Raw genomic sequence first — 55,332 nt, forward strand, 5'->3', positions numbered from 1 at the left:
GTCCAAGGTCTTGCGCGGTCCGCCGTGGCTTTCCGCTGTGCGCCCTTGAGCACGAGATAGAACTTTACACACGCCCTGACCAGTCCGCAAACCAGATCCCGTGCGAGCTGCATCACACCCCGCGATCCCCGCAAACTCAGGGATCCCACCCCGGTCCGGGGGCCCTGGACCAGCCGGCCCGGATCAGCCCCGATGGACCAGCGCGAGGTTCTTCTTGCCTCGGCGGACCAGCAGGAACTTCTCGTGCAGCCACATCGCCTCGGTCACCAGGGCGTCGGGGTCGGTGATCTTCTCGTTGTTGACGTAGGCGCCGCCGTCGTTGATCGCACGACGCGCCTCTCCGTTGGACTTCACCAGTCCGGTGTCCACCAGCAGCCGCACGGCGGTGGCTTCCTCCGCCGGGATGCTGGCGTGCGGAAGCTCTGAGGCGACCGCGTGCAGCGTGGGCTCATCGATCAGATCCAGCTCGCCCTTGCCGAAGATCGCACCGGAGGCTTCGATCACCTTCTTCGTGGCGTCTTCACCGTGGACCAGGGAGGTGACGTCCCAGGCGAGTGCCCGCTGGGCCTCGCGCTTGAAGGGCGCCTCCTGCACCGAGCGCTCCAGCTCGGCGATCTCTTCCCGGGTGCGGAAGGTGAAGACCTTGAGCCGGTCGATCACGTCCGCATCGGACTGGTTGAGCCAGAACTGGTAGAAGGCGTAGGGCGAGCACAGCTCGGCGTCGAGCCAGATGGCGTTGCCCTCGGACTTGCCGAACTTGGTGCCGTCGGAGTTGGTGATCAGCGGTGTCCCCAGCGCATGCACCGTCGCGCCCTCGGCCCGACGGACCAGCTCGGTGCCGGAGGTCAGGTTGCCCCACTGGTCCGAGCCGCCGAACTGCAGCGTGCAGTTGTACTGCCGGAACAGCTGCAGGTAGTCGAATCCCTGCAGGACCTGGTAGCTGAACTCGGTGTAGGAGATGCCCGTCTCGGAGTTCAGCCGCTTGGCCACGATGTCCTTCTTGATCATCGTGCCCACCCGGAAGTACTTGCCGATGTCGCGCAGGAACTCGATGGTGCTGATGCCCTGGGTCCAGTCCAGGTTGTTCACCATGGTGGCGGCGCTGTCTCCGTCGAAGGAGATGTAGTTCTTGATCTGGGACTGCAGCGAGTCCACCCAGCCGGAGACCACCTCGGGGGTGTTCAGCATCCGTTCGCTGGAGGGACGCGGGTCGCCGATCAATCCGGTGGAGCCGCCCACCAGGGCCAGTGGCTTGTGCCCGGCCAGCTGGATGCGGCGCATGGTCAGCAGCTGGACCAGGTGACCCAGGTGCAGCGAGGCCGCGGTGGGATCGAATCCGCAGTAGTAGACGATCGGCTCACCGGTGAGCGCGGCTTCAAGCGCGTCGGCGTCGGTGGAGACCTGGACCAGTCCCCGCCAGTTCAACTCCTGCCAGAGCGAGTCGAAGCTTGGATCGTTGCGCTGAGCGGCCAGCGCCGGGTTCGTGGATTCGAGGCTCATCTGGGTCACACCAGGTACGTTACCAATCTTCTCGTGCCGAACGGCTGCGAAACGTCGGAATCGTTGGGGTCTGCTCAGAATCCTGCCGGAAGCTCGCGGGCGGCGATCACATGCAGCGCATGGGTGGGCCGAGTGAGGGCCACGTAGAGACTGCCCACCCGCCCGGCGGTCTCCTCCAGGATCTCGGCGGGCTCGATGAGCACCACGGCGTCGAACTCCAGGCCCTTGGCCTCATCGGCGGAGAGCGCCAGGATGTCCTCGGTCAGCGACCCGGCGCCGCGGCCGACCCGGGCGCCGAACTCGGCCACCAGGGCGCGGCGGGTGAGGTTGAGCAGCCGCTGCGGCACGATGGCGGCCACCAGCCCCTCCCCCAGGCGCTCATGCTCGGCGCTCACTGCGGCGATCGCGGCGCTGACCAGCTGATCAGCCTCGACCTTCTCGATCACCGGCGGGTGATCGCCGTCCCGGACGGTGCGCAGCGAGGTGGTCTCCAGCCCGTTGGCCTCAGCGACGCGTTCTGCCAGCTCCACGATGGTGCCCGGGGTGCGGTAGTTGACCGTGAGCTCCTCGACCCGCATCCGCTTGCCGACGAAGGGTGCCATCGCGTTCTGCCAGCTCGAGGCGGCCGAGGGCGAGGAGCCCTGGGCGATGTCTCCGACGATGGTGAAGGATTTCAGCGGGCAGCGCCGCATCAGCACATGCCACTGCATGGCCGAGAGCTCCTGCGCCTCATCGACCACCACGTGGCCGTAGGTCCAGCTGCGGTCGACCTGTGCGCGCTCGGCGGCGGTCAGCCGGGGGCCGGACTCGGCGTTCATGTCCACCACGGCCTGAGCGTCGAGGAATCCCTCGATGCCCATCTCTTCGAGCTGCGGGGTCGCGTTCTCCACCGCACGCTGGGCGTTGTCCAGCGAGCGGGCCGCGGCGGCCTTCTGCCGCGCGGCCTCGCGTCCGGCGGATTCGTCCAGCGCGCCCAGCAGCTCCGCCGCCTCGTCGAGCAGCGGCACATCCGCGCTGGTGAAGGCGCTTCCGGGCTGGCGCTGCAGCAGCTCCCGCTCCTGCGCGGTGAGCTCGGGCGCGACGTCGGTGAGGTACTTGGGCTTGCTGTAGAGGTCCTCGAGGAGTCCCTGCGGGCTGCGCGGCATCCAGCACAGGTTCAGCAGAACCCGGACATCACGGGCGGTGCGGACGTCTTCGAGCAGATAGGACCGATCGGCGTCGTTGCCCTCGGAGCGCTTCTCGATGATGCGTTCGAGCTTCTCCGCGATCTCCTTGACCAGGACCTTCACAAAGGTCGGGCGAGCCTCGTTATAGGGCTTGCCGGTGGCGCGGGCCCGTTCCAGAGCCCGGTTGACCATCTTCGGGGTCACCCCGACCCGGGTGCCGTCCACGGTCACGTCGCGGACCTCGGGGATGGTGCGCTGCCGGTGGGCGACGGCGTCGCCGATGATCTGCACCCAGTCCAGGCGTCCCTTGATCTCTTCGACCCGTGGGTCCTGCTCCTCAACACCATGGACCCCCGGGAACAGCTCCGAGAGCGAGGACAGCACCACGCCGGTCTCCCCCAGCGAGGGCAGCACCCGGTCGATATAGGACATGAAGGTGGAGTTCGGGCCCACGATCAGCACGCCGGCGGACTTCAGCCGGTCCCGGTGGCTGTAGAGCAGGTAGGCCGCACGGTGCAGCGCCACCGCGGTCTTGCCGGTGCCGGGTCCGCCCTGGACCACCATGACTCCGGGCAGGTCGGCGCGGATGATCCGGTCCTGCTCGGACTGGATGGTCGCGACGATGTCGCCCATCTGTCCGGTGCGGCGCGCGGTGAGCGCGGCGAGCAGGGCGCCGTCGCCATGGTTGTGGCTGGCTTCCTCCAACATGCTGGCGTCGAGCACGTCGTCCTCCACCCCGTGCACCTCGCGGCGCTTGAGCAGCAGGTGCCGACGACGGCGCACGCCTTGGCGCTCGAAGGCCGTCGCCTGGTAGAACACCCCGGCTTCGGGAGCGCGCCAGTCCAGCATCAGCCGCTGGTGGCTCGCCGAGGTCAGCCCGATCCGCCCGATATAGCGGCACTCCCCGGAGTCGTGATCGAGGCGGCCGAAGACCAGCCGATCGTCGACCGCGTTGAGCTGCGCCAGACGATCCTCATACATCGCGGCAAAGGCGTCGCGCTCGGAGGCGTTCTGCATGGTGCCGCGGGACCCGACCCGGCGGACCTTCGCGAGCTGGACCTCTTTCTCGGCCCGCAGCTCATCGAGCCGGGAGTAGAGCACCCCGACGTACTCGCGCTCCTCCTCCACGCCGGCCTCGAGGCCGGGCACCGGAACGTCGTGGTCTTCGGGCATCATCTCGGCCGTGGCCGAGGACTGTGAATCACTCATCAAGCAGCGCAGCTCTCCGTCGCGAATTTGCTGACCACCAATCATACCTCTATTCAGGTGAACCTGATGTGGCCAGATCCGGTGCAGGTCATGAGCTGAGCTCGGCCGGAACATTGCGCCCGGCCCGATAGACCGAGACCGTGGGATCGGCGTCGAGCCAGTACCGCCAGGGATAGGCCCGGCTGCCCCCGGCCCCGGAGACCCCGACGCGTGGTCCGCGGCGGATCCGATCATCACCCACGGGATCCGCCGGCGGGCGCAGCGTGAACCGGGCGGGGTCATCCTGGCCGGGCGACTGCTCGAAGTTCACCGGCAGCGCGTCCATCGGCAGCGTGATGCCCAGACCCTGGCCCAGCCGGCCGGGACCCGAGAGCAGCTTCGCCCCGGTGTCACGCCCGCCGCGGCGCTCGATCGCCAGGTCCCGGCCGGTGAGCACCTCAGCGGCGCGCAGCAGCACGCCTCCCGCGGTTCCTTCGGACGCGCAGGCGAAGTTCAGGCAGCGGTGGATCCCGTAGTTGAGGTAGACGTAGGTGTGCCGGGGCGGCCCGAACAGCGACGCGTTGCGGGCGGTCCTGCCGTTGAAGCTGTGCGCCCCGGGGTCCTCGCCCTGATCCCCGTAGGCCTCGACCTCGGTCAGCCGGACCCGCACGGATCCGCCGGCGGTCGCGACGGTGAGCTCGCAGCCCAGCAGCGCTGGGGCCAGCTCGGTGGCATGGGCGTCGAAGAGCGAATGCAGCCGTGCGGAATCCATCTGCCCATGATCGCAGAGACCTTCCCGAGCAGCCGACCGGTCAGTCCTCGGTCTCGGTGACCGACGCCCAGAGCGGAAAGGGGTCGGCGAAGGTGCGCCAGAGCGTTGGTCCGGCCATGAGCTCGGCATCGGTGAGCGTGGCCTCGTCCAGCGCTGCGGCGAGTCCTGCCACCTCGAGGTCCATCCCGATGAAGGCGATGTCCTGACCGAAGGCCAGCATCTCCTCGGGGTCCTCGATCTGGTGATCAAAGGCCAGCGGAGCCAGCGAGATGATCTGCCCGATGTGTTCCCACTGTGCGGTGACGTGCGGGCGGGTGGCCAGGCGGGCGAAGCCTGCCGAGCGGATCACCCGGCCGAACTCCTCGGTCTCGACGCGCAGATCCAAGAGCTGCTTGAGCCGACCGGGATGGAAGGGACGATGTTGTTCGTAGCGCAAGGCCGAGACCCGATCGTGTCGGCGGCGCGGATGGAAGTCCCTGTTCAAGAGGCAGGTCCAGCCGGCGCGAGTCTCCTGCCCCGAGTAGCCGGGCACGGTGGAGCGGCGAGTCCGGGCCGCAGGCTCCCCGTCGAACCGCACCTGGGCCAGCGGGCTCAGGTGCGCCACCAGCGCCGCCAGCATGGCCAGCTCCCCCGGGTCGATCCGCTGCCAGTTCATCATCATCACCGTCGAGGCGTATTCGATCTGCTTGACGATCACCTCGGCGCGGCAGACATAGGCCAGCTCCCCCGGGTGCGTCCAGCGCTGATCGGCCTCTAACACCACGTAGTCATCGCGGAAGAGATCATCCAGCAGGTGGGCGGCATCCACCACGCAGATCACCTCGGTCAGCCGGGCCTGCGGCTCAGGTTCACCAGCTGAGCCGGTCAGTGAGCCGATGACCTCGGTGATCGCGCTGGCCAGCGGGTACTCCACGACCAGCTCGGTGCTGCTGGGCACGAGCTGGAGCAGCCGCAGCGCTGACTCCAGCGCCGTCTCCTCTGACGCGATGCGGTCCGCCTGCAGCAGCACCGAACCGCGCTGCCGGGCCAGGGCCGCGGCGAAGTCTTTGCGCTCCGGCCCGCAGGCCCCCATCACCGCGACCACTCGGACAGCGGATCCCTCACCTGACATCGTCATCGTCGCCCCCTTCGAGTAGTATTAACGCTAATGCTACTCATTCTCACTAGGAGGTCATAATGAAGGTCCGCAACTCACTGCGTGCATTGAAGAACAAACCGGGATCACAGGTGGTGCGCCGCCGGGGGCGCACCTACGTGATCAATAAGAAGAATCCGCGGCTGAAGGCGCGTCAGGGCTGACGTACTCCTGGGCCCGGGCGGCGACGTCGTTGACGTAGCGCACCGACTGGTTATATGCGACGACGGCGTCCACCCAGCCGTCGTCGCTGGTCAGGTCCTCCCCGCTCTCGCACAGATACACCGCGGCGGTCAGCGCGGCGTCGTCGAAGTGGTGCGGATCTGAGTCGCCGCTGCGGGAGCCGTCCTGGGCGTACAGCGCCCAGGTGGCCGGGATGAACTGCATCGGTCCCACCGCGCGGTCCCATTCGGGATCCCCGTCGAGGGTGCCGCCGTCGGTGTCGGGGATCTCCGCCAGTCCCGGGGACCCGTCCAGCGGGATCCCGATGATCGCCGGGGCGACCTGTCCATCCGGCTCGACCTGCGCCTCGGCGTAGGTGCCGTGATGGGACTCGACCTGACCGATGCCGGCCAGGGTGTTCCAGCCCAGTCCGCATTCCGGCCGGGTCTGCGCCACCAGCAGGGCCGCCCCGCTGTAGGCGGCCAGGGCGCGCTGCGGGATGCCGGTGCGCTCGGCCACCGCCTCGAGCCACGCTTCGTCGGCCAGCCCGGCGATCGGTGCCCAGGGCTGACCCGGCGCCGGGTCCTCGGCGGGCGCGGCGGCCTCGGGAAGTCGCTGATCCGGCGCGCTCGGGTAGTCCAGGGCCGGTGCCTGCCGCGGTTCGGTGCATCCGCTGAGCGCAAGCAGGAGCGCCCCGGCCAGCACGGCCGGGGCGCTCCTGCGTCGCCTCGAAGGGCCTCGCGTCATGCGGTGCTCACTCCATCGTCAGTTTTTCAGCTCAGCTGCCAGTGCGGCGCTCAGCTCAGCTGACACCGTCGGGACCGACATTGCTGCCCGCTGAGCCGATGAACTCCTTGATCGGGTTCAGCTGCAGCTTGAGCTCCTCGAGCTGCTCGGCCACGGCCGAAGGCGCGGTGCCGCCACGGGAGGACCGGGAGTTCAGCGAGCCGAAGGTGGTCAGCACCTCACGCACCGCGGGGGTCAGCTGGGCAGAGATCCCGCTGAGCTCCGCATCGGTGAGGTCCCAGAGTTCGACGTCGCGCGCTTCAGCCACCCGGACGGCCTCACCGGAGAGCTCGTGGGCCACCCGGAAGGGCACGCCTTGGCGGACCAGCCATTCGGCGATGTCGGTGGCCAGCGCGAAGCCGCGCGGAGCCAGCTCGGCCATCCGTTCGGTGTGGAAGACCAGGGTCGCGATCATCCCGGAGACCGCCGGGAGCAGCAGCTCCAGGGTGTCCACCGCGTCGAAGAGCGGCTCCTTGTCCTCCTGCAGATCCCGGTTGTACGCCAGCGGAAGGCCCTTCAGCGTGGCCAGGAGCCCGGTCAGGTCCCCGATCAGACGGCCTGACTTGCCGCGGGCGAGCTCGGCCACATCGGGGTTCTTCTTCTGCGGCATGATGGAGCTGCCGGTGGAGAAGGCATCATCAAGGGTGACGAAGCCGGCCTCCTTGGTGGCCCAGAAGATGATCTCCTCGCTGATCCGGGACAGATCCACGCCGATCATGGCGCTGACCCAGGAGAACTCCGCGTAGACGTCGCGTGCCGCGGTGCCGTCGATGGAGTTCCAGGCCGCCTGGCTGAAGCCGAGCTCCTCGGCCACGCGCTGCGGATCCAGGCCCAGCGAGGATCCAGCCAGGGCGCCGGAGCCGTAGGGCGAGGTGGCCGCGCGCCGGTCCCAGTCCACGAGGCGCTGCAGATCGCGCAGCAGCGCCCAGGCATGGGCCAGCAGGTGGTGGCTCAGCAGCACCGGCTGGGCGTGCTGCAGATGCGTCCGGCCCGGCATCGGCGCATTCGGGTGCGCCTCGGCCTGCTGGATCAGCGCCTCGATGGCGCCCAGCACCCCGGCACCCACGACCCGGGCGTGATCACGCAGGAACATCCGTCCCATGGTGGCGATCTGGTCATTGCGGGAGCGGCCGGCGCGCAGCTTCCCGCCCAGGTCCTCACCGGCGCGTGCCAGCAGGCCGCGCTCCAGCGCCCCATGCACATCCTCGTCGCTGTCCGCCGGAGTGAAGTCCCCGGAGAGCACATCGGCCTCGAGCCGGTCCAGGGCAGCGAGCATCCCGCTCAGCTCAGACTCATCGAGCAGCCCGGTGCGGTGCAGCACCCGGGCGTGCGCCCGGGATCCGGCGATGTCGTAGCGGGCCAGGCGGAAGTCGAAGTGCGTGGACTTGCTCAGCGCCGCCAAGGCATCGGCGGGCCCCGAGGCGAATCGTCCGCCCCAGAGCGCGCCCTCGTTGGTGCCGTGCCTGCTCTGCGAATCCTGCTGATCCGGGCTCGTGCCCTCCGGGTTCATGCTCAGCGGTCCAGGCTGCCGAGGCCGGAGAAGTCCGGCTTGCCGTGGATGCGCTGCTCGCGCTGGGAGGCCACCTTGGAGGAGAGGCCGAAGATGTCGATGAATCCGCGGGCGCTGGACTGATCGAAGGCGTCGCCGGCGTCGTAGGTGGCCAGGTTGAAGTCATACAGGCTGGTCTCGGAGCGGCGGCCCTGCACGGTGGCGCGGCCGCCATGCAGCTCGAGCCGGATCTCACCGGAGACGTACTTCTGGGTCTCATCGATGAAGGCATCGAGGTTGCGCTTGAGCGGGGAGAACCACTGGCCGTCGTAGACCAGCTCGGTCCAGCGCTGGTCCACGGTCTTCTTGAACCGGGCCTGCTCGCGCTCCAGGGTGATGTTCTCCAGCTCGCGGTGCGCCGCGATCAGCGCCATGGCGCCGGGAGCCTCGTAGATCTCGCGGGACTTGATGCCCACCAGGCGGTCCTCGACGATGTCGATCCGGCCCACGCCCTGGGCGCCGGCGCGGCGGTTGAGCTGCTCGATGGCCTCCAGGGCGGTCACGGTCTGCCCGTCCAGGGCCACCGGCACGCCCTGGTCGAAGGTGATGGTGACGACGTCGGCTGCCGGCGGGAACGAGGGGTCCTCGGTGTACTCGTAGACGTCCTTGGTGGGACCGTTCCAGATGTCTTCCAGGAAGCCGGTCTCCACGGCGCGACCCCAGACGTTCTGGTCGATGGAGAACGGGTTCTTCTTGGTGGTCTCGATCGGCAGGTTGTGCTTCTCGGCGTATTCGATGGCGAGCTCACGGGTCAGGGCGAGGTCGCGGACCGGGGCGATGCACTTGAGCTCCGGGCCCAGGGTCTGGATGCCGACCTCGAAGCGGACCTGATCGTTGCCCTTGCCGGTGCAGCCATGGGCCACCGTGGTGGCGCCGAACTGCTGGGCTGCGGCGACCAGGTGCTTGGTGATCACCGGGCGGGAGATCGCCGAGACCAGCGGGTAGGAGTCCATGTAGAGGCCGTTGGCCTTCAGCGTGGGCATGCAGTACTGATCGGCGAACTCGTCGCGAGCATCGGCCACGTAGGCCTCCACGGCGCCGCAGTCCAGTGCGCGCTGGCGCACCGTCTCGAGTGATTCACCGCCCTGTCCGACGTCGACCGCGACGGCGACGACCTCCTGGCCGGTGGCTTCGGCGATCCAGCCGATGGCCACCGAGGTGTCGAGGCCGCCGGAATAGGCGAGAACAATACGATCAGTCACAACGAATCTCCTTGGGGAACGGAACTTTGGCTCGGACACAGACTACATAATTATTCGCAGGTCTGCATAAACAGTGTCGGTGAGGTTCGGGGTCCCCGTCAGGCTATCGCCTTCGCGGTCCCTGGGGATCCCAGTGCCCGGGCCGGTCTCCGATAGACTTGCGGCCATGTCACAGGACTTCCAGCACGCGGCCGATCACTCAGAGAACCAGCAGCCTCCCGCAGGCGGCGCGCCGGAGCTGACCGAGGAACAGATGGAGTTCCTGGCCTCGATGTTCGGCCTGGCCCGAGCGGGCAAGACCGAGGAGCTGCTCGACCTCGTGGACCGCGGCGTGCCGGTGAACCTGAGCAACGAGAAGGGTGACACGCTGCTCATCCTCTCGGTCTACAACGATCACACCGAGCAGGCCAACGGGCTGCTGACCCGCGGCGCCGACGTGGACCGGATCAATGATCAGGGCCAGACCGCGCTGGGCTGCGCGGTGTTCCGGCAGAACGAGGTGGCCACGAAGGCGCTGCTCGCCGCCGGCGCCGATCCCCGCCTGGGCCGGCAGAGCGCCTACGCCGTGGCGGAGATCTTCGGGCTGGACGCGATGCGCGCGATCCTCGACGCCCACTCGGGCTGAACCGCCCTCCGGGGCTGAACCAGCCTCCGGGGCCGGCTCAGCTGCGGCCCTCGGCGAATCCGGTGAAGCGGCGCGCCACCGCGGCTCCCCCGTCGGGCTCGGTGGTGACCACCATGATCGTGTCGTCTCCGGCGATGCAGCCCAGGATCTCCGGGATCCCGGCGTGGTCCACCGCGCTGGCCAGGAACTGGGCGGCTCCGGGCGGAGTGCGCAGGATGACCAGGTTCGCGCTGGGCTCGGCAGAGACCAAGAGGTCCTTGCACAGCGCGATCAGCCGCGCCGTCGTCGTCGCGTCGGTCTGATCGGCCTGCAGCTCACGGTCATGCCCGTCGGAGGGCACCGCGTAGATCAGCGCGCCCGCAGCGCCGCGCACCCGGGCGGCGCCGATCTCCACCAGGTCCCGCGAGAGCGTCCCCTGGGTCACCGTGACCCCGGCGTCGCCGAGGCGTTCGGCCAGCTCAGCCTGGGACCGGACCTGGGAGCGGGAGATCAGCTCACGGATCTTCGCGTGCCGCGCGGTCTTGGTGGTCGGTGCCATCATCAGCGTTCCCCTGCCCGGACCAGTTCCGCGGTCGCCGCGTCGGCGAGCCCGGAGCGCACCAGCAGCCAGGCCATCAGTGCCTTCTGTGCGTGCAGCCGGTTCTCCGCCTCGTCCCAGACCACCGACTGCGGCCCGTCGAGGACCTCGGCGCTGATCTCGACCCCGCGGTAGGCCGGAAGGCAGTGCAGGACGACGGCGCCCGGGGCAGCGTGGGCCATGGCGGCGGAGTCGACCCGGTAGTCCCCGAAGAGCTCGAGCCGCTGCTGCTTCTCCTCCTCCTGGCCCATCGAGACCCAGGTGTCGGTGGCCACCGCCTCGGCGCCGGCCAGCGCCTGGACCGGGTCGGTGGTGATCAGCACCTTGGCCCCGGTCTGCTCGGCGCGGGCCTGGGCGGCGTCGATGATGCGCTGCTCCGGCAGATAGCCGGCGGGGCCGGCGATGCGGACATCCATGCCGGCGTTGACCCCGGCGAGCAGGTAGGAGTTGGCCATGTTGTTCGCCGCGTCGCCCAGGTAGGCCAGGGAGCGACCCTGCGTGCTGCCGAGATGCTCACGCAGGGTCAGCAGGTCCGCGAGCAGCTGGCAGGGGTGGTAGTCGTCGGAGAGTGCGTTGATCACCGGGACCGCGCTGTGCGTCGCCATCTCCTCCAGCCCGGACTGGGCGTAGGTGCGCCAGATGATCAGGCTGACCATCCGGTCGAGCACTCGGGCGGTGTCGGCGATGGTCTCCTTGTGTCCGAGCTGAGACTCCCCGGGGTTGACCACCAGCGGGGTGCCGCCGAGCGCGGAGATCCCCGCCACGAAGGAGAACCGGGTCCGGGTGGAGGTCTTGTCGAAGAACACCGCGGCGGTCTGGGGCCCGGCCAGGGCCTTGATCGCGTATGGGTGGGCCTTCATATGCGCCGCAAGGGTCAGCACCTGGTCCAGCTCGGCAGGGCTGAGGTCCAGGTCGGTGAGGAAGTGGCGGACGGTCATGAGGTGCTCCTGCGGTGGATCTCGGGAAGGGCATCGATGAACTGCTGGATCTGCTCCGTGGTGATGATCAGCGGCGGGGCCAGTCGCAGCGTGGCCGGGCCGGTGGCGTTGATGATGAAACCCGCCTCCAGGGCCGCGGCGACCATGGCAGGTGCCAGCGCCTGCCCTTCGGCGGCTTCGAGGTCGAAGCCGATCAGCAGTCCGTGGGCTCGAACCTCGGTGACGAAGTCGAGTTCGGCGAGCCGGACGGCCGCGTAGGCGCTGACCTCCCGGACCTGATCCAGCAGGTCGGTGGATTCGATGACGTGCAGCGTGGCCAGCGCGGCGGCGGTGGCGGCGGGGTTGCCGCCGAAGGTGGTGCCGTGCTGGCCGGGGTTCAACAGCGTGCTGGCATGTTCCCCGAAGGTCAGCATCGCCCCGATCGGGAACCCACCGCCGAGACCCTTGGCCAGGGTCATCGCGTCCGGGAGCACCGGTCCGGAGTCTGACGGGTCTGAATCTGACGGCGCAGAGTCTGCAGGGTCTGAATCTGACGGCGCAGAGGCGAACCAGGAGCCGGTGCGGCCGATGCCGGTCTGGACCTCATCGAAGATCAGCAGGGCCCCGGCGGCGCGGGTGATCTCCCGGGCGGCCTTCAGGTACCCGGCCGGGTGACCGTGGACACCGGCCTCGCCCTGGACGGGTTCGATGATCACCGCGGCTACGGTCTCGTCCACCGCGGCACGCAGCGCCTCGGCGTCCCCGGCGGGCACCCATTCCACGCCGCCGGGCAGCGGTTCGAAGGGTTCCCGGTAGCTGGGCTTATGCGTCATCGCCAGTGCGCCCATGGTGCGTCCGTGGAATCCGTGCTCCAGGGCGATGATCCGCGGCCGGTCCTCGCCTCCGTGGCGGCGTGCCAGCTTGAAGGCGGCCTCATTGGCCTCGGTGCCGGAGTTGGTGAAGAACGCCTTGGAGCCGGCCGGGGCCTGGGCCAGGTGCAGCAGCTTCTCGGCGAGTGCGATCTGGGTGGGACTGGTGAAGAAGTTCGAGATGTGTCCCAGGGTGCTCAGCTGGGAGGAGACCACGCTGGTGATCAGCGGGTGGGCGTGGCCCAGCGCGTTGACCGCGATCCCGCCGAGCAGATCCAGGTACTCCCGGCCGTCGGCGTCCCATACCGTGGCGCCGGAGCCTCGGACCAGGACGCGCTGCGGGGTGCCGAAGACCCCGAGCAGGGACTCGGTGTAGCGCGCCAGCAGCGTCTCGCCGGGTTCCGCCGTGAGCGTCGCACCGGTGAGCTCCGCACTCGTGAGCGCGGCGCTGGTGAGCTCCGGGCTGTTGAGCCCGGCGCTGGTGAGATCAGCGTTGTTGAGCTCCGGGGCCTGCGCCTCCGGGGTGTTCTGGTCACTCATGCGGCCTCCCCATCGGGAACGATCTGGGTGCCGACGCCCTCGGTGGTGACGATCTCCAACAGCATCGAGTGCGGTGCCCGGCCGTCGACCACGTGGGCGCGCGGAACACCGGCCTCCACGGCCTTCAGCGCCGCGGTCATCTTCGGGATCATCCCGGATTCCAGGCTGGGCAGCATCGCCCGTAGGTCGCTGGCGCTCAGCGAGGAGATCAGCGAGGACTTGTCCGGCCAGTTGGCGTAGAGGCCCTCCACATCGGTGAGCATCACCAGTTTGGCCGCGCCCAGGGCCGAGGCGACGGCGGCGGCGGCCAGATCGGCGTTGACGTTGAGCACCTCGCCGGTGGGGGTGGCGTCGGCGGCGGTGGAGTCGAACTCCGGAGCGATGGTGGAGATCACCGGGATCCGCCCGGCGGCGAGCAGGTCGGTGATCGCGTCGGGGTTGACCCCGCTGACCTCGCCGACCAGTCCGAGGTCCACGGTGTCGCCGTCGATCTCCACGGTGGTGCGGGTGGCGCGCAGCAGGGCGGCGTCTTCCCCGGAGAGGCCCACCGCGTAGGGGCCGTGGCTGTTGATCAGGCCGATCAGCTCGCGGCCGACCTGGCCGGTGAGCACCATCCGGACCACATCCATGGCCTCGGGCGTGGTCACCCGCTGCCCGGCGCGGAACTCGGATTCGATGCCCAGGGTCTGGAGCATCGCGTTGATCTGCGGGCCTCCCCCGTGGACCACCACCGGGTTGACCCCGACGTGGCGCAGGAAGACCACGTCCTCGGCGAAGGCGCGGCGCAGCTCGTCGTTGATCATGGCGTTGCCGCCGTATTTGATCACGATGGTCTCTCCGGCGAACTTCTGGATCCAGGGCAGCGCCTCGACCAGGACGGAGGCCTTCTCGCCGGCGGAGCCGAGGCTTCCGGCGTCGCGGGGTTTCATGCTCGAGGTCATCGGGGTCCTTCTTCAGCTGGAGTAGGCAGAGTTCTCATGCACATAGTCATGGGTCAGGTCATTGGTGAGGATCGTGGCCTCGGCGGCGCCGGCCTTCAGGTCGATGACCACCTTTACGTGGCGCCCGCGCAGGTCCACCAGGTCGCGGTCCTCCCCGATGCCTCCGGCGCGGCAGATCCACACCCCGTTGACGCTGACGTCGATGGTGGAGGGGTCGAAGTCCACGTCGGTGGTCCCGACGGCGGAGAGGATCCGGCCCCAGTTGGGGTCCTGGCCGAAGATCGCGGTCTTGAACAGGTTGGAGCGGGCCACGGAGCGGCCTGCGGTCTCGGCCTCCTCCTGGGTGGCGGCGTTGATCGTGGAGATCGCGATCTCGTGGTGGGCGCCCTCGGCGTCGGCGATGAGCTGGGTCGCGAGGTCCTGGCACACCTGGTTCAGCGCCGCTTGGAACTCCGCGAGGTCTACTCCGGAGGGGTCGGCCTGCGGGTGCGCCCCGGAGGCCATGGCGATCACGGTGTCGTTGGTGGACATGCAGCCATCGGAGTCGGCGCGGTTGAAGCTGAGCCGGACCGCCTCGCGCAGCGCGGCATCGAGGTCGGGCTGGGAGATGACGGCGTCGGTGGTGACCACGGAGAGCATCGTGGCCATCCCGGGGGCGAGCATGCCGGCGCCCTTGGCCATCCCGCCGATGGTGAACTCCGCACCGGTCGCGGTGGAGACCTTCATGACCGAGTCGGTGGTCATGATCGCCTGCGCCGCCCGCTGCCCGGCGGCCTCGGCGGGTTCCAGCTGCGCCGCGGCGGCGCTGATCCCCTCCAGCAGTGCGGGCATGTCCAGGCGCACCCCGATGAGTCCGGTGGAGCAGACCAGCACGTCCCCGGCGGAGATGTCCGCGCCGGTGGCCTGGAGCTTCTCGGCGACGACCTCGGCGCTCTGGTGGGTGTCGGCGAAGCCCTGGGGCCCGGTGCAGGCGTTGGCCCCGCCGGAGTTCAGCACCACGGCATCGGCGCGCCCGTCGGCGATCACCTGCTGGGACCAGAGCACCGGTGCCGCGGCGACCCGGTTGGTGGTGAAGACCGCGGCGGCGTGCTTGTCCGGTCCGTGGTTGAGCACCAGCGCGACGTCGCGCGGCGCGTTGCCCTGCGCATCGGGGGATTTCAGTCCGGCGGCGACGCCTGCGGCGCTGAATCCGGTCGCGGCGGTGACGCTCATGGGGAGACTCCCAGCAGATTGAGCCCGGTGGTCTCTTCGACACCCAGGGCGATGTTCATGGACTGCACGGCTCCGCCGGCGGTGCCCTTGGTCAGATTGTCTGCGGCCGAGACGACGACGGCGCGCCCGGCGTGCTCATCGACCGCGAGCTGAATGGTGACGTGGTTGGAACCCACGACCTGCTTGGTGGCGGGCCACTGGCCCTCCGGAAGTAGGTGGACGAAGGCCTCGCCGTCGTAGTGCTCGCGGTAGGCCGCGCGCAGCGCCGCCTCGGTGGTGCCGGGCGCGAGCTTCGCGGTGGAGGTGGCCAGGATGCCGCGCGGCATCGGAGCCAGCGTGGGGGTGAAGGAGACCTGGACCGGAACTCCGGCGGCGTGTCCGAGGCCCTGTTCGATCTCCGGGGTGTGCCGGTGCACCCCGCCGACTCCATAGGGGCTCATGCCGCCGATGACCTCGGCGCTGAGCAGGTGGGGCTTCAGCGCCTTGCCCGCCCCGGAGGTGCCGGTGGCCGCGACGATGACGATGTCATCGGGCTGGACGAGCCCTGCGGCCAGCGCCGGGGCCAGGCCGAGCATGATGGTGGTGGGATAGCAGCCGGGCACCGCGATGCGCCGGGCACCGGTGAGCTTCGCCCGCGCCCCGGGCAGCTCGGGCAGCCCATAAGGCCAGGTGCCCTGATGGGCGGAACCGTAGAACTTCTCCCAGTCCGCGGCGGATTCCAGCCGATGATCCGCGGCGGCGTCGATCACGATGGTGTCCTCGCCGAGCTGGGCGGCGATCTCCGCCGAGGACCCGTGGGGCAGGGCCAGGAAGACGACGTCGTGTCCGGCGAGGTTCTCCGCGGTGGTGTCGAGAAGCACCCGGTCCGCCAGGGAGAGCAGGTGCGGCTGCACGCTTCCCAGCCGCTCCCCCGCGCTCGAGTGCGCGGTGACGGCGCCGATCTCGACCTCGGGGTGGCCAGCGAGCAGGCGAAGGACTTCTCCTCCGGCATAGCCTGAGGCTCCGGAGACAGCGATCGAATAGGTCATCCCAGCAGTCTAGGCAGATATATGCGCTATCTCCAATATTTATGCATACTGCGGGGCCGCAGACTTCGCCGCTCCGGGCCTGCGTTGGGTACGCTTGCCGCCATGAATGAACAGACAGTTTTCCCAGAGGATCTGCCCGACAGAGCACGAGTGGTGCATGCCGAGCAGGCAGGGGGCGCCGAGGTGCTCGTCGAGGCTCAGGTGCCGCTGCCCGAGCCTGGACCGAACCAGGTGCTGGTGGAGACTGCCGCCACCGGGGTCAACTTCATCGAGACCTACCAGCGCAGCGGCGTGTACCCGGTGCAGTATCCCTTCACCCCGGGCACCGAGGGCGCCGGACGCGTCCTTGCCGCCGGCGAAGGCGTGGAGTCGCTCTCCCTCGGCCAGCGGGTCACCACCCTGGAGGCCTCCACCGGCACCTACGCCTCGCACTTCCTGGTCGACGCCAGCAAGGCCGTGCGCGTGCCGGACGAGGTCACCGATGAGCAGGCCGCGGCGCTTCCGCTGCAGGGCATCACCGCGCACTACCTGGTCAACTCCACCTACCGGGTCTCCCCCGGCGAGACCGTGCTGACCCATGCCGGTGCAGGAGGGGTGGGCCAGATCCTGACCCAGCTGCTCAAGGCCAAGGGCGCACGCGTGATCACCACCTGCTCCACCGAGGAGAAGGCCCAGATCGCGCAGGCCGCCGGCGCGGACTACGTGCTGGGCTATGAGAACTTCGCCGAGCGGGTCCTGGAGATCACCAAGGGCGAGGGTGTCGCCGCGGTCTTCGACGGCGTCGGGAAGGACACCTATGCCGGGTCCCTGGAGTCCCTGGCGATCCGCGGGATGTTCGTGCTCTACGGCGGCGCCTCGGGCCAGGTGCCCCCGCTGGATCCGCAGGAGCTCAACCGCCGCGGCGGCCTCTACGTGACCCGCCCGGCCACGCACTGGTATCTGCGCAACGCCGAGGAGCGATCCTGGCGCTACGCCGAGCTCTTCCGCGCGCTGACCGGCGGGGATCTGAAGCTGAGCATCGGCGCCAGCTACCCGCTGGCCGAGGCGGGCCGGGCCCACGACGATCTGGAGAACCGCCGGACCACCGGCAAGCTGCTGCTGGCACCCTGAGAAGCACACCCCATGGCGAGTCCGGTCCGTCCCCTGTGACCCAGCTGATCCTCGCCGAGGCGGCACTGACCCCGGAGGGGGGCCTGGGGCGGTATTGGCTGCGCCTGGCGCAGGGACGCATCCTCGACGCCGGGCACGGTCACCCGCCGGAGCCACCGGATCTGCACCTCACCGAGGGGGTGCTGGCACCTGGGTTCGTCGACGTCCACGCCCATGGCGGCGGCGGCGCGGCCTTCACCGAGGGTGCTGAGGCTGCCCAGACCGTGCTGGCGGCCCACCGTGGTCGCGGCACCACGAGCATGCTCGCGTCGCTGGTCAGCGCGCCGATCCCGGTGCTGCTGGAGCAGACGCAGCAGCTTCGTCCCCTGGTGGAGACCGGCGAGCTCGCCGGGATCCACCTCGAGGGGCCATGGCTGAGCTGCGCCCATCGCGGTGCGCATCAGGCCTCGCTGCTCAGCGACCCCACACCGGAGGCCGTCTCTGCGGTGCTCGAACACCCGGCGGCGGAGCTGCTGCGCTATGTCACCCTCGCCCCGGAGCTGCCCGGCGCTCTCGAGGCCGTTGCTCGGCTGCGCGCCGCGGGACTGGTCCTGGGAGTCGGGCACACCGGTGCCGATAGTGCCCAGACCCGGGCTGCTCTAGGCGCCGGGGCCAGCGCGGCCACCCACCTGTTCAATGCGATGAAGGGGCTGCACCACCGCGAACCAGGGCCTGCGCTCGCGCTGCTGGAGGACCCCGCCGCCTTCCTCGAGCTGATCCATGACGGGGTGCACCTGCACCCGGAGATGATCCGCTACATCTGGCATACCGCCACGCGCCACGGCGGTGCGCGGCGGCTGGTGCTGGTCTCCGATGCGATGGCCGGCGCCGCCGCATCGCAGGGGCGATACACCCTGGGCGCTCTGGAGGTGGACGTCGCAGACGGCGTCGCTCGGCTCGTCGAGCCCGACGGGACGCGCGGCGCGATCGCGGGCTCGGCGGTGACCCTGGCCGAAGCGGTGCGCCGGAGCATCCTCGACGCGGGCATCGCCCCGGGCGAGGCACTGATGGCGGCCACCGCCAATCCTGCGGCGATGATCGGGCTCGACGACGTCGGCAGTCTGCTTCCCGGTAGGCGCGCGGATCTGGTGCTGCTGGACCCGCAGTGGAACGTCGGCAGCGTCATGCACCGCGGTCGCTGGCTGGATGAACAGCACCCAGGTGATGCAAAGACCGATGGCCCGGCAGACTGAGCGTCTGCCGGACCATCGGCCACGTCGCGAGTGAACCTTCGGCGGACTAGCGCTGCACGGCCCCGTGGCGCTGCTGTGCCAGGGCGACGGCGCCGGCTCGGGCCGAAGAGGCCTCCTCGGCGGTGAGCGTGCGGTCCTCGGCGCGGAAGCGCAGGGCGAAGGCCAGGGACTTGTGTCCGGCCTCGATGTGCTCACCGGCGTACACGTCGAAGAGCTCGATGCTCTCCAGCAGCTCCCCCGCTCCTTCGACCAGGGCGGCCTGAAGCTCCGCGGCCGGCAGCTCCTGGGCCACGATCAGCGAGACGTCCTGGGTGGTCGGCGGGAAGGTCGAGATCGGCTCGGCGATGATCTGCTCGGGGGACCCCTCGATGAGCACGGAGAGATCCAGCTCCATCACCGAGGTGCGGGCGGGCAGGTCAAGCTCCTCGAGGATCTTCGGGTGCAGCTCACCGGCGTGACCGATCCGTGCTCCTTTGAACCGCAGCTCGGCGGTGCGTCCGGGGTGGAAGGCCTGGTGCCGGCCCTGGACCACCTCGAGGCGCACGCGCAGCAGGTCGGCGACCTTCTGCGCGGCGTCCACCGCGTCGGCCCAGTCCCGACGGCGCCCGGGCACACCGGGCAGCTCGGCCGTCTCGGCACCGCTGAGTGCGGCCGCGATGTGCAACGGCTGATCCGGGATGCCGGCGTCGAGCCCGGCCAGCACCTCTTCCCCGGGGTAGGCCCCCAGGTCTGGGATGCTCGGTGAGCCGAGCTGGGCCTTCGGGTGGAAGACCGAGCCGGCTTCGAAGAGCGCGACGTCGGTGAATCCACGCGAGACATTGCGGCGCAGCGCCTCGAGCAGACCGGGCACCACGGTGGTGCGCAGCGCCGGGTGCTGGTTGGCGATCGGGTTGGCCAGCCGCAGCATCGGCATCGGTTTCCCGGTGTCCTCGGCCTGCCCGAAGCGGGTGTTGGCGACCTCGGAGTAGAACGGGTAGCTGAGCACCTCGGTGAACCCTGCGGCGGCCATCCCGGCGTAGACGCCGCGTCGGCGCTGCTGGGCGGTGGTGAGTCCGCGGCCGGCCGGTGGCACCGGGAGCCGGGAGGGGATCTGGTCGTAGCCGACGAGCCGGGCGATCTCCTCCACCAGGGCGGCGGGGATGGTGAGGTCCGGGCGCCAGCTCGGCGGGGTCACCAGCAGGTGCTCCCCCTCCTGGCGCAGCTCGGCACCGATGGCCTCAAGCGTGGAGCTGATCTGCTCCTGCGTGTAGGCCACTCCGGTGAGCTTCTCCGGCAGCGTGGGCTCCAGCAGGATCGGCTCGGGCAGCACCGGGGCCCCGGCGTCGGTGACCTCGCGCGAATCCGTGCCTCCGGCGAGCTGGACCAGCAGGTCCACCACCCGCTGCGCGGCGAGCGGGGGCAGCAGCGGGTCCACGCCGCGTTCGAAGCGCTTGGACGCCTCGGAGGGCAGCTTGTGCCGGCGCTTGCTGCGGCTGACGCTGATCGGGTCGAAGTGCGCCGCCTCCACGATGACGGTGGAGGTGGTGGCGTCCACCTCGGTGCGCGCCCCGCCCATCACCCCGGCGATCCCGATGGGCCCGGACTGATCTGCGATCACCAGGTCCTCGAGGTTCAGCGTGCGGACCTTCTCGTCCAGCGTGGTGAGCTGCTCGCCGGCCGCGGCGCGACGGACCTCGATGCCGCCGTCGAGCTTGGCGTCGTCGTAGCAGTGGTTGGGCTGTCCCAGTTCGAGCATCACGTAGTTCGAGACGTCCACGGCGATGCTGATCGAGCGCATCCCCGCCAGGCGCAGCCGGGCGGCCATCCACGGCGGGGTGGGCGCCGTCGGGTCGATGCCGGTGACCTTGTGCGTGACGAACCGGCTGCAGCCCTGCACTCCGTAGATGGGGGTGTGATCGGTGAGCGTGACCTCGTGACCGGGCCGCGCGTCGTCGTGCCGGCCCTGCGCCGTCGCCGTCGGCGCGGTGCTGATCTGGGCCGCAGGGTCAATGAACGGGGTCCCGGTGGCGTGGGAGTACTCCCGGGCGATCCCGCGCAGCGAGAAGGCGTAGCCCCGGTCTGGGGTCACGTTGATCTCCGCGGCGGAGTCGTAGAGGCCCAGCAGCTCCATGGCGTCGGTGCCCGGCTCGGGGTCGAGTCCCAGCCGTGAGAGCACCAGGATGCCGTCATGGTCCTCGCCGATGCCGAGCTCGCGCACCGAGGCGATCATGCCGGCGGAGACATGGCCGTAGGTCTTGCGCGCGGCGATCCGGAAGTCCCCGGGCAGCACCGCCCCGGGAAGCGTGACCACGACCTTGTCACCGACCTCGAAGTTGTGCGCGCCGCAGACCACGCCCTGGATGCCCGAGGGGTCGATCCCCTCGTGGGTCAGGGTCTGGGCGGCGCCCTCGGGCACCACGCGGACCTGGCACCAGTTGATGGTCTTGCCGTTGGACTGGGGTTCGGGGATCTTCTCCAGCACCTCGCCGACGACGATCGGGCCGCTGAGCTCATCGGTGGGACGGTGCACGTCCTCCTCTTCGAGGCCGACCTTCACCAGCTCGGCCATCAGGTCCTCCGCGGTGCCTGACTCGGGGAACTGGGTGTATTCACGTATCCAAGAAAGCGGAATGCGCATGTCTCAGACCTCCATTCCGAAGTGCTGGCTGAAGCGGATGTCGCCTTCGATCATGTCGCGCATATCGGGGACCCCGTTGCGGAACATCAGGGTGCGCTCGATGCCCATCCCGAAGGCGAAGCCGGTGTACTCCTCCGGGTCCACCCCGGCGGCGCGCAGCACGGCGGGGTTCATCATGCCGCAGCCGCCCCATTCCACCCAGCGCGGGCCGCCCTTGGCCTGTGCGTGCCAGACGTCGAGCTCCGCGGAGGGCTCGGTGAAGGGGAAGTAGCTCGGGCGCAGCCGGATGGCGGCGTCGGGGCCGAACATCTGCCGGGCGAAGTGCTCCAGGGTGCCCTTCAGATCGGCCATGGTGAGGCCCTTGTCCACGGCGAGGCCCTCGAACTGGTGGAACACCGGGGTGTGGGTGGCGTCGAGCTCATCGGTGCGGAAGGTCTTTCCGGGGCAGAGCACGTAGACCGGCAGCTCGCGGGTGAGCAGCGAGCGGATCTGCACCGGGGAGGTGTGGGTGCGCAGCACCAGGTGCGCCTCCGGGGGCTCCACGAAGAAGGTGTCCTGCATCTCCCGGGAGGGATGGTCCGGCGCGATGTTCAATGCATCGAAGTTGAACCACTCGGACTCCACCTCGGGGCCTTCGGCGATCTCCCAGCCCATGGCGATGAAGACGTCGGAGACCCGTTCCTGCAGCACCGAGAGTGGGTGCCGGGCACCGAGCGGACGACGACGCTGGGCTGCGGTCACGTCGACGGTCTCCTCCACCAAGATCCGCTCCGCGTGTTCGACCTCGAGCACCGCGGTGCGCGCGGCCAGGGCCTTCTGCATCTTTCCGCGAGCGCCGCCGAGCAGCTTGCCCGCGGCGGCCTTCTCGGTCTTGTCCAACGACCCGATCGCACGGTTGGCCAGCACCAGCGGCGCCTTGTCTCCGGTGTGCGCGAGCCGTGCGGCCTTGAGCTGCTCGAGGTCGCCGGCTGCGGCGAAGGCGTCAACGGCCTGCTGCACGGCATGGTCGATCGCGGTTTCATCCAGCGGATGCGGTGTTTCGGGCGTGGACATTCTGCTCCCGGGTCAGGTGGGTGGAAACAATCCCGGTCAGTTTATGCGGGTCACTGGTAGGACACGAACCACGGTGTGGGCTCGACCTGGAAGGTCTGCTCCGAGGTGAAGGTCGGCGAGTCCTCGTCGTAGAAGTTCTTCCAGCCGAGCCAGATGTCCTCGCTGAGGTCCTGCTGCAGGGTCTCGTAGGTCTCGGTCTTCATCGCCGGTGTTCCGTGGCCGTCGGCATGCAGCAGGATGGCCAGCTCCTCATGGGAGGTGTCGATGTCCTCACGGTCCGAGATCATGGAGTGTTTGAACTGGTGCAGCACCAGCATCTTCTGCGGAAGCTCGTGCTCTTGGGTGAGGTCCGCCAGCCAGTCGGAGACCTGGTTGATCTCCTCGGCGCTGACCGAACCGATCTGTTCCATGTGTCTCTGCCCCTCGCTGAGCCGCCACTCCGGGTCCAGCGCCAGACCGACGTGGGGCTGGGCCAGGAACTCCTCGTATTGCTGGGCCTGGTCCAGGAAGCTGGCGTGGCCCGGCTGCAGGTCGAGCACCACGTAGATGCCCTCCTCCGCGGCCAGGTCCACCCAGGGCTCGATGACCTCCGGGTCCAGGGCATTGGAATAGTTCCCGCCCACACCGGGCTCGGTGATCGCAATCGAGGTGATGATCTCGAAGGCCGGCTGGACCGGCTCCTCCGAGTGCTCCTGGTACTGCTCGGCGTAGAACTTCACCCGCTCGGCGGCGTCCTGGGGTGTGCCCTCGCCGAGGACTCCGAGGGCGGGGATGCCGGGGGCGCCGTAGGCGGCCAGGAAGCGCCGGTCGGGGAAGAGCGTGTCGCCACCGCCCGGGAGCTCGGCAGGCGCGGCCTCGGGTTCCTCCCCGTCGGCTGAGTCTTGCCCGTCAGGTGAGCCCTCTTCGTCGACTGAGCCTTCGGCGTCAGCTGAGTCTTCGGCCTCGGCCGAGTCCTCCCCGGAAGCTGAGTCTTCGGCGTCGCCTGAGCCTTCGGCGTCGCCATCGCCTTCCGGGGCCGCGCCGGGCTGCTCCGCGCCGGCGTCCTCCGGAGCCTCCGCGCTTGTGCCGCAGGCCGAGAGGGTCACGGCGAGGAACATGGCGCTGAGCAGGAGTCCCGGGCGCAGGGTCTGGGCGGTCGGGGCGGTGCTGTCCATGGCTTTCACGCTACCGGTGAACCACAGCGACCCTGGAATCGGGCTGCGGTCGGGACTGTCCGGGCCCGGCGCGTTCGTCCCCGGCAATCCAGCCAGGGCAGGGACGGAGCGTCCGGAGGGCCGGGGCGAGTCAGCCGCGGCCCTCCGGGACGAATCAGTGCTCGCGCAGCCAGACCGTGGTCTCCCCCGGCAGCACCTCCGCGTTCAGCGGCTGCGAGCTGACCAGCACCTCTCCGGCGGGCAGCGGGACAGCCTGTTCGCCGAAGTTGGTCACGCAGATCCATCCCCCGGGACGGCGGAAGGCCAGCACCTCGGCGGTGGAGTCTTCTGCACCGGGCAGCTCGATCCACTCCAGGGTGTCCTCGCCCTGGAGCTCACGACGCAGCTGCAGCGCACGCCGGTAGAGGTTCAGCGTCGAGTCCGGTGCCGCCTCCTGGGCGTCCACGCTGTAGCGCGAGAACCACTCGGGCTGGGGCAGGTGGGCCTCGGCCTCGCCGAACCCGAAGCTCTCCCCGGCGCTGGACCAGGGAAGCGGGACCCGGCAGCCGTCACGGCCGACGCTGAGCCCGGGGCTGCGGAAGAACGTCGGGTCCTGCCGGTCGGCGTCGGGGATCTCGGCGACCTCGTGCAGGCCCAGCTCCTCCCCCTGGTAGAGGTAGGCGCTGCCGGGCAGGGCGAGCTCAAAGAGCGAGGCGGCTCGGGCCTTGCGCAGCCCGGCCTCGGCCTGCAGCTCCGGGGTGGCGCCGGCGGTGAGCAGCCAGTTGGTCCCGGCCTTCTCCTCCCCCGGGGCCTTGTCCGGAAGCCCGTAGCGGGTGGCATGGCGGACCACGTCGTGGTTCGAGAGCACCCAGGTGCTGGAGGACCCGGACTTCGCGGCCAGCTCCAGGTTGAAGGTCACCGTCTCGCGGAACGCGGCGGCGTCGAAGCCGGCTTCGAGCAGGTCGAAGTTGAACGCCTGGCCCAGGCCCTCGGCGGAGGCGTACTTCGGCCGCCGGGCGGAATCCACCCAGGCCTCGGCCACGCCGATCCTCGGCGGGTCGTATTCGTTGAAGACCCCGCGCCATTCGCGGTAGATCTCATGGACCTCGTCGCGGTCCCAGATGGGGTGGGCCCCGTCCTTCGGCGTCGCGTCCAGCTCGGCCTGGCTCGGCAGGTTCGCCGGCAGGTCCTTGGAGAGGCCATGGGCGACGTCGACCCGGAACCCGTCCACGCCCCGGTCGGACCAGAACCGCAGGGTCTGCAGGAAGTCCTCGTGGACCTCGCGGTTGTGCCAGTTCAGGTCGGGCTGCTCCTTGGCGAAGCTGTGCAGGAACCATTGGCCCGGTGTCCCATCGGGCTCGGTGATCCGGGTCCAGGCGGGCCCGCCGAAGATCGAGGTCCAGTCCGAGGGCGGCAGCTCGCCCGCCTCACCGGCGCCGTCGCGGAAGATGTAGCGATCCCGGGCAGCGGAGCCCTTGGGTGAGCGCAGCGCCTCGAGGAACCATTCGTGGCGGTCCGAGGTGTGGTTGGGCACGATGTCCACGATCAGCCGGATCCCAGCGCCGTGCAGCGCGGCGATCATGGCGTCGAAGTCTTCAAGCGTGCCGATCTTGGGGTCCACGTCGCGGTAGTCGTCCACGTCGTAGCCGCCGTCGGCCAGCGCCGAGGGGTAGAAGGGGCTGAGCCAGACGGCGTCGACCCCGAGGTCCTGGAGGTAGCCCACCCGCTCGGTGATGCCGCGCAGATCACCGATGCCGTTGCCATCGGCGTCGGCGAAGGAGCGCGGGTAGATCTGGTAGACCGCGGCCTGGCGCCACCAGTGGGGGTCGGTGCCGAGCCCAGAGGCCGTGGTCGGGGCTGCTGCGGTGGAGGTGAATGACAAGGGATTCTCGTCCTTTCGCTGTTGCGGGTGGGTCGTGGGGTCGTGCTTCTCGGAGCCTGCTTCCAGGCCCGAGCAGGTCATTTGACGGCGCCCTGGGTGAGTCCGGAGAGCACCCAGCGCTGAGAGATCACATAGGCGATGATCGCCGGTGCCATCGCCATCAGGTAGGAGGCGAAGGAGACGTGGTAGTTGTTGCTGAACTGGGTCTGGAAGATCTCCTGGATCACCGGCAGCGTCTGCAGCGTGGGGTCCGCGATGATCAGTGAGGGCATCATGAAGTCGTTCCAGGATTTCAGGAACGCGAAGATCCCGACCGTGGCGCTCATCGGGGCCATCAGCGGGAACACGATCCGCCAGAAGGCCCCTGCGGTGGAGGCGCCGTCCATCCGAGCGGACTCCTCCAGCTCCGCAGGCAGCGAGCGCAGGAACGCGGTGAAGAGCAGCGTGCTGAACGAGATCTGGAACATGATGTGCAGCAGCGCCACTCCCAGCGGGTTCGCCAGCTCCACCATGCCGGTGAGCTTGACCTGGCTGAGCGCGAGCACCGGGAAGGGAAGGAACATCGCCGCGAGCAGGTAGTAGAACGCCCAGCGGTAGGCCTTCTTCTCCCAGTTCCGGGAGATCGCATAGGAGGCCATCGCGCTGAGCAGGATCGTGCCGATCACCGTGGCCAGGGTGATCAGGATCGAGATCGTGAAGGCGCGGGGGAAGTCGGTCAGCGCCCAGGCGGTGGAGAAGCCCTCCACGCTGAACGGGGCCGGCAGCGCGAAGGCCTCGCCTTCCACGGCCTGCTCCCCGGTCTTGAACGCCATCGAGATGGTGACGTAGAAGGGCAGGATGACGGTGAGCGCACCGAGCATCAGCAGCACCGTGGTGCCCCAGCGGTGCCGGTCGGAGCGTCGCGAGGTCGGCAGCGCGGCGCGCCGAGAGTCCTCCGAGGAGCGGCGCGGGGTGGTGCTGGCGGCGCCGCCGGGAATGGTGGTGGTGGGCAGGGTCATCAGATTCTCGCGTTTCCTCGGGTCAGGCGCAGCTGGATGAGTGCGATGGTCAGCGTGATCAGGAAGAAGATCGTGGAGTTCGCCATCTGGTAGGCGTAGTCGCCGTTGTCGAAGCCGGAGAAGATCGTCATCGCCACCGAGCGGGTGGAGGTGCCCGGGCCGCCGTCGGTCAGGCCCACGATGATCTCGTAGGTGCCCAGGAAGTCTTTGAACCCGATGATCACGTTGATCAGCACGAATCCGGAGATCAGCGGCAGGGTGATGCTGCGCAGCTGCTTCCATGCGGAGGCCCCGTCGATGGCGGAGGCCTCGTAGACATCCCGCGGCACGGTCATGAGCCCGGCGATGTAGATCAGCATCGCCTGCGGGACCGCCTGCCAGGCGGTCACCAGCACGATTGAGATCCAGGCCAGGTCCGGGTCCGCGAGGATCGACTCCTCCAGCACCCCGAGCTGCAGCGCCTGGGCGGCGGCGGGGACGGTGTTGGCGAAGATGAACTGGAAGACGAAGGCGATGATGATCCCGGAGACCACCATCGGCATCACGAAGATCGTGCGCAGCGCGGTCTTCGCCCGGATCTTCGAGGTGAGCCCGATGGCCAGGGTCAGGGCGACCACGTTGACCAGTATCACCGTGCACAGCGCCACTCCGATGGTGAACCCATAGGAGGACAGGATCGCCGGGTCGCTGAACATCACCAGGTAGTTGTTGAGTCCGACGAAGTTGAACTCCCCGAAGCCCACCGAGTCGGTGAAGCTGTAGAAGATTCCCATCACGGCCGGCATGGTGATGCTCAGCGTGAACAGCACCAGGGTGGGCAGCAGGAACCAGAGGTAGACGCGATCCGCGCGGGGCCGACGTCGAGGGGCGGGTCGGGACCTGGGGCTGACCCCGGTGGGGGCGTCGGCGGTCCGCGGTGAGGTGGTGGCAGTGGTCATGTCAGGCCTCGGTCTCTGAGCGTCGAGCCAGTCGGGCCCAGTCCTCGTCAAGAGTCCGCAGCGTTGCTTCCAGACTCTGACCGGTGACTATTCCCTGGGCGTAGTTCTCGAACGGGATGGTGCGCGGGATGGCCTGGGACACTCCCTGGTAGAAGGCGGCGCGGTCCACGAAGCCCTGCAGGTCCTGCAGCCGGGCATCCTGCACCGCGGGGGCATCCTCGCGGACCCCGAAGGCGAGGTTGTCCTGGTTATATGCGTCGGCGATCTCGGGGGTGATCAGGTAGCGCAGCAGCTCCCGCGCAGGTTCCTGGGCGTTGGAGGCCTCGGGCACCCAGAGGGCGAGGTCGAGGTTGACCCGGACCTTCAGGTCCTCGGGGTCCTCGGTCATCGGCAGCGGGAAGATCCCGATCTGCGCATCGGGGTTGATCGTGGCGATCTCGCCCAGCGCCCAGGGGCCTTGGAGGTACATCGCGGCCTCGCCGCGGGCGAAGGCGACGTTGCCGTCTCCGTAGCCTCGGCTCGCGGCCCCGGCTTGGGAGAACGCCGCGATCTCGAGCATCTTCTCCAGAGGCTCGCGCAGGGTGCGGGAGAACGAGACCGGCGCTTCGGGGCCGGCGTCGGGACCCTGGGCGCGCAGCTGCTCGAAGAACTCGGCGACGTCGAGCCTGCCTCCCACGCTGTAGTCGACCAGGCCCTGCGCCACGGTCCAGGGGTCGGCGTAGGTGGAGTAGACCGGGGTCACCCCGGCCTCCTCGAGGGCGCCGCAGACCTCGAGGAACTCCGAATAGGTGGTGGGGACCTGCAGGTCGTGCTCGGCGAAGATCTCTTCGTTGTAGAGCACCGCAGCGGCCATCATCGAGTACGGGATCACGCTGGTGCGCCCGGGATAGGTCGGGTACTGATCGATCAGGTCCTGGATGCTCGGAGCGATCCGAGCCTCTCCGGCGAGATCAGCAAGGTCGGAGAAGGCGCCTTGTTCCTGGAAGCGGACGATCTCGTAGTTGTAGTTCAGACAGCCCAGGTCTGGCGGGTTGCCGCGGGCGAACCCCGCAGAAAGCCCTGACGAGGTGTCATGGACCGCCCGCACGCCCGAGGCCTGCTGGTTGAAGTCCTGCACCAGACCTCCGAAATACGGGATCGCTTCAGGCTTCGACTGATGGAACGAGACCTCTTGGGCGCCGCGGCCGGTGGCGCAGCCGCTGAGTCCAGCGGCGAGAGCCACCCCGGCCAGGCCGCCGAGGAAGGCCCGCCGCGAGGGTGTGGGTGCAACGTGGCTCACCGGATCCCCCTTCTGTGAGCTGGAACACTAAAACTTCATGTCCGGATTAAATATAGAGTCTTAATATAAGCAATGCAATAATGACTGGAGATTTTCTTCGCGGCATCTCAGATCGGAAGCAGGCCACCCATGAGTCAGACGCCTTCCCCTGGCCCGGCCGGCTCCTCCCAGCTGATCCGACAGCTCAACGCGCAGCGCGTGCTGCACTGCATGTGGGGCCGCGAGCCCAGCACCGCCACGGAGCTGATGCACGCCACCGGACTCACCCGCGCCACGATCCTGACCCTGTGCCGGGATCTCACCGAACAGGGCTGGCTGCAGGTCTCGGAGAACTCCCGGCAGGCCGGCCAATACACCAAGGGCCGTCCCGCGCTGCGGTATGCCTTCCGCGAGGACGCCTGCCACGTGATCGGTGTGGACGCCGGCCTGCACCAGGTCACCGCGGCCGTGGCGAATCTGCGCGGCGTCGAGATCGGCTGCGCCACCCGGCCCTCGAATCCGCAGGGATCCGATGCCCCGCTGCAGCCGGCCCCCGAACGACGGCGCACGATCCTGGACACGATCGACGCCGCCCTGGCGCAGGCCGGGCTCACGCACGCCGATGTCGCATGCCTGGTCATCGCGGTGCCGGCGCCGGTGGACTGTTCGGGACACTCCCCCAAGGGACTCAACGAGTTCTGGAGCCTGATGAACCCCGAGCTGATCACCCTGGGAGCCGAGCACGGCTGGGACTGCGCGGTGGACAACGACGCCAATCTCGCCGCGCTCGCGGAGTTGGACCTGGCATCCGGTGCCGCGGAGGACTCCTTCGCCGTGATCCTCTCCGGGGAGCGCCTGGGCGCCGGGATCGTGATGGATGGCTCCCTGCTGCACCAGTCCCGCGGCGGGATCGGCGAGCTCGGCATGTTGGACCTGGTCCAGGGCGTCGAGTCATCCAACGGCCTGGGCTGGTGGGCGCGGCACCTCGCCCGGGAGGCCCTGAAACAGGCTCCGGGGCATTCCGGCCCGCTCGGTGCAGCGACCCCTGAGGAGGTCACCAGTGAACACGTCTTTGCGGCGGCCGAACAGGGAGATCGACTGGCCCTTGAGATCATGGACCAGCTCGCGGACCGGCTGGCGCGGATCTGCGTGGTGCTCGCCGGCCTGCTGGACCTGGATCGCATCCTGGTCTCCGGGGCGATCGCTCCGGCACTGACCGATGTCGCCGCCCGCGCCAAGCATAAGCTCACCCAGTACCTCTATGCTCCGTGGCTGCGGATCGAGGCCTCAGCGCTCGGGGCCGACGCCGTCAGGCGTGGAGCGATCCGCCTGGCGGTGGATCGGATCAAGGACCAGGCGCTGCCCGGCGGCCCCGCGGCCTGAGCCCTGCGGCTCTGCGGGTGAGGCGAATCCCGGCTAGATTATCTGCCATGGACACGACAGGGCGCGACCCCGATCAGCACCGGGACGCGACCCCCGAGCAGGGCCCTTCGGCGGCCGAAGCACCAGAGGGTGGAGCTCCCCCCGGCGCGCGGGTGGGCGGAACCAGCCGCGGCCGGACAGCCCGGGACGCCGTCGTCCTGATCCTGGCCCCCGGGCTCGCGGCCCTGGTCCTGGCGCTCACTCTGGCTCCCGATGCGGGAAGCGGCCTGCTCATGGTCACTGCCGCACTCATCGCCCCGATCGTGGCCGCCGTCTCGCTGCTGCGTCGCCGTCCCCGTGCGGTGACCATTGCTGACCGAGTGACCCTGTTCCGCGTGGGACTGATCGGGGTGCTTGCAAGCGCCGCGGTGCTGATCCTCGTCGAGGCGATCCCCGCGCGCAGCTGGGCCCTGGCGATCCTCGCCGGGGTCGCGCTGCTGCTCGACGCCGTGGATGGCTGGGTGGCCCGGCGCACGCATAGTTCCACCCCCTCGGGCGCCCGGCTGGACATGGAGGCCGATGCCGCTGCGCTGCTCGTGGTCTCACTCATCGCCGCGACCACCGTGGGCTGGTGGGCGGTGGGGATCGGCGCGATGCGCTACCTCTTCGTGGCCGCCGCCCGAATCCGCCCGGCGCTGCGCGGAGAGCTGCGCTACAGCCTGTTCCGACGCACGGTGGCCGCGATCCAGGCCTCGGTGCTGTGGGTCGCGCTGCTGCCGATCACCCCCGTCGCGTTCGCCGTGGCCGTCACCGGGGTCGCGCTGACCCTGCTGGTCATCTCCTTCACCCGTGATGCGATCGCGCTGGAACGTTCGGCACAGACCGAGACGCGGCGCTGATGGCGCAGCTCGCCTTCATCGTGCCCGCCGATCTGCCCGGACCCAGCGGCGGGCTGACCTATAACCACCGGGTGCTCGCGCAGTGGCGGGCCATGGGTCTCGAGGTCGAGGAGATCCCGGTCCCGGGCGCCTGGCCGAACCCCTCCCCCGCGGATCGCCAGGTGCTCATCCAGCACCTGGCCCAGCACCGGCGGGTGCTGCTCGACGGGATCATCGGTTCCGCCGCCCCTCAGGAGCTCCGCACCGCCGCCGCCTCGGAGGCGCAGATCTCGGTGCTGGTCCACCTGCCGCTGCCCGCAGAGTCGGGGCTGAGCCCCGAGGAGGCGCAGCGACTCACGCTCAGCGAGCGTGCCGCGCTGGGCGCCGCACACTCCATCGTGTGCACCAGCGCCTGGGCGCGCGAGGACCTTCGGGCGCGCTACGGACACGACCGGGTCGCGGTCGCGGAGCCCGGCGTGGACCGTGCTGCGCTGGCCCCCGGCAGCTCCGCTCCACGGCTGCTCTTCCTCGGCGCGGTGACGCCCCGGAAGAATCCCCTGGGCCTGCTGGGTGCCCTCGCGCAGCTCTCGGAGCCGATGGGGCATCTCGAGCCGACAAAGTCTCCCGAGCCGCAGTGGAGCGCGGTGATCGCCGGACCCGAGGGTCAGGACCCCGCCTATGCCGCGCAGGTCCGATCCGCCGCGGCCGAGCAGCCCCATGGGCGCGTCTCGGTGATCGGGGCCGTCGACGGAGCACAGCTGGAGACCCTGTGGGCGGAGACGGATCTCCTGGTGCTGCCCTCCCTGGCCGAGACCTACGGGATGGTGGTCACCGAGGCGCTGGCCCATGGGATACCCGCGCTGGTCGGCGCCGGCACCGGAGCCCAGGACGCGCTGCGGGGCGACCCGGCCGGATCCCGCGCCGAACTGCCCACGCCCGGGGCGGCACTGGATCCGCAGGACCTCCGCGCCTGGTCGACGCTGCTGCGAGACTGGCTCAGCGATGCGTCGCTGCGGCAGCAATGGCGCGACGCCGCGCAAGCCCACCGGGCTAGACTTCGGACATGGTCACACGCAGCGCAGGATCTCAGGACAGCGATCGAATGGTGACCCGACCGGTCCCCGCCGACTGGCTGGGTCAGCGCCGTCGCGCCGATCATCAGGCCCGCGAGAAGGCGACCCCGCTGATCGAGACCCTGCTCACCCGACTCCACGAGCTGCTTCCGGCCAGCGCGGAGAAGACCGACGCGGTGCACGTCATCGACGTCGGAGCCGGCACCGGCTCCAACCAGGCCTGGCTGGCCCCGCGCCTGTCGGTGGCGCAGCGCTGGACGCTGCTGGACCATGACGCGGATCTGCTCGAGGTCGCCGCGGAGGACCCCTCAGCCGCCGGTCCAGGCGAGACCACTCGGGTGCTGGGCACCATCGAGGATCTCCCGAGCCTGACCCACGGCGCGCAGATCCAGCTGGTGACCTGCTCGGCGCTGCTGGACCTGCTCAGCCCCCGCGAGGCCGAGGTGCTCGCCGACGCGATCGCCGGGCCTGACGCCGGTCATGTCACGGCGCTGCTCAGCCTCACGGTGACCGGGCAGGTTCAGATCATGCCGGAACACCCCGGCGACGCCGTGATCACCGAGGCCTTCGACGCCCACCAGCGCCGCGACGGCCTGCTCGGGCCCGACGCCGCGCACGCCGTGGCGCAGCTGCTGCGCGATCGTGGCGCCGAGGTGACGCTGAGCGCGACCGACTGGGCGCTGGACTCCACCGAAGCGGCACTGATCCAGCGGTATCTCCGGGACCGCGCGGCGGTGGCCGTGGAGCATGATCCCTCGCTGGCGGGCCTGGCACAGGAATGGATCTCCGCGCGCGAGGCTCAGCTCTCCGCGGGCGAGCTGCAGGTCCACGTGGGGCACCTCGACCTTCTGAGCCTGCCAGGCACCTGAACCCGGTGACCCGATGAGCCTCGACCAGCGCAGCCAGACCACCCGCCGCGGACACACCGCGGTGTTCGCCGTCCTCCAGGTCGCGATCACGGTGGGGATCTTCAGCTTCCTCGTCGCGCAATGGGGCATGAACCCGTTCATGGACGCATTCCGGCTGCTTCCGCTGTGGATCTTTCCCGCCGCGATGCTGCTCGGAGGCGTCGGTGTGCTCACCCAGGCACTGCGCTGGCGCGTGATCGCCCGGCATCATCAGATCAGCGTCGGCGTAGGCCCCGCGGTGGCCCGCTGCTGGCAGGCGGCGTTCCTCAACGGGGTGCTCCCCGGAGGTCTGGCCGGTGACGCGCTGCGCGCGGCCGATGACAGCAGCGACGCCGAGGTCCAGGCCGGTGGCAGCGCCTTGCGCCGGGCCTTCGCCGCCATGGCCGCGGAACGCCTGATGGGCACGGCGGTGGCGTTCATCGCCGCAGGCCTGGCCCTGCTGGCGCTCGCCCCACTCGTCGGGCTCGCCGCGCTGGGCGTCGCGACCGCAGCCGTCGTCGTGGCCTGGCGGTGGCTCAAGCCGCTCTCCCGCAGGGACCTCCTCCAGGTGGTCCTGCTCTCCGCCACCGGGTGGGCGGCCTTCGCCACGCTGTTCGCTCTTACGATCCTCGCCGTGACCCCCAGCATCCCGCTGGCCTGGGCGCCGGGGCTGGCCGCGGTCGCCATCGCCGGAATGTCCGTGCCGCTGGGATTCGGCGGCTGGGGACCTCGCGAGGCGGCAGCGGCCTGGGTGTTCTCACTCTCCGGAGTCGCCCCGCATCTGGGCGTGACCGCCTCGATCAGCTATGGCCTGCTCGCCCTGGCCTCCACGCTTCCCGGGGCGATCATCCTGGCGCTGCGGGTGCTGCCGCGACTGGAGCGCGCCCGAAGGGTCAGGCAGCAGCGCGACGGCGGGGACCCTGGTACGGACCCCAGACGGCGCGACCCCATCGAACCTGCGTTCTGACAGATTCCTCACAGGAAGCGCCATTAGGATCTATCTTCGAACGCCGAACCTGGACGCTTGCCGGGTCGTAGAATAGGTGTTCTAATAGCCTTGCGCGATGGGAAGCGCGATGCGCGCAGAAGCCCTCCTCACTGCTTCTGCGCGCATCTCCCCCCGGCGAGGACTATGCCGCTGCAGCAGGCCCGGCTCAGGGTTCGCCGTCTACGCCTCATGATCCCGCAGCAGCTGTTCCACGATCGGGCGATCCGCCGGGATCCACGGGTAGTCCAGCAGCCGCGAGGTCACCGGCACCCAGTCCACCCGGTCGTGGTCCTGGAGCGGGAACGGCTCGCCTGCGAGGACCTCTCCGCGGAAGAGCCGCATCGCGGTCGTCTCCTTCAGCCACCAGCCGGCCTCGGCCACGTAGCTTCCATGACCGCGCCCGATCACCTCGGCCTGCAGGGCCACCTCGACGCCGAGCTCCTCCTTGAGCTCCCGGTGCAGGCCCTGGTGCAGCGTCTCCCCGGGCTCGAGCTTCCCGCCCGGAAACTCCCACATGCCAGCGACGGATTCCGGAGAGGTTCTGCGGGCGATGAAGAGCTCGACCTCGTGTCCGGGGCGCCGGCGCAACAGCGCGGCGGCGACCACGGTCTTGGTGAACTGCGCGGCGGCGGGGACCTGGCTGAGGTCTTGGTTGAACTCCGTGGCGGTCTGACTCTCCATGGAGCCCAAGCTTAGGCGGAGGTCTCCACCACGGTCTTCAGGCGCGCAATGGAGCGGGCCAGCATGGCGGAGCTGGTGGACTTCGCACGGGCCAGGCGCGACTCGTCGTGGAGCTGGGACCAGTCATAGGTGTGCGTGACCTCGGTGCCGCCGTCCTCGGTGGCCGCCAGGGACCAGCGCCACAGGTGACCGGCCGGCGGCTCTCCGATGGTGGAGGGCTTCCAGGCGATGAGCTGGCCCTCGGAGAACTCCACCACATGGTTCTCGCGCACCTTGCCGTTGGTGAGCTCCATCCGGAAGACGTCGCCGACGCCGTGCACCCGCTGACCGGCCTCGGCCTGGGCGAGGTTGTCGTTTCCGTCGAACTCGACCTGCAGGGCCGGGTCGGCGAGGAACTCGAAGACCACCACGGGCAGCGCCGCGATGACCCCGCGCGCGCAGACCACCCGCCCGCAGAACTCAGGGTCATAGGAGAGATCCTCTGCGCCGTTCTCGCCGTACTGCGCCGCATGGGCAGGTGTCACAGGATCCATGGTGGTGTCCTCGATTCGCCGTTGAAGTCTGGAATCCTCAGCTTACGCCGCCGCGGCTGGGCGGCGTCTACCGATGAATCCGACCCGATGCCCCTGAGTCGACGTGAGGGTGCTCACTTCCCGCGCTCCTGCGTGCAGGACCGCGTGGGAGCGGCTATAGGCTGACGCTCATGTCCGGATCCCAGAACATTCCTCCCTGGCCAGAGGACCGCACCATCCCGCATTCCCCGGCCGAGGATGTCTTCGGGGTGCTGATCGGGACCTTCCTCGCCTCGCTGGGCCTCTACGTGCTCCAGCAGTCCGAGGCCGTGACCGGAGGCACCGCCGGATTGGCGCTGCTGCTGACCTACGCCACGACGTTGAACTTCTCCTGGCTGTTCCTGCTGGTGAACGTCCCCTTCTTCGCACTGGCCATCTGGAAGAAGGGGTGGAGCTTCACGCTGAAGACCGTTGCCGCGGTCGCGATCGTCTCCGGCTATGCGCTGCTGCATGAACCGATGCTGGGCCTGGCCGAGCTCAACCCGCTCTACGGGGTGCCGGCGGGCAACATCTTGATCGGCATGGGCCTGCTCGCGATCTTCCGCCATGGCGCGAGCCTGGGTGGGTTCAACATCGTGGCGATCATCGCGCAGGAGAGGATGGGGCTGCGCGCCGGGTATGTCCAGATGAGCCTGGACGTGGTGGTGATCCTGCTGGCGCTCACCGTGGTCTCCCCGCTCAACGTGCTCTACTCCGCGCTCGGCGCGGTGCTGCTGAACCTGGTGCTGGCGCTGAACCACCGCCCCGGACGCTACCGCGCCTGAGCTCAGGGAAGTCGGTGCCCGGCGGCGACCAGCAGCTCGTACCACTCACGCCGCGAGAGCCTGACCTTGGAGCCCGCCGCGGCCTCCTCCACCCGGGCGCCCTGGGTGGTGCCCAGCACCACCTGGATATCGGCGGGGTGCCGGGTCAGCCAGGCGGTGGCGATACCGGTGGGGGTGACCCCGTGGCGCTGCGCCAACCGGTCCAACACCGCATTGAGCTCGGGGTAGTCCGGGTTCTGCAGGAAGACGCCGCTGGGTGACTGATACGGCGACCAGGCCTGCAGCGTGATTGCGTGCCGGCGGCAGTATTCGACGATGTCGGCCCCAGCGGGAGTGACCGCCCCGGCGCCGTCGAGGGTATTGGCCTGCGCGCCCTCGGTGAGGATCGGCGCATGGACCAGGGAGAGCTGCATCTGGTTGACCACCAGCGGCTGGGTCACCGCCGTGCGCAGCAGCTCGATCTGGCCCACGGTGTGGTTGGAGACCCCGAAGTGGCGGACCTTCCCGGCGGCCTGGAGCGCATCGAAGGCGCGGGCGACCTCGGCGGGCTCCACCAGCGGGTCGGGCCGGTGCAGGAGCAGGATGTCGAGGTACTCGGTCTGCAGCGCCCGCAGCGATTCCTCCACCTCGGTGACGATGTGCTCATAGGAGAAGTCGTAGAACGGCCCGTCCGTCACGATGCCGACCTTGGACTGGATCAGCACCTCCTCGCGCTCGGCGCCGGTGAGCTTCACGGCCTCGGCGAAGCGCCGTTCACAGGTGTGTGGGGCGCCGCCGTAGATGTCGGCGTGGTCGAGGAAGTCCACCCCGGCCGTGCGGGCACGGTCGTAGAGCTCCCGGATCTGCTGGTCGGTCTTGTCTGCGATCCGCATCAGTCCCAGCACCAGCTGAGAGGCGGAGAGTTCGGCGGCGGGCAGGTCGATGGTCCTCATCCCTGCAGACTACTGCGCTGCGGGTCGAAGAGCTCGATGGGGTGCGCGGTGTCCCCGTTGAGCGCCAGATCGGCCAGGATCTCCCCGACCACCGGCACGAACTTGAAGCCGTGGCCGGAGAAGCCGCAGGCCACCGAGACCTGTGGGTGCTCCGGGTGCAGCCCGATGACGAAGTGTTCATCCGGGGTCACCGTGTACAGGCAGGTCTTGGCCTGGACCAGGTCCCCGCTGAGGTGTGGGAAGAGCTCCCGCGCGCGGGTCTGCATGCGCGCATTCTCCGCCGGCTGGATGCTGCGATCGATGGTGTTCGCGGTGGTGGGGATGCCTTCGCGAAAGAAGCCGAGCTTGAAGCCTCCGTGCGGTCCGTCGGTCATCGGGAACCCATAGATCTGCAGGTTCCCATAGGTCTGCTCCACGTAGATCGGGTGCTGCTCCTGGCTCCAGGCCGGGTAGGGAACCGCGTCGAAGTCCGGGGCGAACCAGTGGAACACCATCCGTTCCACGCTGAGCGGAAGCCGCATCCCCGCGAGCAGCTCCGGCGCCCAGGCGCCCGGGGTGATCACCAGTCGGGCTGCCCGGTAGTTCCCCGCGTCGGTGCGCACGGTGACCCCGTCGCCCTCGGCGGACCACCAGCGCACCGACTCCTCGAAGTGCAGCTCGGCGCCCTTGCGCGCGGCGACCTCGGCGTTGGCGCGCACGGTCTCCTCCGGACGCACATAGCCGGCGTTGGCCTCATAGAGGCCCATGGCCCCATCCTGCGGGTCCATGGTGGGGAAGCGCTGCCGGATCTGCGCGGCGGTGAGCACCTCGTGCTCGAGTCCGTGCTCCAGGGCCGCCGCATGGGAGCCGGCAAAGGTCTTGGACTCGGGGTGCCCGATGTAGATGCCGCCGCAGAGCCGCATCAGGTCACGGCCGGACTCCTCCTCGAGCTTGCGGAATCCCGCGTAGGAGTTGAAGAGCAGCGGCACATAGGCGGAGTCCTCGAAATAGGACTGCCGGATGATCCTGCTCCCGCCGTGGGCGGACCCCTGGTCATGCCCCGGTCGATAGGTCTCCAGTCCCAGCACTCGGGCTCCGCGTTCGGCGAGCGCGTTCGCCGCGGCTCCGCCCATGGATCCGAGTCCGATCACGATCACGTCATAGGAGTTCGATTCCGGCATGCTCATCCCCTCATTCTGCTGCCGCGCGGGTCGAAGCGCGGTTCCGCGGCGAGGACGGCGGCGAGACGTTCACCGAAGTACTCGATCTCCACCGGATCCCCGATGCTGTGTCCCGCGCCCTCCAACCAGGCGTAGGCGATGGACTCCCCCACCGTATATCCCTGGTCCGCGCTGGTGACGTAGCCCAGCGGGTCAGTCCCGCCGGGGGCGAAGACCGGCTCGTGCCCGAGGACCACGCGTGCCGGATCCTGCAGCACCAGGCACTGCAGACGACGCCGCGGCACCGCCGTGCCGGAGGCGGGTGCCCCCGCGACGGCGAAGTCCACCCCGGCCTCCACCGGCGTGTGCTCCCGGGTCATGTCGGTGCCGAAGAGCCGGAAGCCCTTCTCCACCCGCAGACTCTCGAAGGCTCGGCGTCCGATCGGTCGGATCTGCTGGGGCTGACCAGCCTGATTCAGCGCGTCCCAGAGGAATCCGCCGAACTCCGCCGGGGCGTAGAGCTCCCAGCCGAGCTCCCCGACGTAGCTCAGCCGCAGCGCGAGCACCGGGACCCCGGCCACTCGCAGCGCCCGGGCGCGGTAGAACCTGAAGTGTTCATCGGCGAGGTCCTCCTCGACGAGATTCTGCAGCACGGTGCGCGCCTGCGGTCCCCACAGGCCCAGCCCGCAGGCACCGGTGGTCGCGTCGCTCAGCTGCACGCCCTCTTCGGTGGCCGAGTGGTGTTCGGCGATCCGGGCGTGCAGCCAGGCCGTGTCCACCGGACCGTTGATGCCCAGGTGGTAGCTCTGCGGCCCGGTGCGCGCCAGGGTGATGTCCGAGAGCACCCCGCCGCGCTCGTCGAGCAGCAGCGCGTAGACGATGCCGCCGACGGCCTTGCTCGGTCTCCGGCTGAGCAGCCCGCGGGCATGCAGGTCCAGCAGGAAGCCAGTGGCGCCGTGCGCTGAGGGTGCCGCCGCGGAGTGAGCTGCGGCGTCGTCGTCGGCATGGGGCGCTGGGCTGTGCAGCTGCAGCCGCGGCAGCGAGGACATGTCCACCAGCCCGACGTGCTCGCGCAGGTGCCGCGCCTCACGGGCGACGATCGGGCTCCAGTGCCTCGCGCTCCAGGCATCCCGGTCGGGCAGCGGCTGGTCACCCAGGTGCGCCTCGCCCAGGGAGCGGTTGGACTCAAACCAGAGCGGCCGCTCCCAGCCTGCGGCGGACTCGAAGACCGCGCCGAGCTCCTGCTGCCGGGCGTGGAACGCCGAGCTGCGCAGCCCGCGCATACGCAGCGTGGTGGACTTGGGGTGGATGATGTCGTAGACCTCGTCGTAGGACTCCTCGCCCTGTTCGCGGGCCCACCTGGACGAGACCACCGCGGGATCGAAGCGGCTCAGGTCCAGAGAGTGAGTGTCGATGCCGGGGTCTCCGGTGGTCATCCAGTCCGCCATCACCTGGCCGACTCCGGCCGACTGGGTGACCCAGACCGATTGGGCCATCCACAGTCCTGCAGTGCCCGGCACCGGCCCCAGCAGCGGACCGCCGTCGGGGGTGAAGGAAAAGATCCCGTTGAAGCTGCGCGCGGTGTCCAGCCCCGCCAGGCCCTGGCCCTCCCGGGCCAGCTGCGGGAGCAGGCGCTGCGCCTCGGCCCAGGTGGGGGCGAAGTCCTCGGCGGTGAAGGGGTGCACGGCCGGGTGGATCCCGGTGCGCGCGAAGTCCTCCGCGCCGGCGATCTGCTCCGGGGCCACCGGCAGCGGGCGATGCTCATAGGCGCCCACGGCGATCCGATCCCCCCACTCGCGCAGGTACATCGCATGGTCCTGGTGCCGCAGCATCGGCTTGACCACCTCGGTGGCCGCATCGACCCCGGTGGAGGTCGGTTGGCTGAACCCGAATCCGTGCTCCACGGGCAGCATCGGCAGCGCGATGCCGAGCTGGTCGCGCGCCATCCCCGGTCCCCAGAGCCCGGTGCAGAGTAGGACGATGTCCGCGGGGAGGGTCTGGGTCGCGGCCGGTCCGGTGCCCGTCGGCTCGACGGGGGTGATCTCGACGCCGGTCACCCTTGACCCGGTCGTGTGCACCGCGCTCACCCGAGTCCAGGGCAGCAGCCTGGCTCCCCCGGCCTGGGCTCTGCGGGCTTGGAACTCCACCGCCCGCACGCCCTTGACCACCGCATCGGTCGGGGTGTGCAGCCCGCCGAGCAGACCGCTGGTGTTCAGCCCGGGCCACAGCGCAGCGATCTGCTCCGGGGAGATCAGCTCGGCCGGCACGCCCCAGGCCTGGGCGAGGCCCAGTCGACGGCGCAGCTCGTGCAGCCGCGTCTCGGTGCTGGCCAGCTCGATCCCGCCGACCCGCTTGGAGACCCACTCCCCGTTCACGTCCAGGCCGTCGAGCTTGTCCAGGGTGCGCTGCGCCAGCTGCGTCATCGCCCGGTTCGGGGAGGTCTGGAAGACGAATCCCGGCGCGTGCGAGCTGGAGCCGCCGGTCTCGAACAGCGGGCCCTGTTCCACGACGCTGACATCGGTCCATCCGCGCAGCACCAGCTCATCGGCCACCGCGGCCCCGACCACCCCGAGGCCCACGATCACCACCCGCGGACCCTTGGAGTGCTGCGCCATCCTGTGCTCCCTCGTCCGCCCCACGGTTCTGCTGACATCCGGCAAGTGTTGCTTAATACGCACTACCACTGTGTATTACGCACCAGCCTAGATTCAGTTGGGGAGCGGGACAAGAGCCCGGTCAAAATTGACCCGCTGGAGACAAGTCCCCGTGAACCCGGTCAGCCGCCAGACGCTCGCACTCCGGGCAGATATCCCAGCCGGGACTCCAGCTGTCCGGCGGCCTCGCGCAGCATCTCCACATGCTCGGCGAAGGTGGATTCCGGGAGTCGAAAGGCCGGCGCCGTGGTGGAGAAGGCCGCCACCACGGCACCCTGGGGTCCGCGCACCGGCACCGCCAGGGCATTGATGCCTTCCTCCCACTCGGCCACCGCGGAGGCCCAGCCGCGCTCACGCACCGCCGCGAGCTCGGCGGTGAGCACCTCGGGCGAGGTGATGGTGGAGGCGGTGAAAGCCTCCAGGGGTGCGGCCAGCACCCGATCCTGCTCGGCCGCGGGAGAGCAGGCGAGCAGCACCTTGCCGGTGGAGGTGGCATGCAGCGGAGCGCGCTGACCGACGTATTGCCGGGCGACGCCGATCATCCGCTGGCCCACCGTCTGCGTGATGGTCACCGCGTATCCGGCGTCCAGGATCGCGACGTTGACGGTCTCGTTCAGCGAGGCTGCGGCCGCGTCGCAGCAGGCCTGGGCATCACGGGAGAGATCCACCCGAGCGGTCACCGCACTGGCCAGACGCAGCAGCCCGAACCCGAGCCGATACGCGCCCCGCTGACCCTCCTGTTCGACCAGGTCGTGAGCCTCCAGGGTGGCCATCAGCCTTGAGGCCGTGGAGCGGTGGACCTGCAGTCGGCGTGAGATCTCACTGACGCTCAGCGGCGACTCTGCGCTGAGCAGCTGCAGGATTTGCGCGGCGCGATCCACCGATTGGACTTCGCTCATGCCAGAACCCCCGGTTCGTTTCGTGCGGATGAATTCGTCTTCAATTTCGGCAAACCCCTTGACGCCCCCTCGGGGACCTCTTGCATACTTTTGTTGTGCAACACGAACGCTGTTGCACTATATGCAACAGTATCCCTGAGTGGCGGTGAAGGCAATTGAGTTTCCGAGCCTGTTCCATCAATGACCTGGTTCCCGGCGAAGGACTGCGGGTCACCAGCGTCAGTCCGCCGATCGCCGTGTTCCTCACCGAGGAGGGCACCGTCCACGCCCTGGATGACACCTGCACCCATCAGGACGCCTCCCTCGCCGCGGGCTGGGTGGAGAACTGCCGGGTGGAATGCCCGCTGCATGAGAGCACCTTCTCGCTGCGGACCGGGGAGGTGGATCAGCCTCCAGCCAAACGGGGCGTGCGGGCGCATCAGGTCACCGTCCAGGACGGAGAGGTCCTGGTGGAGCTCTCCACGGCGGCCCCGCAGCTGCCTCCGGGGGTGGAGGTCGCATGAGTCTCGCACTGGACGCTCACCTGCTCATCATCGGCGCCGGCCTCGCCGGCTACTACACCGCGCGCCAGATGCGGACCCAGGGTCACACCGGCCCGATCACGATCCTCGGTGCCGAGGCGCATCCCGCCTATGACCGCCCGGCCCTGAGCAAGGCCTATCTGTGCGGCACCACGGATCTCTGCGACCTCTACCTCGATGACCCCGCCGACCCGCTGGATGTCCGCTGGGTCAGATCCGATGCGGTGATCGGGCTCTCCACCGAGCCGCTGGGGGTCTGGACCACCTCGGGCACCTTCTACCTCGGCGATGCGGTGGTCATCGCCACCGGAGCCGAGGCCCGACGCCTGGGCGGTCATGCGATCCGCTGCGTGGAGGATGCCGCCGCGCTGCGAGCCGCCCCGCTGGCGGGCGCCCGGGTAGCGGTGATCGGGGGCGGCTTCCTCGCCCTGGAGACCGCCGCGACCTGCACCACCCGCGGGGCGGGCAGCGTCACGGTCATCGCCGGGGAGGAGCTGCCGGGCCTGCGGCGGCTGGGCCAGCCCGTGGCGCAGGCGCTGCACCGGCTGCATGCCCAGCACGGCGTGCGCTTCCTCGGTGCCGCCCGCGCGCTGAGCGTGACCCCGGCCGGGCACGCCGGGCTCGCGGGGCCACAGGAGCACGCAGGGCCACAGGGGCACGTCATCACGCTCAGCGACGGCCGTCGGATCGAAGCTGACGTCGTGATCAGCGCCGTGGGCGCAGTCCCCGCCACGGGATGGCTGACCCGCAGCGCGCTCGCTCTGGACCCCGAGACTCAGGCGGTGCTCACCGATGACACCGGCTTCACCGGGGTCCCCGGGATCTGGGCGGCAGGAGACTGCGCGCTGTGGGCGGCTCAGCAGACCGGGCTGCGCCCGGTGGGGCACTGGCAGGAGACCGTGGACCAGGCCCAGGCTCTGGCCTCGACGCTGCTCGGTGGCGTCCCCTCCCCCATGCAGGAGCCCTATCTGTGGTCGGACCAGCATCATGTGACCATCCAGGCGGCCGGGATGCTCGCCCTCGCCGATGAGGTCCAGGTGCTGGCCGGAAGCATCGAGTCCGGAGATCTGCTGGTGAGCTACCTGCGCGAAGGCACCGAGATCGGCATCCTGGGCATGAATCGACTCCGCGAGGTGGTGCGCTGGCGTCGGGCACGCCGAATCCGCCCCGCCGCGCTGGCCGCCTGACCCTGCACAGCGCTGGCCGCCTGACCCTGCACAGACCCGAGCCCCGGAAGAAGGACGACCCGATGATCATCGACCAGCTCGACACCCCGCTGACCGGCAGCTCGCTGAAACCGACCCCTGCCGGGGCGGCCTATACCGACGCAGAGATCTTCGGCCGCGAACAGGCCGAGATCTTCGAAAAGATGTGGAACGCGGTGCTGCGCGCCGAGAGCCTGGCGAGCCCGGGACAGTGGCGCACCGTCACCGTGGGCCGCGAGGAGATCATCGTGGTGCGCACGCGCAAGGCCGGGATCAAGGCGTATCTCAACGTCTGCCGACACCGCGGCATGCGGGTCTGCACCACCGCCGAGGGCAGGTCCAAGACCCTGCAGTGCGGGTATCACGCCTGGACCTACGCGCTGGAGGGCGAGCTGGTCGCCGCACCGAACCTGACCTCGATGCCGGATGTGGATCGTGGAGAATACGGGCTCAAGACCGTGCATGTGCGCGAATGGCTGGGCTACATCTGGGTCTGCGTCACCCCCACCTTCAGCGGCTCTTCACCAGGCGTCGGCAGCTCTGCGCCAGGTGCCGCGGCCACGGAGCCCCCCGCCCCGCCGTCGTTCGAGGAGACCGTGATGGCCGAGGTCTCCACCCGATTCGGAGAGATCCAGAGCCTTCAGAACTACGGCATCGAGAGTCTGCGGGTCGGTGAGACCCGGCGCTACGAGGTGGCGGCGAACTGGAAGCTGATCATCGAGAACTTCATGGAGTGCTACCACTGCGCGACCATCCACCCCGAGCTCACCGAGGTGATCCCGGAGTTCGCCGAAGGGTGGGCCTCCCAGGCCAAGGACGAGATCCACGGCGCCTCCTTCGGCGCGCAGGTGCAGGGCTTCACCGTGGACGGTTCGGCCGGCGTCGCGGCGCTGCCGGCCATCGCGCCGGAGCAGGACCGCAAGTACTACGCCATCACGGTGCGCCCGCAGGTGTTCATCAACACCGTGCCGGATCATGTGATCTTCCACCGGATGTACCCGGTCTCGGCGTCGAAGACGATCGTGGAATGCGATTGGCTGTTTCTGCCGGAGGTGGTGGAGCAGAACATGGACGTCTCACGGTCGGTGGAGCTCTTCCACCGGGTCAACCTGCAGGACTTCGAGGCCTGCGAGCAGACCCAGCCCTCGATGTCCTCTCGGGCCTACGACGACGGCGGGGCCCTGGTCCCCAGCGAGCATCACATCGCGGAGTTCCATCAGTGGTGGGCGGACCGGGTCGGTGCACAGCTCGGCCCCTCCGCGAAGCCTCGGTGAGGTCTCGCGAAGGGGCCGAATGAATGCTGCTGGGATCAGGCGAAGCGCTCCCAGGCGCGGTGGGCGCCCATGAGCGTGAACAGCTCATCCGTGAGCTTCTCCGGGGCGCCGACCAGGACGCCGGGCGCCGTGGTGGAGACGCCGCTGGCGCTCAGCAGCGGTGCTCCCCCGGGGAACACCACCGATTTGCCGTGCCGGTAGGCCTCGGCGGCCATCAGCGTCAGCCGCGGATCGACCTTCGGGTCTCCGGTGGGGTCACCGAGCTTATGATCGGTGTCCGGGCTGGCCCCGGCCGCCCCGGTGGCGGTCGCGGTGAGGAAGATGATCGCGTCGAACTCGATGGATCGTGCGGTCAGGTAGGTCCGCTGGGCCGGGGTGCCATCCGAGAGCGGCGCACCGGTGGGCGCGACCACCAGCGGCACCATGTCCTGGGCGTCGATGGCCTTGCGGATCTTCTGGATCGCGTCGATGTCGCTGGTCTCATCGACCACGACGCCGACCAGCCGGCCCTCGATCGGCCAGGTCCCGCCGATCTGGGACAGCGTGGGGCTGAGCACCTCGGGCTCCACCGGGGCCTGCAGCGGCTCCGGCACCGGAAGACCGAGGCCCTCGGCGACGCCGGCCGCGAGGTCCGCGTCGATGTGAGTCAGCTGCTGCAGCTGGCGCTGTTTGATCACCGGCTCGTAGCACTTGGCCAGCTCGAAGGTGTAGGCCTGGATCACGTGGAGCTGCTCGGTCCGAGTCAGGCTGCGGTAGAACATCGTGACCTGGGTGTAGTGGTCATCGAAGCTCTGCGGGCTCTGACGGATCTTCACGCTCTCGGACACCGGCTCCGGGAAGTCGATCAGCGCGCTGGGGGCACTCGCGGACTCCTCGATGTCCTTGACCGGGAAGGGGTTTCCGCCGTCGAAGGAGTTCGGGTGGTACGGAGCCACTCCGGCGTGATCGGCGGTCTGGTGGTAGCCGTCGCGGAGCATGTCGTTGACCGGTGCGTGCGGCCGGTTGATCGGGATCTGCGCGAAGTTCGGGCCGCCCAGGCGGGTGATCTGGGTGTCCAGGTAGGAGAAGAGCCGACCCTGGAGCAGCGGATCATTGGTGACCTCGATGCCGGGGACCAGGTGACCGGGGTGGAACGCCACCTGCTCGGTCTCCGCGAAGTAGTTCTGCGGGTTCGCGTTGAGGGTCATCTTGCCCAGCAGCTGGACCTCGGCGAGCTCCTCGGGGATGAACTTGGTGGGATCCAGCAGGTCGATGCCGTGGAACATCTGGTCTTCGCTGTCCGGGAAGACCTGCACACCGAGCTCCCACTCGGGAAATGCTCCGGCCTCGATGGCGTCGGCGAGGTCCCGGCGGTGGAAGTCGGGGTCCACGCCGTTGGTCATCAGCGCCTCTTCCCAGGTGATCGAGTGCACGCCGAGCTTGGGCTTCCAGTGGAACTTCACCAGCGAGGATTCACCCTCGGCGTTGACCAGCCGGAAGGTGTGCACCCCGAAGCCTTCCATCATGCGCAGCGAGCGCGGAATCCCGCGGTCGGACATGTTCCAGATGGTGTGGTGCTGCGCTTCGGTGTGCAGCGAGACGAAGTCCCAGAAGGTGTCGTGGGCGCTCTGGGCCTGCGGGATCTCCCGGTCCGGGTGTGGCTTGCCCGCGTGGATGATGTCCGGGAACTTGATCGCGTCCTGGATGAAGAACACCGGGATGTTGTTGCCCACGAGGTCGTAGTTGCCCTCTTCGGTGTAGAACTTCGTCGAGAAGCCTCGAGTGTCGCGCACCGTGTCTGCCGAGCCCCGGCTGCCCAGGACCGTGGAGAACCGGGTGAACACCGGGGTCGTGGTCTTCTCGGCCAGGAACTTGGCCTGCGTCAGGTGACCGGCGGTGCCATAGGACTCGAAGACCCCGTGCGCGGCGGCGCCCCGGGCGTGGACCACACGCTCCGGGATGCGCTCGTGGTCGAAGTGCATGATCTTCTCGCGCAGGTGGTGATCCTGCAGCAGGACCGGCCCTCGGCTGCCGGCCTTCAGCGAGTGATCGGTGTCGCGGACACGGGCGCCCTGCGCGGTGGTCAGGTACTGGCCCTGCTGCGCCCGCCCGGTGTCACTGCCGGGCACCTCGGCGCCGGTCGGGCTCACCGGCGCTGCGGCGCGCTGGTCGGCCTTCGGTGGGAGTGGCTTGCGCGGCTGCACCGGCTGGCCGTCCGTCGGGGGCTCGGCCTGCGGTGCGCCTGGGATGTGGATGTCGTTCATCGCAACTCTTCTCTGTGGTGTTCGACCAGAGTCGGTGTCACAGAAGAACCTTGTGGTCCTCTCCCCCTGAGATGAGACCGCACGTGATCAGGTTAGTCCCGCTGGCGGGTGATCGACAGCCCGCGCCGAACGCGGGCTGTCGAGGATCCGCGCTCAGCGGGTGGTATCGATGAGGATCTTGCCGTTGGACCCTGACTGGTTGGCCTCCATGGCGGCGGCCGACTCTGCCAGTGGGAAGACCCGGTCCACGGCCACGCGCAGGGTGTCTGCGGCGACCTTCTCCAGCAGCGTTGCCAGCCGCTCTCCGTCGGGGCGGACCCAGATCCAGTGCCCGCCGTGGTCTTCGACGGAGGGATCCGCCACGGAGACGTGCCGGCCGCCCTCGGTGAGCACTGCCAACGTGTCCTTAAGCACCTCGCCGACGAAGTCCGCCACGGCGGTCACGCCCTGGGGCGCGGCCTCGCGGACCCGATCGGCCAGGCCTTCGCCGTAGGTCAGCGGGGTCACGCCGATCTCGCGCAGCTTCGCGTGGTTGCGCTCGGAGGCGGTGCCCAGCACGGTCGCCCCGCGCTCCACGGCGAGCTGCGCGGCCAGGTGGCCCACCCCGCCGGAGGCGGCGTGGATCAGCAGCGTGTCCTCGGCGGTGAGCTCCAGGGTCTCCAGCGAGCGCAGCGCGGTCAGTCCGGCCAGGGGCAGCCCGGCGGCGGAGTCGAAGTCGACGCCCTCCGGGATGCGGGCCACGGAGGTTGCAGGCACCGAGACATACTCGGCGTAGGTGCCGCCGTGGGTGAAGTCCTTGCGGGCGTAGGCGGCGACACGGTCACCGGCGGAGAACTCCGGCACATCGGGGCCGGTGGTCTCGATGACTCCGGAGACGTCCCAGCCCGGGATCACCGGGAAGACGACGTCGATGAGCGCGTCGAGTCCGCCGGACATGAGCTTCCAGTCCACCGGGTTCACCGAGGCACGTTCAATCTTGATCAGGACAGCTCCGGGGGCCACCTTCGGCAGCGGGAGATCGGTCAGTTCGAGGGTCTGGGGGTCGCCGTATTCTGAATAGCTCATTGCACGCATGATCATGGCAACCGCCTGGTGAACGGATTCTATTCCTCGCCGGTCCGGTCAGGAACCGATCAGGGTCCGGGCGATCACGGCGTTGGAGGTGAGTCAGCCTCGCTGGCACGCGTAGGATCTGCGCATGATCACGCTCAACTCAGGAATCCAGATGCCGGAGATCGGTTTCGGCACCGGCAAGGCCACCCCGGAAGCGATGGTGGCGGCGCTGCATGCCGGGTACCGGCTGCTCGACACCGCGCAGATGTACGGCAACGAGGCCGAGGTCGGCGAGGCCGTCAGGCGTTCCGGAGTCGAGCGCGCGGAGGTCTTCGCCACCACGAAGCTCAACAACGGCAACCATGATCCCGACGCCGTCCGCGAGACCTTCGCCGAGTCACTGAAGACCCTGGGCTTCGACTATGTGGACCTGTTCCTGATGCACTGGCCGATGCCGATGCTGGACATCGACTATGTGGACACCTGGTCGGCCATGGTGAAGCTTTGTGAGGACGGACGGGCCCGCGCCGTCGGTGTCTCGAACTTCCAGCCGGCGCAGCTGGAGCGTCTGATCGAGGCCACCGGGGTCACACCCGCGGTGAACCAGATCGAGATGCACCCCTACTTCCCCAACGAGGAGGTCCGCGCCTTCTGCCAGGAGCGCGGGATCGTGGTGCAGGCCTGGAGCCCGCTGGCCCGCACGGATCAGTTCGCCGATCCGGTGCTCACCGAGATCGCGCAGCGTCTCGGGGTCACTCCGGCGCAGGTGATGCTGCGCTGGCACCTGCAGCGCGGCGTGGTCGCGATCCCGAAGAGCAGCAGCCCGGAGCGGATCGCGTCGAACCGGGACCTCTACAGCTTCGTCCTCAGCGAGCAGGACATGGCGGCCATCGCCACGTTGGACCAGGGCGAGGACGGCCGCCGCGGCGGTCACCCGGACACCTTCACCGGCTGAGCGCCCGGCGTCGGTCACATCTGGGCGGCGGTGCGGTCCCGGATGTACTCCCAGTCCACGGTGCCCGGGCACGCAGTGGGGACCACTGACTCGTGCGGGACGATGGCGGTGAGCGGGTTCAGGTTGAACTGGCGGCACAGCGTCACGCAGCGGGCGATGGACATGTTCAGGGTCTGCTGCGTCGGCGGGCGCTCGGGGGTCGCGGAGTGCTCGATGCCGATGCTGCGCTGATTGAAGCCGAAGTTCCCGGAGTGCCAGGCGGTGTTGTGCACGCTCACATACTGATGGATCCGCCCTTCACCGATCCCGTAATGTGCGCTGACCTGCGAGTCTGGGTTCAGGAAGGTCGCGTCGCAGGCTGCCAGGTTGCCCACGATGTAGTGGATGACGATGCGGTCCACCGCCACGCCGCCCCGGCCCACGGTGCGGTTCGGGGAGGTCTTCCAGATCACGTTCTGCGTCACGGGTCAGTTCTCCATATCGTGTGAAACGGCGGTGAGCGCGTCCGCGTCCTGCGCGGACAGTTCAAGCTGAGCCCCGGCGAGCAGAGCCGGCAGCTGGCCCGGGGTGCGGGCACTTGCGATCGGGGCCAAGACCTGTGGGCGGGTCCGCAGCCAGGCCAGCGCCACGGTGGACATCTCGACCTCGAGTCGCTGGGCGATCTCATCCAGGGTCTCCAGGACACGCACACCGGACTCCGAGAGGTACTTCCCGGCCATTCCGGCTCGGGCCGCCCCGTCGAGATCCTCCCGGCGGCGGTACTTCCCCGCCAGGAAGCCTGAGGCCAGGGCGAAGTACGGCATCACGCCAAGGCCCTCCTGCTGCGCGACGGCGCGCCTGCCGGCCTCGAAGTCACGGCGATGCACGAGGTTATAGTGCGGCTGCAGCGCCACCGGCAGTCTCGCCCCGGTGCGCCGCGCGATCTCGAACCAGGCACGGATCCGCTCGGGCGTGTAGTTCGAGAGCCCCACGGCTCGGATCTTGCCGGCGGCGCGCAGCTCCTCGAAGGCGCCGACGGTCTCCTCCAGCGGCGTCTGCTCATCGTCGAAGTGCGCGTAGTACAGGTCGATGCGGTCGGTCCCGAGACGTCGCAGCGAGGCCTCGGCGGCGGCGGCTACGGTCTTCGGGGCCAGCCCCTTGAACTCCGGGTGCTGGCTGACCTTGGTCGCGAGGACGACGTCGTCCCGGCGGCCGCGGGACGCGAGCCATTCACCGAGGATCGTCTCAGATTCGCCGCCGTGATTGCCCTCCACCCAGGCGGAGTAGCTGTCCGCGGTGTCGAGGAAGTTGCCGCCGCCTGCGAGGTAGCCGTCGAGCACCGCGAACGAGGTCTCCCGATCGCTGGTCCAGCCGAAGGTGTTGGTGCCCAGGCACAGGCCCGAGACGGCGAGCTCGGAGTCGCCCAGGGTGTTCCGGGGCCCGATCATCGGGGGGACGGCGATCAGAATCCCCTCCCCAGCGGGCAGCCGAGGTCGTTCACGGGGTTCTGCTGCTTGCGCGTCCTGTCGTACTCGGTGGGCCGACGCCGCATGCGCGGTCTCGGTCGGGTGCGGAACCGACGCGGAGACGCCGAGGCGGGCAGCGCGGAGACGACGGTGACGCCCGCAGCCGCGGCACCGGTGGCGACGGCGGTGATCATAGTGCGACGGGAAAGATGCATTCTCGCAACCTACCGGGAGCCCAGATCGTCGACAAACGCAACCTTCCAGGGCCTGTTCAGCCCGACAGACTCACCCCAGGTCAGAGCAGCAGGTTCACGGCTCCGAGGGCGGTGAGCCCCAGAACCAGACGCTCGAACACGGTCTGCGAGATCCGTCCCGCGATCCAACGGCCGAGGAACGCCGCGACCACGACCAGGGGCACCAGCACCAGGACCACGCCGAGGATCTCGGTGTTCAGCAGCCCGAGCCCGATCTGGAACGGGACCTTCACCAGGTTCACCGCGAAGAAGAAGAAGGCGGCGGTGCCCAGGAAGGTCTTGACGTCCAGCCGCTTCGCCAGAAGATACATGCTCATCACCGGTCCCCCGGCGTTGGCCACCATGGTGGTGAATCCGCCCAGCCACCCGTAGCCGAAGCCCGCCGCGCGGGACCCGGCGCTGTGGCTCCTCACCTGTTCCCGCTGCCCCTGCCGCCCCAGGCGCCCGCCCTGCCTCCGCTGGTCCCGGCGCCGTCGGAGCAACGTGAAGACCAGCAGTCCCAGCAGGATCGCGCCGATCACGCGACGCACCGCGGCGTCGGAGGCGAGGCCGAGGAACACCGTGCCCACGGCCACGCCGAGCAGCACCGGCCAGATGAGCCTGCGCAGGAGCACCCAGTCCACGGTCCTGCGGTACATCGAGATCGCGAAGAGGTCTCCGACGATCAGCAGCACCAGCAGCGCCGCGGTGGACTCGCGCGCCGGCAGGGCCATGGCGAACAGGACGACGGCGAGCGTGCCACCGCCGGGCAGCGCCGTCTTGGACAGGCCCACCACCAGCGCACCAGCCCCGAGCAGCACCCAGCTCAGCGCGTCCAATTCGACCATCGGGCCAGCCTATAGACTCCCGGCATGGTCGACGACGAGCCCACCGCCTCACGGGAGATGCCATTGACGCAGCTTGCCGAGCTGCAGCGCGCCTTCGAGTCTGCGCTGGCGGAGGCTGACCCGGAGGCGCCGGTGCCCGGCTGCGGCGGATGGTCCGTCCGGGAGCTCGCGGAGCACCTGGGGTCGGTGCACGTCTGGGCTGCTGGCAAGGTGCTCGGTGAACGTCTGGAACGTCCTGGTTCTGCGGCTGAGCGCGGCGGTGCTCCGGAAGCCCGCTCGCTGGCCATCCGCTACCGGGCAGACGCTGAGCTGCTGCGCACGACGCTGTCCTCGGTGCCCACCGATCAGCCATGTCAGACGTTCACAGGCGTGGGTCCGGCGTCGTTCTGGCAGCGACGACAGACTCACGAGACCCTGATCCACCTCTGGGACCTGTCTCAGGCGCTGGGATCTGCGATGCCCGATGTCCAGCCCGCAGTCTGGGCGGACTGTGTGGCGGAGGTGGTGGAGGTGCTGCATCCCCGGCAGCTCCGGCTGGGCCGCGCCAAGGATCCCCAGGAATGTCTGCTTCTGGTCTCGGAGAGGTCCGACCGGCAGTGGCAGGTCCCCGCCGAGTCTCTCGCTGACCCGGCGGCAGTGATCAGGGCCTCCGACCTCGAGCTCGCCCTGCTGCTCTGGGGTCGTCTGGACGAAGCCGGGCTGGCCGTCAGCGGTGATGCGCGGGCAGCCGCAGCCGTCCTCGCCGGCCCGCTGACGCCGTAGAGGCGAGGCTCGAGGACCAAGACTTCGACGACTGATGACCAATGACGTCATGACCAACGACCTCATGACCAATGACCGAGAACCGATGAAAGTGAAGCGTGAAGCCCATGGCCGCACCCTCGGTGAGTGACAGCGCGATCACCGCCAGCCTGCTCTTCGCGATCGGGCTCGGGCGGACCCCCACGCCCGAGTCCCGCGCGCTTGCTGAAGAACTCCGCGACACCGTCACCCAGATGCTTCAGGACCAGGGCGCATCCGGGAGCATCTCCCAGGCCCTCGACGCCGTGCGTGCTGGTCGCGATGCGGTGACCAGCGACCCCTCGCTGAGCCTCTCCGCGGCGAGGTACCAGACGCTGCGCAGCGAGTTCCTCGCCGCACAGCCTGCTGCGCCTGGCCGGGGCCGAAACGTCTGGCCCGTAGGTGCCAGCACGATCCTCAAACGCGCCTCCGGCTCCTGGAGCGCGGCCCTGCAGAACGTGGGTCTGTCCGCCTCGAGCCGTGCCAGGCCCTCCGGCTTCGGGAGCGCACGGTTCACCGAGGAGCAGTTTCGGGCGGCGCTGCGCGACTTCACCGCCAACGGCGGGCAGGCCGGTTTCACCACCAGCTACCAGAGCTACGTGGACTGGCGGAAGCTCCAGCAGCAGCAAGGACGCAGCGATCTGCCCTCGGGCCCGAGCATCCGCAACACCTATGGCAGCTGGAGCGTCGCCCTGGAGCGGGATGGCGTGCAACCCGGCGGGGCCGAAGCACCGGAGAGCTGACCCGGAGTCATCTCGCAGTCACCAGCAGCCGGCTCTCCGGCCCCGGCTCCAGCAGTCGCTGCGCCCGATCGTGATGGGCCTGCCGCTTCTCCTGGTCCATCTTCTCCAGCAGCGAGACCACCATCTTCGCGCGCGGGTTGGCCTCGAAGACCTCGCGATGATCCCGGATGAAGGTCCAGTAGAGCCCGTCCCACGCATCGGCCCAGTCGCCCGGCGGGAGATCGGACATCTTGCGCAGGTAGTTGCTGCCCGAGACGTAGGGCTTGGTGGTGATCGCCTCCCCGGCTGCGAACTGGCTCATCGCGTAGACGTTGGGGACCATCACCCAGTCGTAGGCGTCGATGAAGAGCTCCATGAACCACTCGTAGACCGCGTCGGGGTGGATCCGCAGCAGCGACATCGCGTTGCCCAGCACCATCAGGCGTTCAATGTGATGGGCATACCCGGTGGCCAGCACGCGGGAGATCACCAGGTCCACCGGGGCCAGGCCGGTGGACGCGTCCCACCAGCCCTCCCCCAGCGTGTTGCGGTGCTCGAGCCGATTGGCGCTGCGCAGCTGCCGGCCCCGGGTGCGGTAGGTCGCGCGCATGTACTCTCGCCAGCCGATGACCTGTCGGATGAATCCCTCCACCGAGGCCAGCGGCGTGGACTCCTCGGCAGCCTCCAGCACCGCATCCACCACCTCACGGGGATCCAGCAATCCGATGTTCAGCGCCGGAGTCAGCAGCCCGTGGGCGATGAACGGGTGCTCGGCGGAGATCGCATCCTCGTAGGGGCCGAAGTCGTTCAGCCGCTGACTCACGAACTCGCGCAGATGTTCCCGGGCCTCCTGCGCGCTGGTGGGCCAGGCGAACAGTCCCGGATCTCCCGGGGCGTCCGGAAACTCCTCGCGCACCCAGGCGATGGCGCGCTCGACGTCGCCTCCGTCCTCCTCGACCGGGCTGTCCTGGGGTGCACCGTCCTCACCGGTGACCGCGTCCAGATCGAACATCGACTCACGCTGCAGGATCGGGTGCTGCGCGAAGCGCTCCACGCGGGGTGGGGTGTAGCCGCGCGGGAGCTTCTTGCGGTTCTCCGCGTCGAAGGACCACTTCCCGCCCACCGGTTCTCCCTCGGCGTCGAGCAGCAGCTTGAACCGGCGGCGCTGCCAGACGTAGAAGTCATGCATCCGGGCCGGGTGTGCGGCGAACCAGTCATCGACCTGCGCGCGACTGGTCAGGAAGTTCGGGGTCTCCAGCACGTCCTGGCTGCGCAGCCAGCAGCCGCCCTCCTCCAGGGCGGCGCGCAGATCCTGCTCCAGCCAGTCGTCGACCACGTCATAGACGCTCACCTGTTCCGGGGCCAGCTCCTGGATCAGTTCCACCAGCTGCGCGTGGGAGCTGCGCTCGGCATGGCTGCGCAGCACCTTCACCTGGTGACCACGGGCGCGCAGACGCCGCGCGAACCGGTCCATCGAGGCGCGGTGCAGCACCAGCTTCTGCGCGTGGAAACAGTACTGCCGGAACATCAGGTCATGTTCTATCAGCACGAACACCGTGTCAGGGTCGGCCTCGAGGTGTTCCTCGAAGAGCTGATGCGGCAGCACCAGTCGCAGGGCCGGGGAGCTCGTCATGGGCTCAGCCGGCGAGCAGGCGGGTCACCGACTGCCCGGCCTGGTCCCCGGAGGTCAGCGCGCCCTGGATCGAGCCGTGGTCACGGTGGTCCCCGGCGATGAGCACCCGCTCGCCCACGCGCTGCGGGCTGGCCTCGTGAAGCGGCGGGTGTTGCACCGGGAGCGTGTGCTCCACGATGTGATGGGTCAGCAGCTCCCAGTCTGCGGTGGAGCTCTGATAGAGCCGTTCCAGTTCCCGGCGCACGGCGGCCTCCTCGGCGAGCCCGTCGGGCCGGTCGAGCAGGGTCGTGGCCTGGATCAGGTGCTGACCCTCCGGCGCGTAGGAGGGGGCGGCCTGGGAGATCACCGCGGTGTTCCAGATCGGACCGGCGGGGCCTCCGCCGCGCCGGGTGGCGTCGAGCATCAGGAACGGTCCGGCCTGGGGAAGCTCCGGGGCGCGGAACCACCAGGTGGTCAGGCCGTGGGTGGGCAGGGCCGGCTGATCGGTGAGCTCGGGAAGGTCCTGGGGGCCCACGGCCAGGACGGCGGCGCGTGCTCGCAGCGTCCCGGTATCGGTGCTGACCTGGACGCCGTCGGCGGTGTGCCGCAGGTCCCGGGCCGGCATGTTCAGCTGCACCGGCTCCAGCAGCCAGCTGGCCAGCTGTTCCGGAAGCGCCTGCATGCCCTCGCGCGGCAGGCCGGGGGCGCCGAGGGCGAACCAGCGGACCAGCAGCCGGACGTAGTTCGCCGAGCTCTGCCCGGTGCTGTCGGCCAGGACCCCGGCCAGAAACGTGTCGAGCACGTCCCGGCGCAGCCGTCCGGTGAGCCCGGCGGCCTCAAAGGACTCGTGCAGCGTCGCGTCCTGCGCCGGACGCGGACCGGTGGCAGGCTGTCGCAGGGTCGGGGCGAGCCAGCGGGCGAAGGCGAGCAGATCCGAGACCGGGGTGTGGCTGCTGCCCAGGGTGGCCAGGGCGTGCTGCGGGTGCCGCAGCGGATGCGCCAGCGTGGTGGTCTTCGTGGCGGTCCGGATCACCGCCCCCACACCGAACTGCTGCAGGCCGAGCGCGTCGACGTCGATCCAGTCCCGCACCGCCGGATAGGCCGGGTTCAGCACCTGGAATCCTCGGTCGCAGCGGAAGCCGTCGATCAGGTCGGTGCGCACCCGTCCGCCCACGGCGTCTGAGGCTTCGAGCACGGTCACTCGGTGTCCGTTGCGCTGCAG

At 69.3% G+C, this 55,332-nt stretch carries 50 protein-coding genes (1 of these 50 only partly in view); 16 read left to right on the forward strand and 34 right to left on the reverse strand.

Annotation, left to right across the window (positions count from 1 at the left end; all coding sequences use genetic code 11):
- Window positions 1-183: 183 nt before the first annotated feature.
- From tyrS to I2487_RS03865, 4 genes are all read right to left on the reverse strand, one after another.
- Entirely contained in the window at window positions 184-1,500 is a 1,317-nt protein-coding gene (tyrS, locus tag I2487_RS03850; RefSeq protein ID WP_207169406.1) for a tyrosine--tRNA ligase, read from the reverse strand.
- Window positions 1,501-1,574: 74 nt separating this feature from the next.
- Window positions 1,575-3,839 (reverse strand): HelD family protein, encoded by a 2,265-nt coding sequence (locus I2487_RS03855; protein WP_255545935.1) that lies wholly within the window; start codon window positions 3,837-3,839, stop codon window positions 1,575-1,577.
- A 124-nt stretch (window positions 3,840-3,963) separates the two neighbouring features.
- Window positions 3,964-4,626 (reverse strand): DNA-3-methyladenine glycosylase, encoded by a 663-nt coding sequence (locus I2487_RS03860; RefSeq protein WP_207169321.1) that lies wholly within the window; start codon window positions 4,624-4,626, stop codon window positions 3,964-3,966.
- A gap of 40 nt (window positions 4,627-4,666) precedes the next feature.
- The gene (locus tag I2487_RS03865) at window positions 4,667-5,743 is read right to left on the reverse strand and encodes a GTP-binding protein (protein ID WP_207169322.1); all 1,077 of its coding nucleotides are present in this window, start codon (window positions 5,741-5,743) and stop codon (window positions 4,667-4,669) included.
- A gap of 59 nt (window positions 5,744-5,802) precedes the next feature.
- Here I2487_RS03865 and ykgO point away from each other — a divergent pair, with 59 nt between their 5' ends.
- A complete protein-coding gene (ykgO, locus tag I2487_RS03870; protein ID WP_084479720.1) occupies window positions 5,803-5,925 on the forward strand; it encodes a type B 50S ribosomal protein L36 in 123 nt (40 codons plus the stop codon).
- On the opposite strand, the gene I2487_RS03875 is transcribed toward ykgO, so the two are convergent.
- From I2487_RS03875 to I2487_RS03885, 3 genes are read right to left on the reverse strand one after another with little or no spacing between them, the layout of a single operon-like run.
- A complete protein-coding gene (locus I2487_RS03875) occupies window positions 5,885-6,670 on the reverse strand; it encodes a lytic transglycosylase domain-containing protein (RefSeq protein WP_255545923.1) in 786 nt (261 codons plus the stop codon). The two genes, ykgO and I2487_RS03875, sit on opposite strands and share 41 nt — an antisense overlap.
- Before the next feature lie 55 nt (window positions 6,671-6,725).
- Window positions 6,726-8,219, reverse strand: a complete 1,494-nt coding sequence (gene argH, locus I2487_RS03880) for an argininosuccinate lyase (RefSeq protein WP_207169323.1) — start codon at window positions 8,217-8,219, stop codon at window positions 6,726-6,728.
- Window positions 8,220-8,221: 2 nt separating this feature from the next.
- Window positions 8,222-9,460, reverse strand: a complete 1,239-nt coding sequence (locus tag I2487_RS03885; RefSeq protein ID WP_207169324.1) for an argininosuccinate synthase — start codon at window positions 9,458-9,460, stop codon at window positions 8,222-8,224.
- A 166-nt stretch (window positions 9,461-9,626) separates the two neighbouring features.
- Here I2487_RS03885 and I2487_RS03890 point away from each other — a divergent pair, with 166 nt between their 5' ends.
- The gene (locus tag I2487_RS03890; protein ID WP_255545924.1) at window positions 9,627-10,085 is read left to right on the forward strand and encodes an ankyrin repeat domain-containing protein; all 459 of its coding nucleotides are present in this window, start codon (window positions 9,627-9,629) and stop codon (window positions 10,083-10,085) included.
- 37 nt (window positions 10,086-10,122) lie between these two features.
- Here I2487_RS03890 and I2487_RS03895 read toward each other — a convergent pair whose 3' ends face one another.
- Genes I2487_RS03895 through argC form a run of 6 tightly spaced genes read right to left on the reverse strand, consistent with a single transcriptional unit; the run spans window position 10,123 to window position 16,169 of the window.
- Window positions 10,123-10,626, reverse strand: coding sequence for an arginine repressor (locus tag I2487_RS03895; protein WP_207169325.1), 504 nt, complete (start codon window positions 10,624-10,626; stop codon window positions 10,123-10,125).
- Window positions 10,626-11,600 (reverse strand): ornithine carbamoyltransferase, encoded by a 975-nt coding sequence (argF, locus tag I2487_RS03900; RefSeq protein WP_207169326.1) that lies wholly within the window; start codon window positions 11,598-11,600, stop codon window positions 10,626-10,628. Before argF ends, I2487_RS03895 begins: the two co-directional genes overlap by 1 nt.
- A complete protein-coding gene (locus tag I2487_RS03905; protein ID WP_207169327.1) occupies window positions 11,597-12,988 on the reverse strand; it encodes an acetylornithine transaminase in 1,392 nt (463 codons plus the stop codon). The genes argF and I2487_RS03905 overlap by 4 nt, the downstream gene beginning before the upstream one ends.
- Complete coding sequence (gene argB, locus I2487_RS03910; protein ID WP_255545925.1) at window positions 12,985-13,929, reverse strand: acetylglutamate kinase; 945 nt, start codon at window positions 13,927-13,929, stop codon at window positions 12,985-12,987. The genes I2487_RS03905 and argB overlap by 4 nt, the downstream gene beginning before the upstream one ends.
- 12 nt (window positions 13,930-13,941) lie before the next feature.
- Window positions 13,942-15,141 (reverse strand): bifunctional glutamate N-acetyltransferase/amino-acid acetyltransferase ArgJ, encoded by a 1,200-nt coding sequence (argJ, locus tag I2487_RS03915; RefSeq protein ID WP_207169328.1) that lies wholly within the window; start codon window positions 15,139-15,141, stop codon window positions 13,942-13,944.
- Window positions 15,138-16,169, reverse strand: coding sequence for an N-acetyl-gamma-glutamyl-phosphate reductase (argC, locus tag I2487_RS03920; RefSeq protein ID WP_207169329.1), 1,032 nt, complete (start codon window positions 16,167-16,169; stop codon window positions 15,138-15,140). Before argC ends, argJ begins: the two co-directional genes overlap by 4 nt.
- Window positions 16,170-16,271: 102 nt before the next feature.
- On the opposite strand from argC, the gene I2487_RS03925 reads away from it, so the two are divergent.
- Complete coding sequence (locus tag I2487_RS03925; RefSeq protein WP_207169330.1) at window positions 16,272-17,279, forward strand: quinone oxidoreductase family protein; 1,008 nt, start codon at window positions 16,272-16,274, stop codon at window positions 17,277-17,279.
- Between the two features lie 35 nt (window positions 17,280-17,314).
- Window positions 17,315-18,511 (forward strand): N-acetylglucosamine-6-phosphate deacetylase, encoded by a 1,197-nt coding sequence (locus I2487_RS03930; protein ID WP_345941330.1) that lies wholly within the window; start codon window positions 17,315-17,317, stop codon window positions 18,509-18,511.
- 46 nt (window positions 18,512-18,557) lie between these two features.
- On the opposite strand, the gene pheT is transcribed toward I2487_RS03930, so the two are convergent.
- From pheT to I2487_RS03965, 7 genes are all read right to left on the reverse strand, one after another.
- Window positions 18,558-21,128: a phenylalanine--tRNA ligase subunit beta gene (gene pheT, locus I2487_RS03935; RefSeq protein WP_207169331.1), complete on the reverse strand. Its 2,571-nt coding sequence runs from the start codon at window positions 21,126-21,128 to the stop codon at window positions 18,558-18,560.
- Window positions 21,129-21,131: 3 nt separating this feature from the next.
- Window positions 21,132-22,181 (reverse strand): phenylalanine--tRNA ligase subunit alpha, encoded by a 1,050-nt coding sequence (gene pheS, locus I2487_RS03940; RefSeq protein ID WP_207169332.1) that lies wholly within the window; start codon window positions 22,179-22,181, stop codon window positions 21,132-21,134.
- A 50-nt stretch (window positions 22,182-22,231) separates the two neighbouring features.
- Window positions 22,232-23,335 (reverse strand): hypothetical protein, encoded by a 1,104-nt coding sequence (locus I2487_RS03945; RefSeq protein WP_218624087.1) that lies wholly within the window; start codon window positions 23,333-23,335, stop codon window positions 22,232-22,234.
- Between the two features lie 154 nt (window positions 23,336-23,489).
- A complete protein-coding gene (locus tag I2487_RS03950; protein WP_207169333.1) occupies window positions 23,490-25,196 on the reverse strand; it encodes a glycoside hydrolase family 13 protein in 1,707 nt (568 codons plus the stop codon).
- Between the two features lie 77 nt (window positions 25,197-25,273).
- Window positions 25,274-26,194: a carbohydrate ABC transporter permease gene (locus I2487_RS03955; RefSeq protein ID WP_058887179.1), complete on the reverse strand. Its 921-nt coding sequence runs from the start codon at window positions 26,192-26,194 to the stop codon at window positions 25,274-25,276.
- Window positions 26,194-27,132, reverse strand: coding sequence for a carbohydrate ABC transporter permease (locus I2487_RS03960; protein ID WP_207169334.1), 939 nt, complete (start codon window positions 27,130-27,132; stop codon window positions 26,194-26,196). The genes I2487_RS03955 and I2487_RS03960 overlap by 1 nt, the downstream gene beginning before the upstream one ends.
- A gap of 1 nt (window position 27,133) precedes the next feature.
- Window positions 27,134-28,411, reverse strand: a complete 1,278-nt coding sequence (locus tag I2487_RS03965) for an extracellular solute-binding protein (RefSeq protein ID WP_207169335.1) — start codon at window positions 28,409-28,411, stop codon at window positions 27,134-27,136.
- 129 nt (window positions 28,412-28,540) lie between these two features.
- On the opposite strand from I2487_RS03965, the gene I2487_RS03970 reads away from it, so the two are divergent.
- The 5 genes from I2487_RS03970 to I2487_RS03990 are packed head-to-tail and all read left to right on the forward strand — an operon-like array spanning window position 28,541 to window position 33,557.
- Entirely contained in the window at window positions 28,541-29,773 is a 1,233-nt protein-coding gene (locus I2487_RS03970) for an ROK family protein (RefSeq protein ID WP_207169336.1), read from the forward strand.
- 47 nt (window positions 29,774-29,820) lie between these two features.
- On the forward strand, window positions 29,821-30,651 hold the full coding sequence (locus tag I2487_RS03975) for a CDP-alcohol phosphatidyltransferase family protein (protein ID WP_207169337.1): 831 nt from the start codon (window positions 29,821-29,823) through the stop codon (window positions 30,649-30,651).
- A complete protein-coding gene (locus tag I2487_RS03980) occupies window positions 30,651-31,739 on the forward strand; it encodes a glycosyltransferase family 4 protein (protein WP_207169338.1) in 1,089 nt (362 codons plus the stop codon). Before I2487_RS03975 ends, I2487_RS03980 begins: the two co-directional genes overlap by 1 nt.
- The gene (locus I2487_RS03985; RefSeq protein WP_207169339.1) at window positions 31,694-32,572 is read left to right on the forward strand and encodes a class I SAM-dependent methyltransferase; all 879 of its coding nucleotides are present in this window, start codon (window positions 31,694-31,696) and stop codon (window positions 32,570-32,572) included. Before I2487_RS03980 ends, I2487_RS03985 begins: the two co-directional genes overlap by 46 nt.
- 13 nt (window positions 32,573-32,585) lie before the next feature.
- Window positions 32,586-33,557: a lysylphosphatidylglycerol synthase transmembrane domain-containing protein gene (locus I2487_RS03990; RefSeq protein ID WP_207169340.1), complete on the forward strand. Its 972-nt coding sequence runs from the start codon at window positions 32,586-32,588 to the stop codon at window positions 33,555-33,557.
- Between the two features lie 201 nt (window positions 33,558-33,758).
- Here the strand turns inward: I2487_RS03990 and I2487_RS03995 are convergent, their stop codons facing one another.
- On the reverse strand, window positions 33,759-34,259 hold the full coding sequence (locus I2487_RS03995) for a (deoxy)nucleoside triphosphate pyrophosphohydrolase (protein WP_207169341.1): 501 nt from the start codon (window positions 34,257-34,259) through the stop codon (window positions 33,759-33,761).
- Between the two features lie 11 nt (window positions 34,260-34,270).
- On the reverse strand, window positions 34,271-34,792 hold the full coding sequence (locus I2487_RS04000) for an SRPBCC family protein (RefSeq protein WP_255545926.1): 522 nt from the start codon (window positions 34,790-34,792) through the stop codon (window positions 34,271-34,273).
- A 170-nt stretch (window positions 34,793-34,962) separates the two neighbouring features.
- Between I2487_RS04000 and I2487_RS04005 the strand changes: the two genes are divergently transcribed.
- Complete coding sequence (locus tag I2487_RS04005; protein WP_207169342.1) at window positions 34,963-35,595, forward strand: YitT family protein; 633 nt, start codon at window positions 34,963-34,965, stop codon at window positions 35,593-35,595.
- Window positions 35,596-35,597: 2 nt separating this feature from the next.
- Here I2487_RS04005 and I2487_RS04010 read toward each other — a convergent pair whose 3' ends face one another.
- From I2487_RS04010 to I2487_RS04025, 4 genes are all read right to left on the reverse strand, one after another.
- Entirely contained in the window at window positions 35,598-36,527 is a 930-nt protein-coding gene (locus I2487_RS04010) for an aldo/keto reductase (RefSeq protein ID WP_207169343.1), read from the reverse strand.
- Entirely contained in the window at window positions 36,524-37,693 is a 1,170-nt protein-coding gene (gene solA, locus I2487_RS04015; protein ID WP_255545927.1) for an N-methyl-L-tryptophan oxidase, read from the reverse strand. The genes I2487_RS04010 and solA overlap by 4 nt, the downstream gene beginning before the upstream one ends.
- Window positions 37,690-40,281, reverse strand: a complete 2,592-nt coding sequence (locus tag I2487_RS04020; RefSeq protein WP_207169344.1) for a GcvT family protein — start codon at window positions 40,279-40,281, stop codon at window positions 37,690-37,692. Before I2487_RS04020 ends, solA begins: the two co-directional genes overlap by 4 nt.
- A 161-nt stretch (window positions 40,282-40,442) precedes the next feature.
- Window positions 40,443-41,219, reverse strand: a complete 777-nt coding sequence (locus I2487_RS04025; protein WP_207169345.1) for an IclR family transcriptional regulator — start codon at window positions 41,217-41,219, stop codon at window positions 40,443-40,445.
- A 155-nt stretch (window positions 41,220-41,374) separates the two neighbouring features.
- Here I2487_RS04025 and I2487_RS04030 point away from each other — a divergent pair, with 155 nt between their 5' ends.
- The 3 genes from I2487_RS04030 to I2487_RS04040 all read left to right on the forward strand — a co-directional run bounded on the left by I2487_RS04030 (window position 41,375) and on the right by I2487_RS04040 (window position 44,219).
- Window positions 41,375-41,722, forward strand: a complete 348-nt coding sequence (locus tag I2487_RS04030) for a bifunctional 3-phenylpropionate/cinnamic acid dioxygenase ferredoxin subunit (RefSeq protein ID WP_207169346.1) — start codon at window positions 41,375-41,377, stop codon at window positions 41,720-41,722.
- Window positions 41,719-42,927: an NAD(P)/FAD-dependent oxidoreductase gene (locus I2487_RS04035; protein WP_207169347.1), complete on the forward strand. Its 1,209-nt coding sequence runs from the start codon at window positions 41,719-41,721 to the stop codon at window positions 42,925-42,927. The genes I2487_RS04030 and I2487_RS04035 overlap by 4 nt, the downstream gene beginning before the upstream one ends.
- A 62-nt stretch (window positions 42,928-42,989) precedes the next feature.
- Window positions 42,990-44,219, forward strand: a complete 1,230-nt coding sequence (locus tag I2487_RS04040; RefSeq protein ID WP_207169348.1) for an aromatic ring-hydroxylating oxygenase subunit alpha — start codon at window positions 42,990-42,992, stop codon at window positions 44,217-44,219.
- Window positions 44,220-44,254: 35 nt separating this feature from the next.
- On the opposite strand, the gene I2487_RS04045 is transcribed toward I2487_RS04040, so the two are convergent.
- Both I2487_RS04045 and I2487_RS04050 read right to left on the reverse strand, forming a co-directional pair.
- Complete coding sequence (locus I2487_RS04045) at window positions 44,255-46,462, reverse strand: catalase (protein ID WP_207169349.1); 2,208 nt, start codon at window positions 46,460-46,462, stop codon at window positions 44,255-44,257.
- A gap of 153 nt (window positions 46,463-46,615) precedes the next feature.
- A complete protein-coding gene (locus tag I2487_RS04050; protein ID WP_345941331.1) occupies window positions 46,616-47,527 on the reverse strand; it encodes an NADP-dependent oxidoreductase in 912 nt (303 codons plus the stop codon).
- Window positions 47,528-47,660: 133 nt separating this feature from the next.
- Between I2487_RS04050 and I2487_RS04055 the strand changes: the two genes are divergently transcribed.
- Window positions 47,661-48,470, forward strand: a complete 810-nt coding sequence (locus I2487_RS04055) for an aldo/keto reductase (RefSeq protein WP_207169350.1) — start codon at window positions 47,661-47,663, stop codon at window positions 48,468-48,470.
- Between the two features lie 14 nt (window positions 48,471-48,484).
- On the opposite strand, the gene I2487_RS04060 is transcribed toward I2487_RS04055, so the two are convergent.
- From I2487_RS04060 to I2487_RS04075, 4 genes are all read right to left on the reverse strand, one after another.
- Window positions 48,485-48,934, reverse strand: a complete 450-nt coding sequence (locus I2487_RS04060) for an N-acetylmuramoyl-L-alanine amidase (RefSeq protein ID WP_207169351.1) — start codon at window positions 48,932-48,934, stop codon at window positions 48,485-48,487.
- Between the two features lie 3 nt (window positions 48,935-48,937).
- On the reverse strand, window positions 48,938-49,897 hold the full coding sequence (locus I2487_RS04065; RefSeq protein WP_207169352.1) for an aldo/keto reductase: 960 nt from the start codon (window positions 49,895-49,897) through the stop codon (window positions 48,938-48,940).
- A gap of 14 nt (window positions 49,898-49,911) precedes the next feature.
- A complete protein-coding gene (locus I2487_RS04070) occupies window positions 49,912-50,109 on the reverse strand; it encodes a hypothetical protein (protein ID WP_207169353.1) in 198 nt (65 codons plus the stop codon).
- Between the two features lie 101 nt (window positions 50,110-50,210).
- The gene (locus tag I2487_RS04075; RefSeq protein ID WP_207169354.1) at window positions 50,211-50,996 is read right to left on the reverse strand and encodes a sulfite exporter TauE/SafE family protein; all 786 of its coding nucleotides are present in this window, start codon (window positions 50,994-50,996) and stop codon (window positions 50,211-50,213) included.
- A gap of 24 nt (window positions 50,997-51,020) precedes the next feature.
- Between I2487_RS04075 and I2487_RS04080 the strand changes: the two genes are divergently transcribed.
- On the forward strand, window positions 51,021-51,758 hold the full coding sequence (locus tag I2487_RS04080; protein WP_207169355.1) for a maleylpyruvate isomerase family mycothiol-dependent enzyme: 738 nt from the start codon (window positions 51,021-51,023) through the stop codon (window positions 51,756-51,758).
- 107 nt (window positions 51,759-51,865) lie between these two features.
- Window positions 51,866-52,519, forward strand: coding sequence for a hypothetical protein (locus I2487_RS04085; RefSeq protein ID WP_207169356.1), 654 nt, complete (start codon window positions 51,866-51,868; stop codon window positions 52,517-52,519).
- Window positions 52,520-52,526: 7 nt separating this feature from the next.
- On the opposite strand, the gene I2487_RS04090 is transcribed toward I2487_RS04085, so the two are convergent.
- The gene (locus tag I2487_RS04090) at window positions 52,527-54,131 is read right to left on the reverse strand and encodes a cryptochrome/photolyase family protein (RefSeq protein WP_207169357.1); all 1,605 of its coding nucleotides are present in this window, start codon (window positions 54,129-54,131) and stop codon (window positions 52,527-52,529) included.
- Window positions 54,132-54,135: 4 nt separating this feature from the next.
- On the reverse strand, window positions 54,136-55,332 hold the 3' portion of the coding sequence (locus tag I2487_RS04095; RefSeq protein WP_207169358.1) for a flavin monoamine oxidase family protein. The gene runs 60 nt beyond the window's last position; 1,197 of the gene's 1,257 nt are visible here — the last part of the coding sequence; its start codon lies off the right edge, out of view; it ends in the stop codon at window positions 54,136-54,138.

Origin of the sequence: Nesterenkonia sp. E16_10 (genome assembly GCF_017347085.1) — a bacterium.
GTDB lineage: Bacteria > Actinomycetota > Actinomycetes > Actinomycetales > Micrococcaceae > Nesterenkonia.

Excerpts from the sequence above, each read along its gene's own strand:
- I2487_RS04020 (WP_207169344.1), bottom strand. The coding sequence starts at position 40,281 with ATGGCGCAGCACTCCAAGGGTCCGCGGGTGGTGATCGTGGGCCTCGGG.
- I2487_RS03980 (WP_207169338.1), top strand. The coding sequence starts at position 30,651 with ATGGCGCAGCTCGCCTTCATCGTGCCCGCCGATCTGCCCGGACCCAGC.
- pheS (WP_207169332.1), bottom strand. The coding sequence starts at position 22,181 with ATGTCCACGCCCGAAACACCGCATCCGCTGGATGAAACCGCGATCGAC.
- I2487_RS04050 (WP_345941331.1), bottom strand. The coding sequence starts at position 47,527 with ATGAGCTATTCAGAATACGGCGACCCCCAGACCCTCGAACTGACCGAT.
- argC (WP_207169329.1), bottom strand. The coding sequence starts at position 16,169 with ATGACCTATTCGATCGCTGTCTCCGGAGCCTCAGGCTATGCCGGAGGA.
- I2487_RS04010 (WP_207169343.1), bottom strand. The coding sequence starts at position 36,527 with ATGAGGACCATCGACCTGCCCGCCGCCGAACTCTCCGCCTCTCAGCTG.
- tyrS (WP_207169406.1), bottom strand. The coding sequence starts at position 1,500 with ATGAGCCTCGAATCCACGAACCCGGCGCTGGCCGCTCAGCGCAACGAT.
- I2487_RS03875 (WP_255545923.1), bottom strand. The coding sequence starts at position 6,670 with ATGACGCGAGGCCCTTCGAGGCGACGCAGGAGCGCCCCGGCCGTGCTG.
- I2487_RS03945 (WP_218624087.1), bottom strand. The coding sequence starts at position 23,335 with ATGGACAGCACCGCCCCGACCGCCCAGACCCTGCGCCCGGGACTCCTG.
- argF (WP_207169326.1), bottom strand. The coding sequence starts at position 11,600 with ATGACCGTCCGCCACTTCCTCACCGACCTGGACCTCAGCCCTGCCGAG.
- I2487_RS04080 (WP_207169355.1), top strand. The coding sequence starts at position 51,021 with ATGGTCGACGACGAGCCCACCGCCTCACGGGAGATGCCATTGACGCAG.
- argB (WP_255545925.1), bottom strand. The coding sequence starts at position 13,929 with ATGACCTCGAGCATGAAACCCCGCGACGCCGGAAGCCTCGGCTCCGCC.
- I2487_RS04005 (WP_207169342.1), top strand. The coding sequence starts at position 34,963 with ATGTCCGGATCCCAGAACATTCCTCCCTGGCCAGAGGACCGCACCATC.
- I2487_RS03925 (WP_207169330.1), top strand. The coding sequence starts at position 16,272 with ATGAATGAACAGACAGTTTTCCCAGAGGATCTGCCCGACAGAGCACGA.
- I2487_RS04065 (WP_207169352.1), bottom strand. The coding sequence starts at position 49,897 with ATGATCGGGCCCCGGAACACCCTGGGCGACTCCGAGCTCGCCGTCTCG.
- I2487_RS03985 (WP_207169339.1), top strand. The coding sequence starts at position 31,694 with ATGGTCACACGCAGCGCAGGATCTCAGGACAGCGATCGAATGGTGACC.
- I2487_RS03895 (WP_207169325.1), bottom strand. The coding sequence starts at position 10,626 with ATGATGGCACCGACCACCAAGACCGCGCGGCACGCGAAGATCCGTGAG.
- I2487_RS03995 (WP_207169341.1), bottom strand. The coding sequence starts at position 34,259 with ATGGAGAGTCAGACCGCCACGGAGTTCAACCAAGACCTCAGCCAGGTC.
- argJ (WP_207169328.1), bottom strand. The coding sequence starts at position 15,141 with ATGAGCGTCACCGCCGCGACCGGATTCAGCGCCGCAGGCGTCGCCGCC.
- argH (WP_207169323.1), bottom strand. The coding sequence starts at position 8,219 with ATGAACCCGGAGGGCACGAGCCCGGATCAGCAGGATTCGCAGAGCAGG.
- I2487_RS03855 (WP_255545935.1), bottom strand. The coding sequence starts at position 3,839 with ATGCCCGAAGACCACGACGTTCCGGTGCCCGGCCTCGAGGCCGGCGTG.
- I2487_RS03860 (WP_207169321.1), bottom strand. The coding sequence starts at position 4,626 with ATGGATTCCGCACGGCTGCATTCGCTCTTCGACGCCCATGCCACCGAG.
- pheT (WP_207169331.1), bottom strand. The coding sequence starts at position 21,128 with ATGCGCATTCCGCTTTCTTGGATACGTGAATACACCCAGTTCCCCGAG.
- solA (WP_255545927.1), bottom strand. The coding sequence starts at position 37,693 with ATGAGCATGCCGGAATCGAACTCCTATGACGTGATCGTGATCGGACTC.
- I2487_RS04045 (WP_207169349.1), bottom strand. The coding sequence starts at position 46,462 with ATGAACGACATCCACATCCCAGGCGCACCGCAGGCCGAGCCCCCGACG.
- I2487_RS04090 (WP_207169357.1), bottom strand. The coding sequence starts at position 54,131 with ATGACGAGCTCCCCGGCCCTGCGACTGGTGCTGCCGCATCAGCTCTTC.
- I2487_RS03970 (WP_207169336.1), top strand. The coding sequence starts at position 28,541 with ATGAGTCAGACGCCTTCCCCTGGCCCGGCCGGCTCCTCCCAGCTGATC.
- I2487_RS04085 (WP_207169356.1), top strand. The coding sequence starts at position 51,866 with ATGGCCGCACCCTCGGTGAGTGACAGCGCGATCACCGCCAGCCTGCTC.
- I2487_RS04035 (WP_207169347.1), top strand. The coding sequence starts at position 41,719 with ATGAGTCTCGCACTGGACGCTCACCTGCTCATCATCGGCGCCGGCCTC.
- I2487_RS04000 (WP_255545926.1), bottom strand. The coding sequence starts at position 34,792 with ATGGATCCTGTGACACCTGCCCATGCGGCGCAGTACGGCGAGAACGGC.
- ykgO (WP_084479720.1), top strand. The coding sequence starts at position 5,803 with ATGAAGGTCCGCAACTCACTGCGTGCATTGAAGAACAAACCGGGATCA.
- I2487_RS03990 (WP_207169340.1), top strand. The coding sequence starts at position 32,586 with ATGAGCCTCGACCAGCGCAGCCAGACCACCCGCCGCGGACACACCGCG.
- I2487_RS03890 (WP_255545924.1), top strand. The coding sequence starts at position 9,627 with ATGTCACAGGACTTCCAGCACGCGGCCGATCACTCAGAGAACCAGCAG.
- I2487_RS03955 (WP_058887179.1), bottom strand. The coding sequence starts at position 26,194 with ATGACCCTGCCCACCACCACCATTCCCGGCGGCGCCGCCAGCACCACC.
- I2487_RS04025 (WP_207169345.1), bottom strand. The coding sequence starts at position 41,219 with ATGAGCGAAGTCCAATCGGTGGATCGCGCCGCGCAAATCCTGCAGCTG.
- I2487_RS04075 (WP_207169354.1), bottom strand. The coding sequence starts at position 50,996 with ATGGTCGAATTGGACGCGCTGAGCTGGGTGCTGCTCGGGGCTGGTGCG.
- I2487_RS03975 (WP_207169337.1), top strand. The coding sequence starts at position 29,821 with ATGGACACGACAGGGCGCGACCCCGATCAGCACCGGGACGCGACCCCC.
- I2487_RS03960 (WP_207169334.1), bottom strand. The coding sequence starts at position 27,132 with ATGACCACTGCCACCACCTCACCGCGGACCGCCGACGCCCCCACCGGG.
- I2487_RS04040 (WP_207169348.1), top strand. The coding sequence starts at position 42,990 with ATGATCATCGACCAGCTCGACACCCCGCTGACCGGCAGCTCGCTGAAA.
- I2487_RS03865 (WP_207169322.1), bottom strand. The coding sequence starts at position 5,743 with ATGACGATGTCAGGTGAGGGATCCGCTGTCCGAGTGGTCGCGGTGATG.
- I2487_RS03905 (WP_207169327.1), bottom strand. The coding sequence starts at position 12,988 with ATGAGTGACCAGAACACCCCGGAGGCGCAGGCCCCGGAGCTCAACAAC.
- I2487_RS04070 (WP_207169353.1), bottom strand. The coding sequence starts at position 50,109 with ATGATCACCGCCGTCGCCACCGGTGCCGCGGCTGCGGGCGTCACCGTC.
- I2487_RS04055 (WP_207169350.1), top strand. The coding sequence starts at position 47,661 with ATGATCACGCTCAACTCAGGAATCCAGATGCCGGAGATCGGTTTCGGC.